This window comes from Rhodococcus sp. H-CA8f (assembly GCF_002501585.1).
Classification (GTDB): Bacteria; Actinomycetota; Actinomycetes; order Mycobacteriales; family Mycobacteriaceae; genus Rhodococcus_F; species Rhodococcus_F erythropolis.
Map to the genome: position 1 here is coordinate 5515334 of NZ_CP023720.1, position 57671 is coordinate 5573004.

Consider the following 57671-nt stretch of genomic DNA (forward strand, 5'->3'; position numbering starts at 1 on the left):
CGGCAGGGGACGCAGCGCCTTGGACGCGATCTGCCACGCGTCGGCCATCACGCTGAGCTCGCCGCGACGGGAGCTGATGACCTCACCGTGGATGAAGACGAAGTCGCCGAGGTCGACGTCGGACTTCCAGGCAGCCAGTGCCTCTTCGCCGACGCCGGCGAGGCTGATCATGGCCTGCAGCTGGGTACCGTCGCCTTCCTGCAGAGTCGCGAAGCACAGCTTGCCGGTGTTGCGCATGAAGATGACGCGGCCGACGACGCCGACCAGCACGCCAGTCGCCGTGTCCGGCTCGAGTTCCGGGTACTCCGCGCGGATCTGCGCGAGCGTGTGGGTGCGATCGACCGAAACCGGGTACGCCTCCTGCCCCTGCGCGAGGATCCGTTCACGCTTCTCTCGCCGGATACGGAGCTGCTCGGGGGTGTCGTCGACTGGCTGGGCTTCTACATCACTCACGGGGTACAAGACTACTGGGCCGTGTCCACCGCGTTTGTTGCTGGTAGCACCGCGGCGACCGCGAGCACGATTCCCGACAGGAGGTACAGCGCAACCCTGACGTGATTCCACACCGTCCAACCCACCTCGTACGACGCCCATGCGGCTGCATCGGCAGCGCTGACCGAGGCAAAAGCGTCGTTGCGGGGGACGTGGTAGATCGCTGTCACCGCGAAGGCCGCGAGCACCCCGACGCAACCGACAACGGCAAGGACCCAGCCGTCCGGTCTGGAGATCGCTGCCCAGATTCCGGTGGCGATCGCGGTGAGCGCCGATCCGACGAGTGGCAGCATCAAGGCGCTCCGCGGTGCTTCGACGTTGATCGCCTGCATCGACGTGATCGCGGCGTGTGCATCGACCGACCGCAGAGCGGGCATTACGAAGGACGAGAACGCGAACAACGCACCACCGGCAACGAGCGCGCCGAGCGCAGTCACGCCGACGAGCAACTCCAAGAAGATCTCGGATTTCTTCACGACCAGACCCCCGTTCGAGCAGCCTCGGCGGCAAAAGTGGTGAAATCTCGAGCGGGTCGTTCCAGGACCTCTTCGACGACGCCGGTCACACTTTGATTTCGTCCGTCGAGAACCTCGGCAAACAAGTAAGTGAGCAACTCCACGACATCACTCGGGACGCCAACTTCTGCCATGCCGTCGGAAAACTGTTGCAGTCCAATTCTTTCGAATGACACCGCACGCCCCGACGCCGCCGAAATCGCCTCAACCGCCTCCGCGAAGGTGAGCAACTCCGGACCCGTCACCTCGAGAACTCGGCCGAGGAGGTCGGTTCGAGTCAATGCGGCGACCGCCACGTCAGCGAGATCGTCGACGTCGATGAACGGCTCCCCCACTTCACCGACCGGAAGTGCCAGGTGGCCTTCCCGAATCGGATCGAGTAGATACCCCTCACTGAAGTTCTGGGCAAACCAACTGGCCCGCACCACAGCCCATTCCAGACCGGTGTCGGCCAGAACCTGCTCGGCTTTCTGCGCCGCCGGTTCACCGCGCCCGGACAGGAGCACCATGCGACGAACCCCTTCGCGGTACGCAAGCTCAGCGAGTTCCTCGATGTGGGTGCTCGATTCCGGCACTGCGAGGTCCGGCGCATACGTCACATATGCCACGTCGACGCCGGACACTGCAGGCTGCCACGTCGTCTGATCGTTCCAGTCGAAACGCGTCCCGGATGTTCTCGACGCGATTCTGGTACGGATTCCCACCGCCGTCAGCCTCTGCGCAACGCGCGCACCGGTCTTACCGGTACCACCGATCACTACTGCCGATTGAATGTCGCTTGTTGTCGTCATGTACTCATTCGACCGCGGAGCGTCAATACGATCCATAGTCGAAGGTCGCAAAAACATACGTCAGCGTCTACCGTCGAAACATGGATGCATTGTCGATGATGCTGGCCGGGTCGCGGGCGGAGGGCGCTTTTCTGCTGCGCTCGCTGCTCGATCCACCGTGGTCATTACGTATCGAGGACCACGCACGGATCACCGTGCTGGTTCTGGTTCGCGGCACCGCAGTTGTCGTCTCCGACACCGGACAGACCGAAGATCTCGAGGCCGGCGACATTGCGCTCCTGCGCGGCCCCGATCCCTATACGGTCGCCGATCACCCGGACACCCCGGTCCACGTACTCATCGACGAGGCACAAAACTGCGCCGCAGTCGACGGATCGCCACTCGAGGACATGTCGGTTCTCGGCGTTCGCACGTGGGGCAACTCGACCAGCGGCCAGACCGTCATGCTCACGGGCACATACCGTTTGGACTCCTATGTCAGCCGTCAGATCCTCGACAGCCTGACACCCGTCGCGGTAATGCGACGCAGCATCGAAACCGCGCCGATGACAAACCTTCTGGAACAACAGATCGCCGCCGACGGGCCAGGACAAGAAGTGTTGTTGGACAGGCTCCTGGACCTGGTCCTGATCTCGGCGGTCCGTACATGGTTCGCCGAGAACCCGAATCGATCACCGCGATGGATCAAGGCCTACGAGGATCCCGTCATCGGGCATGCCTTGCGGCTCATACACAATCGGCCGGAACACCCCTGGACGGTCGCGAGCCTGGCCCAGGAGTCCGGCAGCTCACGAGCGGCCTTCGCGCGCCGGTTCACCGGTCTCATGGGGATCGGACCCGTCGGCTATCTGACCGAGTGGCGCTTGTCGGTGGCGGCGGATCTACTCGCAGACCCGGCACGAACGGTGTCCTCGATCGCGCGAGAAGTGGGCTACTCGAGCCCCTTTGCGCTCACGACGGCCTTCACCCGCCATCACGGAATGAGCCCGAAGATTTACCGCCAGACCCGCTGTGCGCCTTTATTAACCGCCCGCGGTTAATAAAGGCGCACAGCAGATACCTCAATGAGCCGAAACCGCCGCCAATTCGCGGGAGCAATGACGCACTCCGCTGAGCGCACCGAGCAGTCCGGCGGCCTTGATCGCCTGGTACCCGCCCACGAGATCGGTTGCCTTGTGCAGACCCAACTGCTGCAACGACGCTGCGGCCAGGCTCGAGGTGTAGCCCTCGGAGCAGACGATTACCCACTCGACGTCGTGGTCGGTGGCCAACGCGAGGTGTGCGCTGCTGGTGGGGTCGAGACGCCACTCGAGAACGTTTCGCTCGATCGCGAGTGCACCGGGGAGAGTTCCCTCGATGGCGCGCTGCGCCTGCGGGCGAATGTCGACGAAGATCGCGCCGCGATGGAAGGCTTCGGTGAGCTGGAAGACGTACATACGATCGATCTGTGCGCGAGCGTCGTCGAGCATTTGGTCGATGGTCATTTGGTGCCCCCCTCGGGCAGGTCGGTCAGCTCGGTACGGGTGCGACGAAGAGTCCGGTGATCCGTCACTTCGTAGAAGGACATTGCCGTCAGTGGCGGCGAGTAGGCGTGAACACTCAGAGTCGGTGCATCAGAGCTGATTTCGATCGGAGCACCAGGAGCATCCGTCGAACGCACGACATCGTGAACCCAGCCGAGCGGGAACGAAGCCTGATCGCCGGCGTCGAGCTGGCGTTCCACCAGGGCGTCACCGGCCCAACGGAATTCGGTGAGAGAACCACTGAGGACGGTCAATGCGCCGAACGAACCTGCGTGGTCGTGCAATTCGGTGTTGCGTTCGGGTACCCAGCTGATGAGCCACACATCGACGTCGTCGTCCGCATGCAGGCGAGTGGACCAACGATCGAGCGTCGGGAAGGCGTCGGGAATGAGGTGGTCGAAACGGCCGTCGAGCACGCCGTTCGCTCCCTCGTCGGTCAGTCGCAGCAAATCGGCCGGGCGAAGGCGGGTAGGCAACGACGCACCACTCGGACGGCGTCCGGACGCCCCACGACTAGCGCTACGACCTGCGGAAACAGCACGATCAGCAGCGAGAGTAGGGGTCAAAACAGAGAGATCTGCAGAATATGTGGATAGCACGAGCTAGCTCCAAGGAATGTGAATTGGTCAAGGCAGCGGTCAGCCTCGACAACACTCCTGAGCACCCATGCAGCGATTCACGAGCACCATTGTGGCATAACTTTTGCAATCGCGAAACTGCTGGAACGAAACCATCGATCAGGCGACCGGTCGTCGACCGGATCCACGACGCGCCTGATTGCGCTCGAAGACCAACCTCAGCCCCTCGAGAGTGAGGTCCCGTTCGAGGTGATCGATAGTGTCGGATTCGGGAATGATCAGCGGTGCGCTGTCCCCGGTTGCGATCACGGAGACGTCGTCACCACCGAACTCCGGCAGTTCGTCGCGTACGCGGTTGACCAATCCGTCAACGAGGCCGGCAAAGCCGAATACCGCACCGGACTGCATGCATTCGACGGTGTTCTTGCCGACCACCGAACGCGGGCGCACCAATTCGACCTTGCGCAGCGCAGCGGACTGCGACGCCAAGGCATCGGTCGAGATCTCGAGTCCGGGCGCGATGCAGCCGCCCAGAAACTCACCCTTGGCGGAAACGACGTCGACACAGGTCGACGTACCGAAGTCCACGACAATGCACGGACCCTCGTAAAGATGGTGAGCGGCAAGACTGTTGACGATCCGGTCGGCCCCCACCTCTTTGGGGTTGTCCACCAGCAGTGGCACACCGGTGCGAATACCCGGTTCGACCACCACGTGGGGAACGTGACCCCAGTACCGCTCCAGCATCACGCGGATTTCACGCAAGACGGACGGCACTGTCGACAGCGCCGCAACGCCGGTGATCTCATCGACATGAGTACCCAACAGCCCACGGAAGGTCAACGCCAACTCGTCGGCAGTCATCCGAGGGTCGGTTCGCATTCGCCAGTCCTGCAACAGCTTCGAATACTCACCAGTCCCGGAGAACAATCCCAGAACGATATTGGTGTTCCGCACGTCGACCGTGAGCAGCATGGATTACACCAGGCTGGATTCGCGCGAGGCCTCGAGTGTCGACAGCATGCGCGGGGTGATCAGACCCGAACCCTCCGGCGCGTGAGCCGGGTCTGAGCCGAGTTCGATCTGCTTGTTGTCGGCATCGACGAAGACGACACGCGGGGAGTACTCCTTGACTTCCTGCTCGTTCATCACGCCGTAGGCGATGAGGATGACCAGATCGCCCGGCTTGACCAGATGCGCTGCCGCACCGTTGATTCCGATGACACCGGTTCCGCGCTCGCCGGCGATGACGTACGTCTCGAGACGCGCACCGTTGTCGATGTCGACGATGCACACCTGTTCGCCTTCGAGGAGGTCTGCGGCGTCCATCAGATCCTGGTCGACGGTGACGGAGCCGACGTAATGCAGGTCGGCGTGAGTCACGGTGGCGCGGTGGATCTTCGACTTCATCATTGTGCGAAACATATCCAGGTCCTTACTCGTGAAAAGTGCTCAGTGAGACAGCAGGTCGTCGATGGCGTCGGCGGATGGGTCGGTGTCACGCTCGAGGAAACCGGTTCCCACCGCGACACCGACGTTGTCGATCAAACGGGTGGTTCCGAGCTTGGCGGCCACCAACAGTCGGCCGTCACCTCGCTCGGGCGCGGGGCCCAGATCGACGCCCCGAACCTCGAGGTAGTCGACCTCGATTTCCGGAACAGCTGCCAGAACAGCGCGTGCGGTTTCCAGAATTGCTTCCGCTCCCCCGGACGCCGCGTGTGCACCGGCGATCAGAGCAGCGGAAAGCGCGACCGCTGCAGCGCGCTGCCCCTCGTCGAGGTAGCGATTGCGAGAGGACAACGCGAGGCCGTCGAACTCGCGGACCGTCGGAACTCCGATGATCTGTACATCGAAGTTGAGATCCCACACCATCTGACGGATGAGCGTCAGCTGCTGGTAATCCTTCTCACCGAAGTACGCGTGATTGGGTGCCGCGATCTGCAGCAGCTTCGCCACAACCGTCAGCATTCCGGCGAAGTGAGTGGGGCGCGCTCCGCCTTCGAGTTCGCTACCCAACGGGCCCGGCACGATGGTGGTGCGCTGGCCCCGCGGGTACATCGTCTTGGCGCTCGGCGCGAACACCAATTCGACGCCCTCGGCGCGAAGCAGGTCGAGATCCGCATCGAGAGTGCGCGGGTACGCGTCCAGGTCTTCGCCCGCACCGAACTGGAGCGGGTTCACGAAGATGGAAACGATCACGACGGCGCCGGTGACCTTGGCCTGACGAACCAATTCGATGTGGCCGGCATGCAGCGCACCCATCGTCGGAACGAGCGCCACCTGACGCCCGACACCTCGCAGTGCCCGCGAGACGCGCCGAAGCTTGTCCGGATCGTGGTGCACCGTCAGTTCGCCGCGCTTGTATCCGCCCTGCAGATCACTCACGACGGTCACCTCCCGTTTCAGTCAAGATGTCGAACAATTCGGTGGGGGCGCCCACCCGCTGGGCCGATCGCAAGGACATCGCCCGATAGCCGGCAGCGAGCTCCGGATCCAGTTCTGTCAGTACGCGCAAATGTGTGTCGACGGCAGCAGCGTCGCCGCGTGCCACCGGACCGGTCAACGCCGAGGGACCGCGTCGTAGCGCGTTGTCCAAGGCTGCCGACAGCAGCGGCTGCAGGACACGCTCGGCCACTCCACCCGGATCTCCGTCGACCAACTGTTGACCGAGCAGCTCGTCACCTTGCAACGACGCTCGCAGCGCCTCGACGGCGTCGACCACGAGCGTGACCAGGTGATTACTGCCGTGAGCCAGTGCCGCGTGGTAGAGCGCGCGGTTCTCCTCGCGCACTCGGACGGGCTCGCCGCCGATCTCGAGGACCAGTGACTGCGCGATCGCGTAACCGATGTCGTCGGCAGCAGTGATTCCGAAGCATGCCGACGACAGCCGTGCGGTGTCCTCGTCGTGACCGGTGAACGTCATCGCCGGATGGATAGCCAAGGGCAGCGCGCCGAGTTCGGTGAGCGGAGTCAGGATCGCGATGCCGTTGGCACCGGACGTATGGGCGACGAGCGTGCCCGGCTTGACCGCTTGGGTGGCCGCGAGACCTCGAACAAGATCCGCAAGCTGGTCGTCAGGAACGGCAAGAATCAGCAGTTCGGAGCGAGCTGCGACGTCGGCAGCCGGAAGAATTTCGGTATCCGGAAGCCGCTTCACAGCGCGGGCAACCGAGGCACTGGAGACGGCGGAGCAAGCGCTGACAACATGACCGGCTCGCTCCAATGCGGCACCGACAGCTGTTCCGACCCGTCCTGCTGAGACAATTCCTACCGTCAATCGCGCAGGTGCAGGCCCATTAGTGATCCCGAAGGAAGTCACCGGATTCCTCTCGTTCGTTCCAGTCCCGCTCGGCGGGTACCAGACGTTCTGCGTCCGAGGATATCCTTCGCCCGAACCGTCACGCCATGGCCGGGCGAGTGATCTGCGACTCAGTCCTCTCGGCGACGACGTCGACCGGAGCCTTCGGACGGGTTGTTCGAACTCAGGTTCGCCATTATTTCGGCGACGGTCAATCCGTTGGAATGAGCACCGCTCGCGGCATCTTCCGGAGCAGCGCGACGACGACGGCGCGGCTCTGCGTCAGGCTCCGCAGTGGGTTCAGCTTCCGCGACAATCTCGGGAACAACCTCGGGCGCCTCTTCGACGACAGCGTCTTCGATGACGGCGTCTTCGATGTTCGGGGCCTGGGCGGGCGCCTTGACTTCAGGCTCGACGGGCGCGACCGGCTCCGGATCATCCTTCACTGGAACGTCTTTCACCGTTCGTGTCGGCGAGGAACTCACCGTGGAACTCGCTGGGGAACTCGCTGGGGAACTCTTCGGTGCCTGGTTCCCGCTCTGACTCTGTGGCTTCTGCGTCTCTTGTGGCTTCTGCGTCGGTATGACGCGCGGCGCCACGAAGCTGCTGTCGCGCCACGACGTCTCAGCGAACACGACGGTAGTCTCAGCAGTCACCGGATCGTCGTTGGGCGATGCCAAGCCGCCGACGTTCGGTGCCGGTTGGCTGGGTCCGTTCTGGCCGGCGCCGGGAACGTACAGCCCCGACGGTGCCGGCTGATACGCGCCGTACGAACTACCGCCAAGTTCCGGTACTCGCGTGGAATCGGTCTTGAGCGCGGTCTGTTCGGGCAGCAGTCCACCTTCGAACAGTGCTTCGAGGTTTCGGCGCAGCGCCACCAATTCGGCGCGTAGCCCGGCCAGTTCCTCAGCGTCCGCGGTCACCTCACGTCGCACGCGACCTTCGACGCTCAGTTCGTACTCACGTCGAGCCGAAATTTCACGTTCGAGCTGCAGTTCGTACACGGTCTGCAGATCGGCAACCTTGGCTTTGTCCAGTGCCGACTCACGCCGATACTTGGTCATGGCGATAGCGCCGAGGGTGGCTGCCCACAGAGCGACGACCAGTCCCACCCGAAGAAGCTGAACGCTGTTGCTGAAGATCAGAAACAGCGAAGCAATGACAGCAAGTGCCAGAAGAGCAGCAATGATCATCTGGCTCGCGCTGCGCTTGCTTCGGCGCGCAGACTTCGATCGACCAGAATTTGTCATGGTTGCCAGGGTACTTGCCGAGACCGGGGTCGCCACGTACCTCGGTGGGTGATTTGCCGACCAGGCTGTCAGTGCGCGGGCTCGTCAGGTGTATCTTCCGGCGTCTTGCAACAATGTTCGAGCCACAGAGCTGCCGCTACCAGCGCAATTGCGGCGCCCAACCCCACCCACGCGCCCGGCGTGTCGGAGGCTGCGGCCTGCAGAACCGAGCGCTGTGGGATGAGATACACCAGCACTCCGACCCAGACACCGACGGTAGCTGAACCGACCAAAGCGGATGCTTTGGCCAATGCCAGCGCTCGGGCGGCGGTGATGGGATGAAGCTGTCTGAGCCCGTCTCCGACCTGACGGTTCTTGACGCGTGAACGAATGACAAAAGCGAAGACGGCCTCGGCAACGGCCACGAAGTACAGCGACGCTCCCGCATAAACGGGGATGGGCGGCATCGAACCGTAGAACACGCGAATCAGAATCCAGGTCGCCACAGCAGCAACCGCAGCCAGAACCGCGAGTTCACTGATCCGGGTCGGCTTCAAACCCTTGCCTTCTTCGGTCACCGCGCAAGCACCACATCGGTAGTGCGCACACCTTGACGCTCAGTGCGATCGAGGCCGTCGAGAATTTGTGCCACCGACAACTTCTGGCCGTCGACGATCAGCGTCGCGTCAGGCTCGACGTCCAGCCAGGGAACGAGAACGAATGCCCGTAGATGCGCTCGCGGATGGGGAAGGGTGAGCACGGGATCGGAACTGACGACGCCTTCGCAGTCGACCACGTCCACGTCCAGGCTCCGGGGTCCCCAACGCTCTTCGCGCACCCGGTCTGCAGCTTCCTCGAGAGCTTGCGACCGGCGAAGCCACTCAGCGGCGTCGGCCTCGGGATCGTCGACCACCACCACCGCGTTGAAGAAATCCTGCTGCTCGACGCCACCCCACGGCGCCGTCGAGTAGACCGGTGAGACAGCAACGACGGCGCTGCCCAACCCGTCGACAACGGACTGCAGGTGAGCCACGCTGTCGCCGATGTTGGAACCGATCGACAGAACAGCGCGCGTCATGCCGATCTGGTCCGATGTGCGACGACGGCGACGTCCGCAAAAACCAGCGGAATCGGTGCCGACGGTTTGTGGACCACGACCTCGACGCTCTCGACTCGCGAATCTTTCATGACGTCGTCGGCAATCTCAGCGGCGACAGTCTCGATGAGATCGCGCGACGGGCCGGCGACGATGGCTGCGGCGGCTTCCGCCAACTCGCCGTAGTGCAGGGTCTGGGTCAGATCGTCCGACGCCGCGGCGGGAGCCAAGTCCATCCACACGGTGATGTCGATGAAGAAGTCCTGACCGTCACGCTTCTCGTGGTCGAACACTCCGTGATTGCCGCGAACCTTCAGCCCGCGCAATTCGATTCGGTCCCCCATGTCAGGCCCTTTCTCGTCCACGGTTCCAGGCGTCGACCACGGCAATGGCGTCGAGCGAGGCTTGTGCGTCGTGCACCCGAACTCCCCAGGCACCCTCACGTGCTGCAAGGGCCGAGACCACGGCCGTCGCAGTCTCGCGGCCACCAGGTGGACGGGGATTGCCGTCGGGATCGCTGAGCAGAGACCCCAGGAACCGCTTTCGGGAAGCGCCGACCAGTACCGGGAATCCGGTCGCGTTGAACTCGGGTAGTGCACGCAACAGTGCCCAGTTGTGGTCGGCGTTCTTCGCGAACCCGAGGCCGGGGTCGAGGATGATCGACGACGAATCGACCCCTGCTTTCAACGCCAGATCGACCTGCGACAGCAGTTCGTCACGGACGTCGCGGACCACGTCGTCGTAGTGATCGGCGCTGCCACGATGGACGTAGTCACCGGCCGAGCGCCAATGCATGAGGATCCAGGGCACTCCGGCGTCGGCCACAACGGATGCCATGTCGGGGTCTGCGCGACCGCCCGACACGTCGTTGACGATGCCTGCGCCCGCTTCGATCGCGGCGGCGGCGACGGAAGCACGCATCGTGTCGACGCTGACGCGAATTCCGGCTGCCACGAGTTCTTCGATCACCGGGGCAATACGGTCCGCCTCGAGTTTCGGATCGACGCGGGTGGCTCCGGGGCGCGTCGACTCGCCGCCGACGTCGACGATGTCGACGCCTATGCGTTGCAGTTCGAGCCCGCGAGCGATCGCCGCGTCACGATCGAGAAATTGACCACCGTCGGAAAACGAATCGGCGGTGACGTTCAGAATCCCCATCACGACCATCCGGGCCGGATCGCTACCTGCAACGGGAGCCGCGGACATCTCGCTCACTTACGAAGGATGAGGTCCAGCGCTTCGGACCGTGAGGCCGCGCTGGATTGCAGGAGCCCACGAACCGCAGACGTGGTCGTGCTGGCTCCAGGCTTGCGGATACCGCGCATCGCCATGCAGAGGTGCTCGGCTTCGATGACGACGATGGCTCCACGCGGATCGAGCTTGCGCATCAAAGCATCCGCGATCTGACTGGTCAGGCGTTCTTGAACCTGCGGACGCTTGGCGTAGAGATCGACGACGCGCGCGAGCTTCGACAAGCCGGTGACCTTCCCCGACTTTCCCGGGATGTAGCCAACGTGAGCAACACCATGGAAAGACACCAGGTGGTGCTCGCACGTCGAGAACATCGGAATGTCTCGCACGAGCACCAATTCCTGGTGACCCTCGTCGAAAGTTGTGTTCAACGCGTCGTCGGGCTCGGAGTACAGACCCGCGAAGATCTCCTTGTACGAGCGCGCCACCCGGGCCGGCGTATCGAGCAGACCTGGGCGCTCCGGATCTTCACCGACCGCGATCAACAATTCCCGTACGGCAGCCTCTGCCCGCGCCTGATCGAACGGGCGGCCCGTTCCGAGCGACACCAGTTCACTGGCCACATCATTCACCGACAACCGAACTCTCCTCGAGAATTGTTCACAGGTCCCCCGCCGCAGAGCCTAGTGGCGCAAGGTCAGCGGGATCCGTCCGGTCCGTCCCAGCGAGCGGTGCTCGGGCCGTCGTCCTCAGCCGAATGATGCGGCGGCGGAGTCTGCGGCTGTTCCGGTGCGGGGCTCTGCCACTGGTTTTCGCCGGTCGGGTTTCCCCGGTTCGGATCGGCGAAGGGTCCACCGTCCGGGTACTGCACCGGGTAATCGGGCTGCGCGGGGTAACGACGGCCGGGGTGCGGCTGCTCGGGGTACGCCTGCTGTCCCGGATGCGGCTGACCGTACTGCCCCTGATCGGGCTGGGGCTGACCGTGTTGGGGCTGACCGTACTGGCCCTGCGACTGGTTCGGCGGGGTCGGATTCTGTCCACCGGTGTACCCACCCGACTGCTGTCCGGGGTACGTCGGCGACGGGTTCTCACGCGGAGGCCAACCCGGTGCCGACCATCCGGCGGGCGCTCCGTAGTCGGGTGTTCCCGGTTGCGGAGTCTGCTGCGGAGCACTCGGCTGCGGGTACGAGGGCTGTGCGTAGCCGTTGGAAGGTCCCTGGTTGCCGTTGTTGGGGAGACCACCGTTGTTGGGGACACCGCCGTTGGGGGCACCGCTGTTGGGTGCGCCTGCCTTGACGAGAACAGGTGCAGCAGCGGGCTCCGGCCACGTTTCGCCGCGCTCGATCGCGAGTTCGCGAGGAGTCTTCACCGGCGGACGATCCGAAGGCGTGCGCCCACCGAAATCGTTGAAAGCCGTGATACGCGGACGCTTTTCGACGCCGGCAAGGATCTTCTCGAGGTCCTTGCGAGTCAACGTCTCACGCTCGAGCAGTTCGGTAGCGATGAGGTCGAGCGCATCGCGGTACTCGTTGAGGATTGCCCACGCTTCGGTGTGCGCCGCCTCGATCAGGTTGCGCACCTCCTCGTCGATTTCGCGGGCGATCTCGTGCGAGTAGTCGGACTGAACGCCCATCGAACGGCCGAGGAACGGATCCCCGCCCTCCTGTCCGTAGCGAACCGCGCCGAGTTTGGCACTCATGCCGTATTCGGTGACCATCGCGCGTGCGATCTTGGTCGCCATGTCGATATCGGACGACGCTCCGGTGGTGGGCTCGTGGAACACCAGCTCCTCGGCGGCGCGTCCACCCATTGCCATGACGAGACGAGCGATCATCTCGGAACGCGTCATCAAACCCTTGTCGTCCTCGGGCACGGTCATCGCGTGACCGCCGGTGCGACCGCGAGCGAGGATCGTGACTTTGTAGACCGGCTCGATGTCAGGCATTGCCCAAGCAGCCAGCGTGTGACCGCCCTCGTGGTACGCCGTGATCTTCTTCTCGTGCTCGCTGATGATGCGACTCTTACGCCGCGGTCCACCGACAACACGGTCCACCGATTCCTCGAGCGAGGCTTCGGTGATGACGGTCCCGTTTTCGCGTGCGGTGAGCAGCGCAGCCTCGTTGATGACGTTGGCAAGATCGGCGCCCGACATTCCGACGGTCCGCTTGGCAAGGCCTTCGAGATCGGCGTTGGGATCGATCGGCTTGCCCTGCGAGTGCACTCGCAGGATCGCACGGCGACCGGCGAGGTCGGGCGCGCCGACCGGAATCTGGCGATCGAAGCGTCCCGGACGAAGCAGTGCTGGGTCGAGGATGTCGGGGCGGTTGGTTGCGGCGATCAAGATGATGCCGGTGCGATCACCGAAGCCGTCCATCTCGACGAGCAGCTGGTTGAGCGTCTGCTCGCGCTCGTCGTGTCCGCCGCCCAGTCCTGCGCCGCGCTGACGACCGACTGCGTCGATCTCGTCGACGAAGATGATGCAGGGGCTGTTCTGCTTGGCCTGCTCGAACATGTCGCGAACGCGCGAAGCACCGACACCGACGAACATCTCGACGAAGTCCGAACCGGAGATGGTGAAGAACGGGACGCCGGCTTCGCCTGCGACAGCGCGAGCGAGCAGCGTCTTACCGGTTCCGGGAGGGCCGTACAGCAGCACACCGCGCGGAATCTTGGCGCCGAGCGCCTGGTAGCGAGCCGGGTTCTGCAGGAAGTCCTTGATCTCGTACAGCTCTTCGACAGCCTCGTCCGCACCGGCGACGTCGGCGAACGTGGTTTTCGGCATGTCCTTGGTGAGCTGCTTGGCCTTCGACTTACCGAATCCCATGACTCCGCCGCGACCACCGCCGCCCTGCATCCGGTTCATGACGAAGAAGAAGATGCCGAACAGAATGATCATCGGCAGCACGAACAGAAGGATCGACGTCAGCCAACTCTCCTGAGTGACCGTCGTGTTGAACTTGTCCGCTCCGGCGCCTTCGACCTTGTCGAAGATCTGCTCCGACGCACTCGCGGGGTACTTCGCCAGGATCTGCGTCTTACCGTCGGTGGCGTCGTTGCCGTTCTTGAGCCACAGACGAACCTGCTGCTCACGGTCGTCGATCTGCGCCGACTCAACGTTCTTGGCGTCGAGTTGGGATATCGCGACCGAGGTGTCGACGGTCTTGAAGTCGCGGGTGTCGTTGCTGAAGTAGCTGAAGGCATAGATCACCAACAGCACGACGGCTACGAGTAGCACGTTACGGAACACAGTCTTACGGTTCATACAGGTCGGCCGATGTGGCCGGTCCTTTCGAGAGTGCGGGTCTGCCAGGTCGCCTTCCGGCTGCCAACCGGACACCTGCAGGTTACCGCGATCGGCCCCATCGATGCCCGCCAGCGGCCGTGCCGCTTGGTTGGAACGGTCGTCACTGTGTTCAACGTGCGCATTGCCGATCAGGTTCCCGGGCTACGTCGCAGCACAGTTTCCTGTGAGCGAACATGCTCATAGTGGTTATCGTGCGCTTTTCCGACGCTCGTCCGTCGTTATTCGTCAGGCCGTTTCGGAGAGGATTCCCGCAACAGCGTCAGCGGCGCCCGATTGGTCACCGTCGATGATCCGGTGCGCGAGCTGATCGAGTCGCGCAGACAGTCGCGCCGAGGACTCGGGCACGTCTGCCTGCTTGGCGATGGTGTCGTCGAGATCAGCCAATAAGCCGCCGCCGGCCAGGTGCCTGACGCAGCGCCATGTCTCGGCGAAGTTTCTCGCGGTCCCGTCGTCGGTCAACATCGCGACCCGAAGCGCAGCGTTGGGATTCGACGCCGCCGCCCGAGCCAGGCCGGCCATGATCGCTTCCCTGGCAGCAGTCAGTTCGTCGACGGTTCGGTCTTGCAACCGCACTCCCGAATCCGCAGACCTACCCGCGTCGGGCGTCGGAGCTTCGCGAATCACCGCACCGTTACCGTGCTGGATTTCGACTCTGCCCCGAATCTCGAGGGCCACGAGCGCTTGAGCCAGCGACGCTCGACTCACGCCGAGTTCGGCAGCCAGGCTGCGTTCGGGAGGAAGCCGATCGCCGGGCGAAAGGCCTTGAGCCTCGATGAAATTCGAAATGTGCTCGGCCAACTGCTCATACAGACGCGGACGCTTCAATCGTCCGGGCAGGCCCGAGCGCGAGCCGGGCGATGACGTCGAATTCATGCCTCGGAGTGTACTTGACAAATGGAGCAGTGGCAGAGAGGCTAGGCCAATTCCAAGTGATGCAGACCACAAGCTGGTCGCGAACGGATTGAGAGTTCGATGGCAAATGTAATAGCCCTGTCAGTACTTGTCCTGGTGTTCGTCATATCCACCGTGAGGTCGGTGAACATGGGTGCGCTTGCCCTGGTGGCTGCCTTCGTCGTCGGAACACTGGTCTTCACTGTCGATACCAGCGAGATCCTCGACGGCTTCCCGGCCAGCCTCTTCGTCATCCTGGTCGGCGTCACCTACCTGTTCGCGCTGGCCAGAAACAACGGCACGGTCGACTGGATCATTCACGCGGCGGTCCGTGCGGTCAGAGGACGAGTGGCCCTCGTGCCGTGGGCGATGTTCGCGGTGTGCGCGGCCGTCACCGCCATGGGCGCGGTCAGTCCCGCTGCCGTCGCCATCATCGCGCCCGTGGCAATGGGCTTCGCCACCCGCTACCGGATCCACCCCATGCTGATGGGCTTCATGGTCGTCCAGGGCGCAACGGCGGGCAGCTTCTCCCCCATCGGAATCTTCGGTGTGATCACCAACGACGTCATGCGCCAGAACGGCCTCCCGTCCAGCCCCGCCTTGCTGTTCGTCTCGACCTTCGCAGCCGCGGCCGTAGTTGCCGCAATCGCGTACGTCTCGTTCGGCGGTCGCGCATTGATTGCACGCGGCGCCTCGGAGCGCGTGCTTGTCAGCGCAGTCGGCAACGCGTCGGGCGGTGGCGACACCATCACCGGTTCGGGTTCCGGCGACAGCTCGAAGGGTGGCGGCAAGTCCTCGGGTGGGACCGCTCCGCACGAGGGAGCACTCAATCTCGAGCGGCGACTCACCCTGCTCGGGCTGGCATCACTTGCACTCGGCGCCTTGGTCTTCGACCTCGACGTCGGATTCACCGCACTGACCGTCGCGGTACTTCTCACCCTGATCTTCCCGGCCTCCGCCCGCGGAGCCGTCGACAAGATCAGCTGGGGCACCGTCCTCCTCATCGGCGGAATCGTCACATACGTGGCCCTATTGCAGAACCAAAACACCGTCCAGTGGCTCGGGGATTCGGTAGCTCACGTGGGCATTCCACTTCTCGCGGCGTTCCTGATCTGTCTGATCGGCGCGATCGTGTCGGCGTTTGCATCCACCACCGGAATCCTCGGTGCACTCATCCCTTTGGCAATTCCCTTCCTCATGACCGGCCAGGTCAATGCAACCGGCCTGGTTATCGCACTGGCAATCTCGTCGTCTCTGGTCGATTGCAGTCCGTTCTCGACCAACGGCGCGCTGGTGGTGGCGAACGCCGCTCCGGAAGAACGCGACGTGGTGTTCGGGCTGACGATGCGGTGGGGCATGACCATCATGGTGGTGACGCCGATTCTCGCCTGGTTGCTGTTCGTTGTTCCCTGGTCCGTCTGAATCTTCGCTCAAAGAAAGGGAACTCGCGATGAACAGCGAATCCACACTTCTGCGCTCCCTCGACCCCCGCATCTTCGACGATCACGGAGCGGCGGTCAGTTTCGGCGAAGGCGCGACCCTCTCTCGCGCCGACTTGTTGGCCGCCGCCACCGCGGTCGCCGATCGAATCCACGGTGCACAGCGAGTGGCAGTACAAGCCGCCGCCGGCCTCGAGACAGTGGTCGCCGTCGCCGGCGCGCTGATCGCCGGTGTTGCCGTGGTCCCGATCCCACCGGACTCCGGCCCGCTCGAACGTCAGCACATCATCGCCGATTCCCAGGCCGAACTGATACTCGGAGACGGACCGTCGGATTCGAGTATCCCGTTGATTCCCATCGATATTCACGCGCGATCTGCGACGTCCTATCCCGAACCGAGCGCGGCAGCTACCGCACTGATCATGTACACCTCAGGAACCACCGGAGCGCCGAAAGGCGTCGTCCTCTCGCGAGCAGCGATCGCAGCAGATCTCGACGCACTTGCCCACGTGTGGAATTGGACTCCGGAGGACACACTCGTCCACGGACTGCCCCTCTTCCACGTCCATGGGTTGATTCTCGGCGTGTTGGGCGCATTGCGCGTCGGTTCACCGCTGATTCATACCGTCAGACCAACTCCGGATTCGTATGCCGCAGCGGGTGGCTCGTTGTACTTCGGTGTTCCGACCGTCTGGTCACGCGTGTGCGGTGAGCCCTCGGCGGCAGCAGCATTGCGATCCGCGCGCTTGCTCGTGTCCGGAAGTGCACCACTTCCGGTTCCATTGTTCGAGCGGATGAAATCGCTGACCGGATTGGCTCCCGTCGAGCGCTACGGAATGAGTGAAACCCTCATCACCGTCAGCACGACGCACGACGGCGAACGTCGCCCGGGTTGGGTCGGGCACGCCGTTCCGGGAGTCAGGACGAGGTTGCGCGGCGAGAACGGCGAATTGTCGGCGCACGACGGAGAGCAGCTTGGGCAACTGGAAGTTGCGGGAGCCGTGCTCTTCGACGAGTACCTCGGGAACCCCTCGAAGACAGCGGAATCCATGACTAAGGACGGCTGGTTCCGCACCGGCGACATCGCGGTGATCGACGACAGCGGATTCCACCGCATCGTCGGCCGCGAGTCGGTCGACATGATCAAGTCCGGTGGATACCGCATCGGTGCCGGCGAGGTGGAACAGGCACTTCTGGCATACCCCGGCGTTCGCGAGGCCGCCGTCGTCGGTGTGCCGGACGACGATCTCGGCCAGCGCATAGTCGCATTCATCGTCGGGGACGTAGCTGACTGCGCGGTGGTTTCGGACTTCGTCGCCGAATCACTGTCGATCCACAAGCGCCCTCGTCAGGTTTGTCTGGTGGACAGCTTGCCCCGCAACGCTATGGGCAAAGTCCAGAAGAAGCTGCTGACGCTCTGAAGGCAACTCGCTTGCGCAATCGACGCGGTGCGGTCGTGAGTTCTGCACGACCGCACCCGATACCAGCATCGAGACGGCGGTACAGCACCGATGCGCCTCAAGGTTCTCACTCGCACTCGCACAGTTTGCCGCCAGGCTGCCCCGTCACTCGCGGAAGTCTTTTCGTTTTCACGAATCGCCGAGGACCCGATCGCACCCTCTACGAGGATGGTTACCTTGCCAGCTCCCTGCGTAGGTCAAAGTCAGCCATCAACCTTGAAACCAAACGAAGCTGAGCTAGATAAACTACCTACCGCCCGTGAACTCGATTGCAGCATCTCTTCGACGGTAAGCGTCCAAGGGATTCGATGCCTTACGAATCAGGGCTTCCCAAGTCCGTAGGTGAACTCTCCAGAACTCCAGTTCATCGTCGCGTGGTACTTGTATCCACTCATCATGCCGTCGCCCTTATTCTCGTTGGCTGCGAAGCACTCAAAGACCGTGGTTTTTTCAGATAGGTCATCAGTCGAACCACCCCCGACAGGGGAACAGGACACCGAAATAATCGGACCGTCCATAAACCCTTTCGTAACGTGATCCTCAGCCATTTTCTTGACGCTGCTTTCAATATTGGTCACCGCCAAGATACGTCGGGCGCGTTCGCTAGCATCCTTACTCTCCTGAGCGGATTTTTCGGCGGCAACGCGGGCAGCTTCTTCATCGGCCGCCAACTGAACCGCCGCTGCCGCTGCATCCCGCTCAGCCTTCACGTTGGAATCATGGGACAGTTTCCAGACTGTCCCGCCGACCGCCGCGAGAAGAACAATCGCCAGCGCCGCTATCAAAACCTTCTTCGGTGGCCGCTTTCGCGATGTGGGCGAGTCCTTCGAATCCGGCGCAGGCAGGGGTAGCCACTTTGTCCCATCCCAGTAACGTTGACCGCCCGCTGGATCTGGGTACCAGCCCGCGGGTATCTGGTCAGATGGCTCGGACATCGTCGTGCTCCTTCATTCCTGGATAGAACCGATCACACTGGTGGGTGTGGTTGGAAATTGCCAAAATTAGCGAATCTGTCCCATCCATAAATCTTGAATGCAACGCGTTCGGGACCGGTCCGCTGAAACGGATTTCGTTAGTTCAATCAGAATAGAGAGTGATACCGACAAACCGTCCAGTTTTGGAGATCGAGCGCCACCCTATCGGAACAAAGGACGAGCCTTGGACCTACTACCTCGCCTTTTCCAGAACGAAACTCACCTAACCGCAGCACCTAGTCGGCGAGTACCCCGACTTCAGCCGTACGCCGTCGATGAACTTGCCAGCACGGCCAAAATATGAGGAGCCGTCGAAAGCGCATCGCTACGCCTACCATCGGCGATTGATCGAGAGATCAATCCGTCGACGCGGAATTTGCGTGTTTTATGGGTACGTTCAAGCATCGCGGCTTGTCGGAGACACGTGACATCGCCATGCTTCGAGTCTGTGGCCGTAGCCGTAGCCGTGGACACGTCAGCAGGAACTTCGAGATGCCTCAACGGAAATCGCCGGGACACCATTCGCTGATCTGCGAATTGAACCACTTCACAGCAATTTGGTATGCCACGCAGGGATGCAGCTGCGTTATCCACGTCAGTTCACAACTCGGAAATCAAATCCATCCCGATCCCAACACAAAACTGGAACGAACCGCTCAGCGCCCCGACACGAAACCATTTGGAGCACGACGATGTCTTGCCCAGGGTCCGCGCCTGAGCCGCACTCCAGGCGCGAGCAGGCTCAGCCGCCGTAGACCTCAGGGTCCAGGGTGCCGATGTACGGCAGATCGCGGTACCGCTCGGCGTAGTCGAGGCCGTAACCGACGACGAACTCGTTGGGGATGTCGAAGCCCACGTCGCGGACGTCGACGTCGATCTTGACCGCGTCCGGTTTGCGGAGCAATGTGACGACCTCGAGCGAAGCGGGGTTACGCGTCTTGAGGTTGCGCATCAACCACGACAGCGTGAGACCGGAGTCGATGATGTCCTCGACGATCAGCACGTGGCGACCGGCAATGTCCTTGTCGAGGTCCTTGAGGATGCGGACGACGCCCGAAGACGAGGTCGAGGATCCATAGGAGCTGACGGCCATGAATTCCATCTGCGACGGGATCGGCAGGGCGCGGGCGAAGTCGGTCATGAAGAAGACCGCTCCCTTGAGGACGCCGATCAGCAGGAGATCCCCTTCGGGGGCGCCTGCCGGGTAACGCTTGGCGATTTCCTCAGCCAGTTCCGCCGTTCGTGCACGGATCTGTTCTTCGGAGATCAGTACCGATGCGATGTCGCCCTCGTACACGCGTCAAACCCTTCGTCGGTCTTCGAATCCGAGGATCAGCCTGCCACGTCGCCGGGCCGCCACCAACCTCGCCTCCGGTGTTCCGCCCCCGATCGCGACGCCGCCTTGCCCCCGCAAGTCGATCACAAGGGCGTCGACCGCCCGTAACTGTTTGTCCGTCAATGCTTTTGCGCCGCCCTGCAGCAGCCAGGCTCGCAGAGCGCGTCGGCGGATTGCGGTGGGCGCTTCGGCAAGTGTGTCCACTTCCACTTCCCCGTCGACGACAGCCCGTAGAAGTAGGGCCTCGGCGTACTCGTCGAGCGCCTCGCCGTCCTCACGCAACTGCGTCGCGGTTCGGGCCAACGCCTCGGCAACTCCCCCGCCGAGAATTTCTTCGAGCAGCGGCAACGCCTCGTGCCGCAGACGCACGCGAGTGAACTCGGGATTGTTGTTGTGGGGGTCCTCCCACGGCGTGATGCCCAGGTCGACGCAGGCCGCCCTGGTCACCGACCGACGGATGCCGAGAAGCGGCCGTCCCCAGGGAGCATCGAATGCAGCCATACCCTGAATCGATCGCCCACCGGACCCGCGGGACAGTCCGAGAAGGACGGTCTCTGCTTGATCGTCGAGCGTGTGTCCGAGCAGAACCGGGAGGTCAGTCCTGGCGTCGCGCAGAGCGCTGTACCGAGCCTCACGCGCAGCGGCTTCGAGACTCCCACCTTCGGCTACGTCGACGGTCAGCACCGTCGCGGTCCGGCAACCCAGCGCCAGCGCCTGGTCTGCGGCCGAGCGCGCGACGGCATCAGAACCAGGCTGCAGCCGATGGTCCACGATCAACGCGTCGACAGAATCGGTTTCCGCCACCGCTGCTGCGGTCAACGCCAATGAATCGGCGCCCCCGGACAGGGCGACGACCACACGGCGTCGTGGCTCGAATGCGACCGTCCATGCCCGCACGGCCTGTCGCAGCGCCAGGAGGGCAGGCGTCTCAGGCAGCAGCATCTAGCCGAGAACGCGCTTTACCCACGCGTCGGGATTGTCGATCTCGTCGAGCAACGGCAAGGTCTCGGGCCCGGTCCAGATGGTGTTGAACTGCTCCATGCCGACCTTGAGAACTACCGCGTCGACGAAGGCCTTGCCACGCACGTACTGCGCCATCTTGGCGTCCATGCCGAGAAGCATCTTGATGATCCGCTGCACGGGGTTGGACTTGCGTTGCCGACGCTTGTCGAAGGCCGCGCGGATAGTTGCCACCGACGGCACCACTGCGGGGCCGACGGCGTCCATCACGTGGTCTGCATGCCCTTCGAGGAGGGTGCCGAGTACGAGCATCCGATCCAGCGCGTCACGCTGGGGTTCCGCCTGCGAAGCACGCAGCAGGCCGATGATCCCGCCCGCCGTCGCACCGTCACTGGAGTCGGGTTCCTTCCGCGAGCGCAGCTCTGCAGCAAGGCGCCCGACAACGTCGGTCATCGACTCGTCCACCGTCGCACCAAGCGTTTCGACGGATTCCTTCATGTACTCCGCTAGCCACGGTGAGGACGAGAACTGAACCCGGTGAGTGACCTCGTGCAGGCAGACCCACAACCGGAAGTCACTCGGATTCAGCCGAAGGGACCGTTCGACGGAGACGATGTTCGGTGTGACCAGAAGCAGGGTGCCGTGCTCGCCGGTGAACGGGTCGTACTGCCCGAGGATCGCCGAAGACAGGTACGCCAGCATGGCGCCGGCCTGCAAGCCCGCCGGCTTTCCGACGATGAGATTGCCACTGCCGTCAGGGTCGGCGCCGGTGAGATGCGCCATCGACCGCGAGGCCGCCGTGATCCACCCGGCCCGGTCCAGCACGTCAGCGGCCGGGACCGGTAGACCGTCGGCCAAACCGGTCACTTCACGAACCGGCAGTTCTGCGCGCTTGGACGCTTCGGCGAGTTCTGCGGTTGCCGTCTCGGCCGTGTAGCGAGACATCGCGGGGCCGCCGCGCGCCAGGTTTATCCCGGCTTTGGCGGCAAGACTCCAGTCGACGGCACCACCGAGCGGAGCCGAGGCTTCATCATCTTGTGGAGTCTTTTCGGCCACTATTGGCACCCGCAATTCCTCAATGCTCCGGCAATCGCGTCCAGGGCAGGACGGCTCACTTCTGGCGGCCGGTCATTGGACATCAGTGCAAAGGTGAGCACTCGCCCGTTCTGATCGACCACGAACCCTGACAACGCGCTGGCCGTCGAGAGAGTTCCCGTCTTGGCCCGTACCCAACCCGCACCGGTTCGGTTTCCGGACGCGTAGCGGTCGGACAAACTTCCTGTTCCGCCGGCCACCGGAAGGTAGTCCAGCAGCGGACGCAGTTTCGGATCACCGTCACCGGCCGCAGCCGTCATGACGCGATCGAGTACCTGAGCGGGAATGAGATCGTCGACGGAAAGTCCGCTGGAATCGTGCAGCGAAACTCCGGTGTAGTCGAACCCGGCGGCCTGCAAGGTCTTGCCGGTCGCGTCGACGGCTCCGGTGAACGAGGCTTCGATTCCGGAGGCAATCGCGACCTCACGCCCGATGGTCTCGGCGAGCACGTTGTCGGAATGTTCCATCATCTGCAGCAGTCGGTCGCTCAGCGGCGCCGACTGCACGGTGGCGATCGGCTTGGCACCGGCAGGCGCCGCGCCGAGACTCACGTTGGCGGGATCGACACCGAGGGCCTGAGCGAGCACCTTGCCCGCGTCCAACGCGGGCGTTTCCGAACGCGGCGACTCGTCTTGAGTGCCGTCGTACCGACCACCTTCGATCATCACCGATTCGATCGGGGTGATGTAACCGGCCGCGATGTCAGCGGGGTACCACCCGGTGGCCATGTTGTCGCCCTTGAACAAACTCGAGTCCACCACGACGCTGGTCACCGGCATACCGGCAGCCTTGATCTGGTCGACGAGATCCGCGATGTGCGCTGCGTTGGCGTAGTACCCGCTCTGCCCCTTCGGCGTCGCCGTCAGCGTCGGGTCACCGCCGCCGACCAGAACGACCTGCCCGGGGCTCGCTCCGGGGACCACCGTCGTGGCCAGCCGGTGGTCGAGCGGCAGCTTCAGCAGTGCCGCCGATGCGGTCAGCACCTTCGTCGTGGACGCAGGTGTCATCGGCGTCGACGGGTCTGCGCTCCACAGAATGTTTCCGGTGAGCGCATCAGCGACTACTCCGGTGAACTTCCCCAGATCCGGGTTGGCCACGGCCGGGCCGATCGCCGCTGCGATTCCCGACGCGCTCGGGATCGGTGCGTCCGTCGGGACGGGCACCACCTGAGGTGACGGCGTCACGAGCGCAGGCTGCGGCGACGTAGTCACGGTCGCGCTGCCCGCGGTGTCGTTCGACGTACCGAGTTTCACGACGACAACTCCGGCGACGGCCAGTACAACCACTGCACCGACCGCCAGAAGGATGCGGAAGTTACGCCGTCGACTCTCTTCCAACGAGCCGATCTTCTTCTTTCCTTGGCCCGCCAACGCCCCTCCGTCTGTGCTCTGCCTACTGGGTGGTCAGGCAACCTTATCCTTGACCCGATATCCTTCCGACGAATCATTACCGACACGACAGCGAGGAATCGGCGTGGAGTTCGACGTCACCATCGAGATCCCCAAGGGTCAGCGCAACAAGTACGAGGTCGACCACGTAACCGGTCGCGTCAAACTCGATCGCTACCTCTACACAGCTTTCGGCTACCCGGCCGACTACGGCTTCATCGAAAACACCCTGGGTGAGGACGGCGATCCGCTCGACGCCATGGTCCTGCTCCCCGAGTCGGTCTTCCCCGGCGTCATCGTCGAGGCTCGCGCAGTCGCGATGTTCAAGATGGTCGACGAGGCCGGCGGAGACGACAAGGTCCTCTGCGTTCCGGCCGGTGACCCCCGCTGGGATCACATCCAGGATCTGGGTGACATCTCACAGTTCGAGCTCGATGCGATCAAGCACTTCTTCGTCCACTACAAGGACCTCGAGCCGAACAAGCACGTCGAGGCAGCCAACTGGGTCGGCCGCGCCGAGGCAGAGGCCGAGATCGAGGCTTCGATCAAGCGTCTCGCTGCCAACGGCGGTCACTGAGCTCAAGTTCTCAGGCCTTACGAAAATCCCCGCACATCGGAAGATGTGCGGGGATTTTTTGTGCTGTTTTTACTCGCCCTTGCAGTTCCTACTCACCCTTGCAGTTTCTACTCACCCTGGAAGACTGGCGGGCGCTTCTGGAAGACGGCGGTGATGGCCTCGGTCAGATCCTGCGACGGCAGGAACGCCGCGTTCCAGGCTGCGACGTAGCGAAGGCTGTCGTTCACGCTCGCGCTGCGGGTGTGATCGAGCACGTCCTTGATCCCGTGGACCACGAGCGGCGGATTGAGCGCAATCTCCTTGGCGGTCGCGCGCGCCGCGGCCAGTACCGCGTCGGCATCTTCGAAAACGTCGTTGACGAGGCCGATCTTCTCGGCGCGCGCTGCGTCGATGTCCTTGCCGGTCAGAGCCAACTCACGCAGGTGTCCGTCGCCGATGATCGCGGGCAGACGCGCGAGGCTGCCCATGTCTGCGACGATCGCGACCTTGACCTCGCGGATGCTGAACTTGGCATCGGCACTTGCGTAGCGGATGTCCGCCGCCGTGATGAGGTCGACGCCGCCGCCGATGCACCAGCCCTGAACAGCTGCGACGACGGGCTTGCGGCAGTCTGCGACGGCATTGATGCCCGACTGCATGCGCTTGATCATGTCGTGGAACTTGGTGCGCGGGCCTGCCTGAGCCTTGTCCGCGAGGACGGCACCGAATTCACCGCTCATCGCCGGCAGGTCCAGGCCGAACGAGAAGTGCTTGCCGGAACCGGCGATGACGATTGCACGCACCTCGGGATCGGCGTCGAGGTCGGCGAAGATTTCGGGGAGTTCATTCCAGAAATCCGGCCCCATCGCGTTGCCCTTGCTCGGCCCGATCAGCGTCACCTGGGCGATGTTGTCTTCGCGCTCGACGGTGAACGCATTCCAGCTCTTCTGTTCAGTCATTACTCAAGAGTAACTAAAGGTCGGGCTCAGCCGAAGACCGCTGCCTTCATCCGAAGATTCCTGCCTCGTCAAGTACCAGTACGACGAGGGTGACGGCCATCAGGGCGAACATGATGAGCATCGCCATCCTGGCCGCCCGCTCACTCGTGGGCGGGAAAACGCGCTGCGCCGGATGCTCTGCCACGTACTCGGACAAGGACATGGTCCTGGCACGTGAGCGTGTCGGATTCTGTACCGCTGCTGTTGTAGCCATGTCGGTGATCCTTTCAACTACGCAATCTCAGTCAGGTACCCCAAAGGTGAAGTACCCGACTGAGTTCGACTTCTCCAATGTAGACCCGCAGATCGAAGAAGTCAGCGTGAGTTTGGTGCGAATTACCTGAGAGTTAGTCCACACAGGGGATGCCGCCATTCGCGTCGGCTCGGATAGGTGATCCCTGTGCTCCCGTGTCGGGAACTGTGCCGGCGGATACCGAGGAGTCCGACTGCGCCGGAGCGGCCGAGAACACGGTCTGCGCATTGTCCTCACCGATCAGTACAGACACTGATTCGGCCGCTGCCTGCTCGTTCGGCACTGCGGCCACGCCCAACTGCTCGGCCAGCGCCTCTGCGACGGCTTTGGCGCCGACTCCATAGCTGACCACCGACTTTGCCGTCGCAGCTGCGGTGCTCACCTCTCCGACTTCGACTCCCGACGCTTTCATCGCCGCTGCCAACGCGGCGCCCAACCCGTCCGTCGCGGTTCCGTTGCGGATATCCACAACTTCGTTCCCGGTCGAGACAGCGGTGTCCATCGCAGGTGCAGATGCCGAGTCACCTCCCGCGAAGATCCGCGACACTTCGATACGCAGACGCGCCGGATCGACCATGTTGACGTCCTGGCCGTCGACGGTCTCGTATCCCTCGATGGGCAGGGTGTAGAAGTCGATGTTCCCACCCGCGAGAGCGCTTGCCTGAGAAGCGAATCGGACGGGATCCATGGCGGAATCGATCACCACGTCCTTCTTCACCACGTCGGCCAGTGCCGTCATCTTCGGAATGTTTCCGATGACGCCGGAGCCCTTCAAGTTGGCGATCACCGCGCTGATGAAAGCCTGCTGCCGGTGGGTGCGATCCAAGTCCCCGTTGTCCAGGCCGTGGCGTTGACGGACAAACGAAAGTGCCTGTGACGCATCGAGAGTCTGAACCCCCGCCGGGAAGTTGGCGCCCGAGAAATCGTCCTGCACCGGATTGTTGAGGCACACCTGAACAGGGCCGATAGCCGAGACGACGTCATAGAAGCCCATCAGGTTCACTTCGGCAAAGTGATCGATCGGAACCTTGAGCAGATTCTGCACGGTGGTCAGTGTCGACCGCCGACCGACTTCACGCGCTTGCTGTTCTCGTGCAGCAGGATCCGTCACACCGTCCGCTACGAGTTTGGCGTCCGCATCAGCCTTCGCCATTCCGTAGGCTTCCTTGATCTTGGCCATTCCATAGCCGGGTACCGCGACGTAATCGTCGCGTGGAATTGCCACCGCACTGGCCTTGCCACCATCGCCCGGAACATGGAGCAGGATAAGCGTGTTCGTGTTGTACCCACCCACATCGCTATCCCCTGCGTGCAACTTGTCGGTGACGAACTCTGCCGGCAGATCGCTGCCGTCCATCGCCTTGCGACTGTCGAGACCGATCAACAAAATGTTGGTATCCCCGTCGAGTGAACTGCCGGCGTCGTCGCCGAGGGCGGAGAGCGCATCCGACCGGTACAGCCCCGACGTCAGATCCGACTGCACGTACCACCCGATTCCGACGCCCACCAGAATCGTCGTCGACAGGGATGCCGCCGCCAGCTTGCGCCCTACCGAGAGCGTCGACCGCTGCGGTTGACGCCTACGCCTGTGCCTGGTTGCCGAGTGTCGAGGTCGCGGTTCCACGGCCGACACGCTATCCACCGTTCCTGAGTAGAACCTGTCGATACCGGACACGGCTGGTCATTCGCTGAAAGAACGCTGAGAATGAAGTCCGAATTGGGCGAATCTGCTCTAGGCTCCGCCCTGTGGACCGCCGACGCTTCCTCAGTGCCCTCGCAGCAGCAACTCTGACCGGAACCGCCGCGGTGACCATGGGAACCGCTTGTTCGTCACGTTCGGTCGGGACGGCGGTCGCCGCAGCCGACGAGCCAGCAGACCCCGCCGCTGTTCCGAATCTCCCGCCTGCCTTGCTGCCGCCTCCACCGCCGTCTGCCCGGGTGCCGCTGCCCGCCGGCGGATCGTTGACCGCCCTGCCCGGCGGCGGAGATCTGTTTGCCCTGACGGTTGACGACGGAGCCAGCTCCGAAGTCGTGCGCCTCTACACACAGTTCGCAAAAGACACCGGCATCCGTTTGACGTACTTCGTCAACGGGCAATACAACTCGTGGACCGAAAACGCCGGACTTCTCAGACCTCTTGTCGAGAGCGGACAAATTCAGCTCGGCAATCACACCTACTCGCACCCGGATCTGACGTCAGTGTCGAAGCAGCAGATCGCCGACGAGCTGACGAAGAACGGCACGTTCCTGCGCAACACCTACGGCGTGGACGCGGCGCCGTACTATCGTCCGCCGTACGGAAGGCACAACGCGACAGTCGATTCCGTGGCCGCGAGCGTCGGCTACACCGTGCCCACCCTCTGGTACGGGTCGCTGTCGGATTCTTCGTTGATCACCGAGGAGTACATCCTGCAGATGGCGAACCAGTACTTCAATCCGGGGGCCATCGTGATCGGACACCTCAACTATCTGCCCGTGACCCACGTGTATCCGCAACTGGTGGACCTAATCCGGAGCCGGAACCTGCGGACCGTCACGCTCAACGATGTCTATCTGAAGCCGTGACGCCGTGGTGACCGCAGCCGACAACGAGGTCCCGGCCGACAACACGGCTCCGTCTGTGAAACAACGCACCGAGGCCTGGCTGCTCGCGGACATCACCGAGGAACCAGCCGGACATCTGGGGCCACACCGGATGGCGCCGAAGAAGGAGAAGCGCCACCCGTGGTGGAAGGTGATGTGCCTGACGGGTGTCGATTACTTCTCCACTCTCGGTTACCAACCCGGTATCGCGGCACTGGCGGCCGGCACGTTGGCTCCCATCGCGACAGTCGTATTGATCCTGCTGACACTCTTCGGTGCGCTCCCGGTCTACCGGCGAGTGGCTCGCGAGAGTCCGCATGGCGAGGGTTCGATCGCCATGCTCGAAAAGCTGCTGCCCAAGTGGCGCGGCAAGATCTTCGTTCTCGTGCTTCTCGGCTTCGCGGCCACCGATTTCCTCATCACTATGACGCTCTCGGCTGCCGATGCCACGGCGCACCTCGTCGAGAACCCTTTTGCTCCAACCTTTCTCTCCGGACACACCGTCGCCGTCACCCTGGTTCTGCTCGCGCTCCTCGCTGCGGTATTCCTCCGCGGATTCACCGAAGCGATCGGTATCGCGGTCGGATTGGTCGCCGTCTACCTCGCCTTGAACGTGGTGGTCATCTCCGTAGGTTTGTGGCACATCGTGACTGCGCCGTCGTTGGTCACCGACTGGACGCGCGCCATGACCACCGAGCACGGAAATCCGGCGATGATGATCCTGATCGCGCTGATCGTCTTCCCGAAGTTGGCTCTCGGTCTGTCCGGCTTCGAAACCGGCGTCGCGGTCATGCCGCAGATCAAGGGCGATCCGCACGACACGGAACAGAATCCACGTGGCCGCATCAAAGGTGCACGGCGGCTGCTCACCACGGCGGCGCTGATCATGAGCGGATTCCTGCTGACGTCGAGCCTGGTCACTACCATCCTGATCCCAGAAAACGAGTTCCAGCCCGGAGGCGCTGCCAACGGTCGCGCGCTTGCCTTCCTCGCGCACGACTATCTGGGTGAGATCTTCGGAACTGTCTACGATCTCAGCACGATCCTGATCCTCTGGTTTGCCGGTGCATCGGCAATGGCAGGGTTGCTCAATCTTGTTCCGAGGTATCTCCCCCGCTACGGCATGGCGCCGTCGTGGGCCCGCGCCGTGCGTCCGCTGGTCCTCGTGTTCAGCGTCATCGCCATCACTGTCACGATCTACTTCGACGCCGGTGTCGACGCTCAGAGTTCCGCGTACGCAACCGGTGTCCTCGTGCTCATCTCGTCGGCGACCGTCGCCGTTGCCCTGTCCGCTCGCAAGCACGGTCAGCGAAAACTGTTCGTGGGGTTCAGTTTTGTTGCAGTTTTGTTCGTCTACACGACGATCGCGAACATCTTCGAACGCCCGGACGGTGTGAAAGTCGCATCGTTCTTCATCGCCGCGATCATGGTGGTGTCCTTCCTTTCCCGGATCTCGCGAGCCTTCGAACTACGGGCAACCTCTGTCGAATTCGACGAGACTGCACTGCAATTCATCGCCGAGGCAGCCGAGAAGGGTTACCTCGCGATGGTGGCGCACGACGTCGATCGTCTCGACGAGGACGAGTATCGGCAGAAGGAATCGCAGCAGCGCGCCGAAAGCAACATCCCGGAGGCGGAGTCGATCATCTTCATCGAAGTCAACGTCACAGACTCCTCCGAATTCAGCACCGACCTCCTCGTCCACGGACGACAGCGCGGTGAGCACCGGATTCTCTGGGTCGACAGTCCTGCCGTCCCCAACACCATTGCGGCGGTTCTCCTGCGGACGAGGGACATCACCGGCGTGATTCCCGACGTCTACTTCGAATGGACGGAGGGAAATCCGATCATGTACCTACTCCGATTCCTCTTCATCGGCGAGGGCGAGACCGCTCCGGTGACCCGTGAGGTTCTACGTCGCGCCGAACCCGATCAGTCCCGACGGCCCCACGTCCACGTCGGTTGACACGGAACTCCCCTTGACCGCCCACGCGCGTACAGATGCGGCGTTGCTCGCACAGCCAGCATTGTTGATTGCTTCGGGAACAACCGACCTCGGCCACGATGTTCGAGCATCCTGCGAGAACGCATCCGGTGAACATCTGCAGCCTCGGAAGTCGGCGAATATCAGCGACAAGCAGTTGGGAGCAGGACGGGCTTACCGGGCGGGGAGTGGTTGAACGCGATTCTTCGTTCGATCTATGTTCCGGAGCAGACGCTTAGTGGAGAATACGAACATGACGACCGGCGCGCCTGCTCAAACCGTGCACTTTGATCAGAAGCATTACACGGCAGTGGTTTCTGGCGCGAAAGTTTCCACCGTCCGCTGGCGCGAAGACATACACGAAGGGCCGGCAATTTTCATCTTCGATAATCACCCGACCGCCCGCCCCCTTGCAGGACAGGTCACCGCTGTAGAAACGTACGATCTCGCTCATCTGTCGCCGCTAGCAGCTCGCCAGCCACCCGGCACCGACATGACGAATTTCGCAACACAACTCCGGGCCAACTACTACCCCGAGATGCCTGAAGACGCTGTTGTTCAGGTGGTCGTCATAGCCACTGGTCACCACGGGGATTCGTCACTGCCCACGACGTAGTGCGACCGAACTCAGCCGTCGAAAACGTCTGTTGCACTTCTGTGTGCGTCGAGGTCTGCGCTGCCGGCGCCGATCGGGTAGTTGCGGCCCATTCTGGCTGGGTTGATCGGTCCAGGCGCGCTGGCACTCGTCCGGGGTCAGCGTTGTCGTGGATCCTCTGCGACAGGGCCGCCTTCGTTTTCCCACCGATCCAGTGCGCGTTTTTCCTGCTTGGCGGCGGTGTCTTTGCGTGATCCGAGTGATCTTACGGACTTGAGTAGTTCTGTGAGTCGGCCCATGACCGGACCATACTCGACTTTCCGGCGAAGCTGACCCAGGGTTGGGCGTATCTCCATCGGAGATGCCATAGGGGACTTCGACGGCGTCGACAACCACGAAACTCTCCGCCCAGCCGTGCATTGCACTACCCGCACGAGAACGCACGATCCGGGTGCATGGCGGCGCACTGCCAGCGCGGGGTGCGACTTCGGGACCGTAATGTTCGCGGCCAAACCGCGAGCACGACGGCGGCGAAGCTACGCACGACGTCGCTGCGTCGTTCGGTGAGAATACTGGACCTACGCCGGGAAAATCGGGTGCTTCAGCCGTCGAGATAGGGATAGGTTGTGGTGCGTGAGCGCACAAGTGATCATTCTGACCGGCCCACCAGGGGCAGGGAAGTCGACCCTCGCCGCGAAACTTGCCCGCGGTTACAGCAAAGGCGTTCATCTGCACACGGACGACTTCTGGCACTGCATTGTTTCGGGCGCGATACCTCCGTACGACCCCACGTCCGATGCGCAGAACCAGACTGTCATGGATGTGATCGCCGGCGCCGCCTATACGTATGCTCGCGGCGACTTCACCACGGTGATCGACGGAATCATAGGGCCGTGGATGCTCCCTCACTTCCGAACTCACGCGACACAGCACCCGAACTTGGCGGTCCACTACATCGTGCTCCGGCCGCAGCGCGACGTCACGCTGAAGCGAGCCCAAGCCCGAACCGCGCCAAGCGCCTTGATCGATGAGGGGCCAATCCTCTCGATGTGGGATCAGTTTTCCGACCTCGGCGAGCTCGACGATCATGTACTGGACACGTCGGGCGACGCGGAAGAACAGAGTGCCCAACAAGTGGCAGCGGCCATTCGCGACGACCGTTTCCGACTCTTTGCACAGTAGCGGCTCAATCCGCCGGAAACCGTGTTCTTGCAGGACATCTCGCGGGCCATACGAGGCATACCAGCCAGGGACCCTCCAACCAGAGTGGAAAGCCCTCTTTGGTTCGCCGACTGCGGTCTCGGATTTCGCTGTCAGTCTCAGAATCGGCCGTGAACTGTTGAGACCAAGGCTGTTTCTGAGGCACCGGAGGATGAGACATGTTCCCTTATGTGACTGAGAAATAAGTGCAGATCACCAGCTAACCCTCGTCCGCCGACAGAAAACAGTTCCGGAGCGAAATCGATTTCAACAGTTGTCGAATCGACAGCGTGTCCGAGAAACCCGTCTCACCTTGTGGGGAGTTCATTAACCAGGTCTGACATTTCTGATTCGGGCATTTCATGGCCGCGGGCGACCTCGCGTGATCCGATGACCGCAGCTCAGGAACCACCGTCCGTCCTCGGTGGTGTCGAATCCTTCTGTGAGGGAGCGGAATGCGATGCCGCGCCCGCCGAGTCTGTGGACGGTGCCGATAACGTGGCGGACACCGCTTCTGTTTGGGCGACGAATACCGATTCGAGTATGTTGCACCCGAACCGACCTACACACGGTCTACCGATGAATTTTGTCGAGTTGACACTATCGAAGGATGACCCTTGGTTTTCGAATCCGGCCACCCGATGATGATTGCCCTCGACATTGACGGCACCCTGCACGTCGCGGAGGACACGAATCCGCTCGCGCACGAAACGATCAGCATCGCAGTGAGATCGGCTGTGCGGGCCGCTGTTCGATCCGGAGCCCACGTCGTGCTGTGCACCGGCAGACTCGCCCCCGCCACACGACCGTTCCTACTCGAGCTCGATATCATGACGGGGTTCGCGATCTGCTCCAACGGGGCCGTGCTGATCGATGCCGCAACCGGGAAAATCGCGGAGCAAGTGGTCTTCGATTTACGCACTCCCATCGCGGCACTACGCGAACAACTACCCGGCGCGATCTTCGTAGCCGAGAACCCGGGCATCGGGGTCAGAGCAACCGGCCGTGTCGACGACGCGGATATGCACCACGGCGAGGTCGAGCTGGTCGATATCGACGAACTTGCGACCACGCCGACCACCCGACTAGCGATCCACTGGCCTGGACACAGTGGGCAGGAGCTGACCGAAATCTTGTCTGCTCTCGACCTCCCCGGCATTCGAAGCCTGTGCTACGAAGACGAACCACTGGCCGACTTGACCGCAGCCGGCGTAAGCAAGGCGGCGATGCTGGAAAGGCTGCGCATCGAGCTGGGCGTCGCCGCAACACGGACCCTAGCCGTCGGTGACGGCATCAACGATCTGGAAATGCCGGACTGGGCAGCTCACGGCGTGGCCATGGGTCACGCACCCGCTTCCGTGCTTGCCGCAGCCGACCAGATCTGCCCACCAGGCACCGAGGACGGTCTTGCCACCGCATTGTCGACATGGTTCCGATAGAACATCTGGGCTGTGCGCGGCGCGTCGTGGACGCCTTGGATCTCGGTCATCAGATCGTCGAAACGGAACATCGGCGCTGGGCGGTCGTCCCAGACCCGCTTGAGTGCGCCGGGTTTCATCTGCTCGAAGCCGACAGCCAATGCGCATTCGACGGTGCCGCTGGCGACGGCTTGGCGTGCGAGGAAAAGGGCCGAAGATCCTGTGGTGCCCTGACATCCAGCGGTGGAACATGCCTTGGACGCAATGGGTGAAGCACTCATTCTCGTACCCGTCGCGTTCTTCAGTGCGGGGCATCACGAAAATGCGTGTGGGAGAGCCTGTTTCGATCATGGTGATGCCTTCCCTCGAATCGGTAGAGTCGCCCCCCCTGTCACCATGTCGAGTACTTCTGTCAACTTCGCAATGCCAAACAACAGTCTCGGGTTCAGCACCATATCGGGAGTGCTCGACTACAGTCCCCTTCATGGGACGGACCTGCGGAGTCGGACATGTGGCGGCATCGTGAGTAGAAGCAATGAGTGAGGTTTCTCCGGCCGTCAATCGTTCATCATTTCGCCGCTTCCTCACGGCCGCGGTGATCAGTTCGGCCGGCTCGTCGGTGACAGCGGTGGCGATGCCCATTTTGGTAGTGCAGCTTCTAGACGCGACGCCCTTCGAAGTCGGTATGGTGAACGCGGCTCAGTTGATTCCTTATGCGGTGCTCGGGTTGTTCGCGGGGGTTTACGTCGATCGGTGGCGGCGAAAGCCAATCCTAGTGTGGGCCAGCGTCGGTCGAGCGGTAGCACTCGGCACTGTTCCGCTTCTGTGGCTCGCTGGCCTTCTGCACATCTGGGTCCTGGTCATCGTGTTGCTGTTGTTCGGCTCCTTCTCGGTGTTCGGCTTCGCTGCGATGCAGTCCTTGTTACCCCGACTGGTTCCACGCAGCCAACTGGTGAAAGCAAACGCTCGACTCGACCAAGCCGACGCAGCAGCAACGACATTGGGGCCAACGGTCGGAGGCGCACTCGTAGGCCTGCTCGGCGCTCCCGTGGTGATTGCCGTCGACGCAATCAGCTATCTCGCTGATGCCGCACTCAATTCCGGTCTCGACGTAGACGAGCCGCGACCCGCTTCTCGCTCCCGCAACCTGATGAACGAAGTGCGTGAGGGTCTGAGATTCACCTACCGCCACCGCACTCTCAACCCACTCGCAATATCGACACACGTGTGGTTCCTCGCCAACGGAGCCGCGTTGACTGTGCTGTCTCTCTTCGCCCTCCGCTCACTCGGGTTCAGCGCCTACACATACGGCTTGCTTCTGACGACGTTCGGTGTCGCAAGCCTCCTCGGAGCGTCCAGTGCACATGCGATCGGCACGCGAATCGGACCAGGACGAACGGTCATCCTCACCCGCTCGCTGTATCCCCTCACCTGGCTTCTCGTTACCTTCGCGACCGACACAATTGTTGGCCATCTCCTGCTCTTCGCAGCTCTTGGCCTGCAGGGCTTGGCGGCAGGCGCGGAGAACGCGAACGAGATGGGCTATTGGCAAGCGCTCACTCCGGATGAGCTTCTCGGGCGCGTGAATGCCGCCCGGCGTTCCGTCAACCGCACCATGGCCGCCCTCGGCGCCGTGACAGCAGGCCTGTTGGTCGGCGCGATCGGCGAACGCCCCACCCTGATCGGCGTCACCATCGTGTTCGCCATCGCGGCAGGCACACTGGCGTTCTCGCCGCTGCGACACTCGGCGCGGGATCTCTGACCTCGACGTTCAGCGCAGGTCTACCTCCGCGGCGGCCGAGTTCTCTGACAGCGTGTAATTCCTAGGAGCGTCCGTTCCAGGTACGGGTCATGTTGACACTCGCAGATAGCATCCACGCATGCACGTCGACATCGAGGGCGCCGCCCGCATTGCCCGCCTCGCCGCAGAATTCAACTGGACCTGGGCCGTCGACGACCTCGAACCCTTCTGCGCACAAGCTGGATGGGAGCTCGTTGAATCGGATCAAACCGGCGCCTCGATTCGGACCGGCCTCCGTGTCGGTCGGCCCGAATCGATAATGTTCGGGCGGCAACACAGAATGAATTGGATCTCGATCTTCGTCACGGACGTGGCAGATGACGCCACGCCCATGACAGTGGTGCGCCCGTTGCTGGACGAAGGGTTCACGAACCTCGATGTGGCATTTACCGCACTCCTGGGGACAGCCACGAGCGCCGAACCCGAACCAAAGGCAGCTCTCCGGTGGGACCTGCCGAAAGCGGTCATTTCACTGCACCTAAGTGTCAGTGCGATCGACTTGCGTCTGACGAGTCCGGGATATCAGTCATGGATGGATGAGCCCGAACCGGAGTACGAGGACGAGGACTAGCGATCGAGGCCATCTCCTGACCAGGTTCAGTCGAATTCTGTTGCCAGGAAGAATATTTCAGCAGATCGGTCAAAGTCGGTACGTCTGGTCGCATCGCACTGTGGCTGGAATGGATCGATGCCGTCGACGGCCTCCGACCAGTCGAATTCTTCCTGAAGACCGGCGAGGTGGGGCGGTGCACACGTATGCGCGGATAGGGTGGCTGTAGTGATATCTGCGTGCTACACCTCGTCGTCGGGCTCTAATTGACGATGTACTCGTCGATTTGGTCTTCTTCTGCTCGGTATTGAGGGCTTGCAATGTTCACGAAGTTGTCCGGCTTCCCCCGATAGGCAGTGACCACCACGGTAGACAGGTCCCACCGCATGCTGTCCTCCCCACGACGAGGAGGTAGCCCAAGCTCAGTCGACAATCGATCAGTCAGTCCGTTGAACCACACCCCTGGCAGCCCGCTGGATTCAGCTTCCTGTGTACCCAAGCGATCCGTAAACGTCGAAGTCGATCGCCTGGACGCTGTACGTGTCTAGATCCGCGGCCCCAGGACATGCGATGTCGAGTTCTATGGTTATTGACGCGCCTCGCTCCCGATGTTCGGTGACGGTCCAACCTGCGGCGGGGGCAAGAGCCTCGACGCCATAGCTGCGACGCTCGGCTTCGGCAGATCCTCGGTCAACCGCGCACTCCTGACGGTGCTGAGAGGATCAAAAGTGGGTCGGACAAGCTCTCACGAAACGCATGATTCACCTACGGCTGGAAGAGATTCCGGACGAAGGAGAGGCTTTCGGGGAGCGCTGCCCGCATCGTCTCGATATGACCGGTCGGATATGTGCGGAATGTAACTGGCTGGCGGTTGGCGGCGAGTTCGGCCGCGAGTTTCAAAGCCAGCGGTGCCGGCACTATCTCGTCCGTCAGCCCCTGCCCGAGGAACACTGGCCGGGCGTACCCGGTCGTCGGGATCTCCAGCATGCCGCGAGCAGCAGCCAGCACCGCGGGATCGTCGAGGGGCCGGTTCACCAGATCGCCGATCGTGACGTCGCCGAGGCCCGATGCCATGTCCTGGTAGCAGTCGGTTTCGGCTCGGGCCAGGGCATCCGTGCCGCGTGGTGTCAGGTAGCGATCGATGTCGAGATCGGGTCGCGCCGCCCGGAGTCCGGCCAAGAGGTACGAGACGAACACGGTGCTGCCGGTCAGTGGCAAGCGGGGAAAGTCCGGCCCCACGAGTGGTGCAAGGTTCTCCAGATTGGACGGCGCCCCGGTCGCGACCGCGCCCCGGTAGTCCAATTCGGGTGCGTACCGTGTGGCGATCGCTGCCGTGACCATAGCGGCCTGCCCGCCCTGAGACTGTCCGAGTGCCAACCACCGCGGTGAGAGCGACGGTTCGACCGCACGCGCGGCACGCACCATGTCGATCACGCTGTGCGCCGCCGACGGTCCGTCCAGGTACGCGTGGATTCCCGGCGTGCCAAGCCCCACGTAGTCGGTCGCGACGATCGCGTAGCCCTGCGAGAGCCAGTTCGTGAGGTACGGACTGCCGACGGTCCCGGTCACGGTGGGAGCGCACTGGTCGGAAATACCTACAGTGCCGTGAGCCCACGAGATGACCGGCCAGCCGCCTTCGGGTGGATCGCCGGGGGGCAGGAAGAGCGCGCCCGTACTCAACGCGGGTTGGTTCAGCGGTCCTGTGGACCAGTACGTGAGCTTTGATGCGTTGGCGGCGCCGGGAATCCAGAAGGAGTCCGGCAGGGAAGCTACCGCGGTCACTGTGCCCGGCGTCGTGATTGACGACGGTTCCTGCGCGTGGACGGGCGCGGTCGAAACGGCCGCGGAGGCGAGCGCGATCACCATCAATGCTTGGCCGAGCCGTCGTCGGATCATCGCATCGCTCCCGTGGTTCGTCGGTGTCTGCGCCGACTTCCATTCTGCGCGAACCGGCGGCGCCGGCGTACTGGTTCGACCATCTTCGGGTGCCGCTCCTGCAGTCGAGGGGCCAGCGGACCGTGCACGACGAAGAACTTACAGCCGAGGTCAGCCGCGCATACCGAGAACTATTCGGTCTACGGCGCGCACAAGGTGTGGCTGGAAATGCGTGGTGAGGGCATTGATGTGGCACGGTGCACGATTGATGGTTGTCTTCAGGCTCGAATGCGCACGAAGAGGCATGCCCAAGGGCTACCTCGAGCATGATCGGTCCGTCGACGTTGAGCCAGTGAGGTGGGACTTTGATGCGAGGGTGCTCGAGGCTGCGGTTGGCGAGCGCTTCGCGGCGTTCGAGGCAGGGCAGGTGGTCGTCGACGTGCCGTCGATGTCGAGCTACCTACCGATTCGTTCGACGCGCCACGGGGGGATATCCCGCCGCGGCCTGACCTTGATCGCACGAAATTTGTATCCGTCCTGGTCGATGACCGGCTCCCATTCGAAGTCGACCTGCTCTCCGACGACGAGAGCGCTGATCCCTCCGCCGATGCTGAGACTGTCGCCCGGCCGAGCGTTGATGACTTCGTCGGGGTGTAGGGCGCTGTAGAAGGTCCAACAACCGCCCGGAGTGTCCGCGGAGTCGATGACTCCCCAGCCTTCCTCACCATTCCACGTGGTGACGACACCGATCGCTGGGGTGCCGATCGGGGGCGCGATCGTATCGTCGAGGTCGGTGATGTCTAGATCGGTGACCTCGTGAACGGTGCCGTCGGGATCGATATCCCAAGCCCTGAAACCGGGCGGTCCCGGCGGCGTGTGGTCCTCGCCGACTGGCCACGCCTGCACGGTGTGAAAGTCGTAACCGTCTGCCGCCTCGTCGAGTTGATTCCATTCGAACTCGACTTCCTGACCTTCGACCAAACCCGGGAACCCGTGGACCACTACAGATGTCCATGAGGTCCAGCTACCGCCCGGAGTGTCTGCGGAGTCGATCACGCCCTGCATACCCCCCACGTCCCAACTACGTACCACTCCTCGGCTCGTCATGACCTCAGTATGTCCAAGACCACGGTGGCTAATGAGCGGAACCCGAAAGCCTGTCCAGAACGGGCGGAACTGGGGTAACGAATCTGCGGGGCACTTGATCACCTATGCAACCCGGGACCAAAATTGTTTTCCTGCAACACTTCTGAATTTCTTAACGCGGTTCTTTTCGGGAAGTTCGAGAGGGTGATCACGTTGGGTATAGGCATTTTTTCGATGCACGCGATCATCGAAAAATCCGAACGCGTGAACGACCAGGAAGGCGAATAGACATTCACCAACAAAGGCCCGAGGCAGTGGCGAGCATGTTGACCACGACCAGTGTCGACGATACGACCGACAGTGTCGCGAGCACGGCCGCAGTCACGGTGTGGAGACGAAGCGCGCAGACGACGAATGCCCCAGACCATACGGACAACGTCGCGATCACCAGCCATCCGCCACCGGCCATGTCGCGTTCCGCAGGTCCGTCACAGCTCGTGTCGATTGAATCCCACAGACCGAACAACACCAAGGCCGCCGCCACGAGCGTCCAGACCAATGCAAGGAACAACACGCCGATCTTCCGCCAGATGGTCACATCCTGAGCCTGCACGCGCAGCGCCACCCGCGAATCCGTACAACTACTCAACGTCGACCGCGGAACTGGTCTCTGCGCACTTTTTCGCAGCGAGCGCCCTATTAACGACCTTGGTGTTCGTTTTGAGCTTGCTGGTGATGGCGAGCCCGAGCGAGCAAAGCGCCTAGCTGGATACGGGCCGACCAGAGAAGAAGGTCAGTCACGATCGGGTCTTTTCCTTCCAAGGGGTCCCGGTCTGGAGCCTCGCCGGTTGTCGCCGGTGGGGCTCCTGCGTTGTGTGGGTCAGCTCGTTACGCCGCGTTAAGAACCTGAAAACTCGGTGAGCAAACCTTCCTTTCCCAGGTGAAGCGGCGGATTATCGAAATGGTCGCGCATCTGGTTACCGCGCGGCATGTCGAGCGCGCCTGAAGGCACAACGGGCCGGGAGGTCACATGCTGCTACATCAATCGATCGGGTTGGAGCGCTTCAACGAACTACCGCGGCAGAAGGCAGTTCACGCATTGTTCGAGTGCTGCTGCTCGCTGACGTGGGCCGGGTGGGTCAGCGACGGACGTCCGTTCGCCGATCACGCGGAGATCCTCTCGCGCGCCGAGGACGCGATTCTCAACCTCTCGGACGAGGACGTCGAACGCGCCCTGCAATGCCATCCACGGGTCGGCGTCCGTAGGAACAGCGTGCCGTCCCACCTCGAGCAATGCTCGATCTGGGTTCCGGACGACGCCGTCATGGCAACCATCTATCGCGCCGGCGAGGAGTACGAGCGGAACTTCGGCTTCCGGTATCTGTGGTGTTCGCACGGCCACGACGCCGACGACCTGCTCGAGAACATCGGCCAGCGCATGTCCAACGAACGGTCCGTCGAGCGCAAGGTCTGCGTCGACGAGCTCGCCAAGATCACGCGGACGAGGATCGAGCGCATGCTGGGACCCGAGGACGGTTATCCCGAGTACTGAAAAGAAGAGCGGGTGCAGCGCTTTCGCGCCGCACCCGCTTTCATGCTCTGAATCGATCAGAGATCGAACTCGGCCGGAGAGATTCCGACTGCAAAACACATGTCGCGTACGACGCCGCGCTCGTGCTCGTCGAAGTTGCCGTCCGCGCCGCCGATGATGATGCCGATCTGGATGACTGCGCGGGCCTGATCCTGCTTCGACTTGAGCTTGGCGATGGTCGCGGTTGCCTCGACCTTGCCGAACTCGTAGTCCGAGGACAGCTTGCTGCAGTACCAGTCGAACTGCTCACGAAGCTCGTCCGGCGGGAAGACCGCGAGCGACTCGTTGCTCATGATCAGCGCGGCGGTCTTCTGACGCTCCGACGGATCGATCGAACCGTCTGCGGCGGCGATCAACGCGCACATTGCCATGCTCGCGTTCTTGAATTCCTTGTTCTGGAACTGGCTGGTCTTTGTCTTGAGCTGGCCGTTCATCTCCTGAGCCTTAGCCTTCAACTGATCCCAGAATGCCATGAGTCTCCTCGAGTATTGCCGCCACACACCGCGCGTGGTCGTACCACCACTCTGCCTGTGCGCTCGGCAATCCGCCATCGGCCGCTAGGTGCGGTCGAACACTGCCAGAATTCGCGACTCGGAGATCGGGTCGAGCACGTCCGGGGTGAAGTGCCATTGCGTGCGGGTCCACGGATCGTGAACCTCCGTCTGCCCTGCTGCCGAAAGATGTTGGCACCCCTCGGACAGCGCGGCGACGGATTCTTCCGCGAAGTTCGACTCATCCTCTCCGACAATCAGTATCGACAAACCGATTGCCGGCCCGCGTTCAGCGAGGAACATGATGGTCTGTGCGTCTTCGGCGGAGTATCCGTGCGGGAAATCGCTGAGGATCAACAGGCGCAGGGAACTCGGGCCATCTGCGACACCACTCATTCGCGCGAGTTCGCCCATGTCGACGGCCTCGGCCAGTGCCCGCAAGCGCGCCGAGATCTCGGTGTGAGCGGTGATGACCGGCCCCGCGAGCATCGGTGCCAGTCGGTCGGTCAGTGGCGTGAGCGAGCCGGTCAGGTCGACGACGTCGAGTAGCGGCATCGGGCCGGCGGCCATGACGCGCACGGTGACGGCACTGATCAGACCGAGCGCTGCTTTGCTCGACGTACTGTCCACCCAGATCGGCCGGCGCAGTGGCAACGGGACGCAGTAGGGAACGGTGAGTGTGCCGCGGTCCGGAGCCGACAGCTCGCCAAGACGCATTCCGTCGCTGACGGCCGTGATCTGGGCCGGATCGGTTGTACCCGCCCAGGACACCGACTTCCACGACGCCATCGACCGTGGGAGCACGCCGTCGATCACGCCGAGTTCGTGCGCAAGCTGAGCGCTGTCGCGGGCGTGATTGTCCCGCGCGAGTGAGACGAGGTCGTCGTGACGCTTCTGTGCGGCATCGCGCGCCGCCACTCCCGCTGCCGAGTTCCGCAACGACGGATCTGCGACGGCTGCGGTCAGATCCTCGTCCAAACGGGCAAGCGCGTACTCGCTGCTGGAGACGAAGGAAGCGGCAGAACGCGAGGCGTCCTCGAAGATCATCCACGCACGCTCGAGGCCGCGGCCCACCTCCAACGGCTCCACGGCGGAGTCCCACTCGGGCGCAGCTGTCGGGCCTGGTTGTGCCGGCTCGTCGTCCACCTCGACGCCGTGCACCGAGATCAGTTCCGCCAGACCACCCGCATAGCCCTGCCCTACGGCCCGAATCTTCCAGGCACTGGACTTTCGGTACAGCTCCCAGCAGATGACCGCTGTCTCGGTACCTGCGGTGGGGATCGCGAATTCGGCCAGGACCGAACCGGATTGATCGCTCAGGGTGGCGGAGAGCCCGGCCGTGCGAAAGGCGCCCGCGGCCGTCGCTGCCGGATCCACGCTGACGATGCACAACACGGCCGCGGCATCGGGGTGAAGTCGATCGAGTTCCACCCGGATGCCGCTCTGGTCGAGTTGCACTCCAGCGGTGGATGGTTGGTTGTAGAACACGAAGTCCGCGGACGTCAATGCCCGCAGGTTCGCGTCCGCTACCAGCGCCGACACGTCGAACGGCGTCTGGCTCTCGGCTCGAAACGTCACCACGGGCGCCTGCAGCGGCGCGTTCTGTCCGGGAACAAAAGTCATACCCACAGCAGCGAACTATGCCATGACCGGGCTCTCTCGGTCAGCCTTGCACGTCCGCCACCACTAGATCGGCCACCGCGGTCATCCCAGCGTCCGTGAAGTGCAAGCGCTGCGCCGTCGACTCCGAGAACAGGCCTTCGAACCAACGCTGATCTGCACTCGCACATGCGTCGTGCCCGCCGGCGATGCTCGCCGCCGCAATGTCGACAGTGCGCACACCGTGGGCGTGGGCCACCTCGTCGAACTTCGTGTTGTAGCGAGCGAAGTAGTCCATGAACCAGGATGCGTCGGCGTCTGAGAACGGAATGTTCGGCCAGCATCCGCGAGAGGAGATCATGCCGCCCTCACCGATCAGGTAGATGCGAGCGTTAGGCGCGCGCTGCGTGACCGCAGTCAGGATGCGATCCAATTCTCCGGCAGCCCGGTCGATTCCGGATTGGGCGACGGAATTCGCGAGCGGGTCGTACCGGCATCCACGATCGGTTCCTGGCCCCGGAGCGACGCACAGGGGGCCGAGGAAGATGCTGTTGGAGTCGTTGCCGCCGATCGAGATGGTGATCAGGTCGGTGTCCGGGTGAACGGCATCGAGTTGGACAGGCCAGTAGTTCGGAATCAGCTGTGGAGTGTCGATGATGTTCTCGGCGCGTGCCGCGCTGCAAGAGACGTCGGTGAACTCCGCGACCTCGAGTGCCCGAGAGATCTTGCCCGCGAAGTTCTCGTACGAACGCGAACAGGCGTCGGGGTACATCGGTTCCAGCCTTGGACCGGAGGCACGGGAGTCACCGAGGGCGACGTACTTGATCCCGGTGCCGGATACTCCTGACCGAGTTTCCGACTGGGGCACCGAAGCCTGCGCGATTCCGGTGCTCACGAGCGCCAGCACAACGCCTGCGACGGCCGCCGCCCGACCGAGAAGTTTCCCTCGAATGATCATCTACTGTGCCAAGTCCTCTCGCGCACGGCCGCTCGACTGACGGCTCGACATGCCGCATGAGGTTAACGCACAGAGGGGGAAACGATGTCCGGTTCGACGGACGGCGATCGAAATCACCTACCGCCGAACCGGATTCATCTCGAGTATGCAGTCTCGACTCAAGCAGTGAGGAAACGGCCCAGCTGCGGCGCAGCTTCTCCTGCGTGCTTGGCCTGGATACCTTCACCGATGGCCTGCAGCTTCCATTCACCGTTCACGCGGTACACCTTTGCCATCACCATTCCGGTGAAAGCCATGCCGCCCTGGAGCGTGTATCGAGCGAGCTCGGAGTTGGTGGTGCTGTCCACGAGACGGCAGAAAGCGTTGGAGACCTGCTCGAACGTGTGTCCGCGGTACGAGGTCACGGTGAAGATCACGGTGGTCACGTGAGCCGGGACCCGCTGAAGATCGACGAGCATGACCTCGTCGTCGCCGTCTCCGTCGCCGGTCAGGTTGTCACCCATGTGACGGACCGAGCCGTCCTTGGACGTCAACTGACCGTAGTAGCAGACGTCGACGAGGTTGCCGTCGGCGTACAGGAGTGCCGAAGCGTCGAGGTCGACATCGGCGGTACGGCTTCCGAACAGGCCGCTCTTCTTGATCGGATCCCAACCCAGACCCATCTGGATCATGGTGAGCGCGACGCCGCCCTCCTTGCGGAGTGTGACCTTCTGTCCCTTGGTCAGGCTGACGGGGCGTCCCTTGACCAGGCTCACCTCGGGCTGCTGGGCCGGCGGCTGGTTCTGCACGGGAGGCGCCGGGGGCGCCTGGTTGTACGTCGGCTGCTGGTTGTACGCAGGCTGTTGGTTGTAGGCAGGCTGCTGCGCCGGCGGGTAGGCCGGCGGCGTCGGTCCCTGGTTGTAGGCCGGCGGCTGGTTGTACGCGGGCGGGGCCGGCGGAACCGGCGGCGCGTTGTACGAAGGCTGCTGCTGCGGCGGCTGGTTGTACGCCGGCGGTGTAGGAGCGACGGACGAGGGCGGGGTGATCGGCGCCGGAGCCGCGACCGGAGTGGGAGGCGGCGGTGGTGCATCGTCGACGGACACACCATGATCGGTGACCAGCGCGGCAAATCCACCCGCGTACCCCTGGCCGACGGCGCGCACCTTCCATGCACCCTGGCGTCGGTACACCTCGAGCGCGATGACGATGGACTCGGTGGTGAGGCCGTCGATCACGTACTCGTACAACACGTTCCCGGCCGCATCGGAGACCCGAGCGGTCGGTGCAGCAGTGCGCCCGAAGTTCGACGAAGCGTCGTCGAGCGTGATGACGGCGCGAACCTGCTCGATATCGGCGGGTACGCCGGCGAGTGAGACTCGGAGTGAGGCAATGCCACCCGGGTTGGGTACCAATTGCACGCCGGGTCCGGTCGGCTGGTTGAAGAAGACGAAGTCGGCGTCGGAACGAACTTTTCCGTTGCTCGTCACGAGGAGTGCAGACAGGTCAGCGGCCGCAGCCAGCTGAACCGAGACAACTACATCCGAGACGTCCAACGGGCCGTTCTGCCCTTTGGCAAGCGATACAGACAACTAAATCCCCTTCATAGAGAGCGTGTATTACCCGAGCGCGGAAGAGAACCACCGCAAGATCTCCGCGCTCGCTGCGATACCGGACCTTTCTGTCACAGTAACGGTCGGCCGTTGCCAATTCAGTTCTTCCAGCTCACCGTGCCTGGGCCTGATCGCGAAATCGGAGTATTCGAGCATGTCCGCATCCAATGCGCCGTCACCAGCCGAGATCACGACGGCGGACTGATCCAGATCACCCGACTCGACCAGTCTGCGGCGCACCTCTGCCAGCGCGCGTGACTTCGAGACAGCGTCGGGCATCGTGTAGATCTTCCGGCCTTGACGAGAGACGTTCCAGCCCCGCGCCACACACCAGTGATTCCATTCGGTCTCGAATTCACTCGGCATCACGGCCAGATCGACGACCAGGTACGGAAACAGATCGTCGGCAACACGAATGGAGCTGACCCAACTCGAGTCGATGCGCGATTCCAGTTCCGCCTGAACCTGCGGCAACTCGGCGCCGGCCTTGCGGGTCGAACGGTCGATCTCGTTTCGCCACTCGCGATCGGCTTCGCCGTCCACCAGGATGTTTCCGCCGTTGCTCGTGATCGCGTACTTCCACGGTCCGCCGGGGAGATCGATCCGCTGAAACTGTGCGATGGTCCGGGTCGTTGTCGGAATCACCGGAACCCGCGAGCTGAGCGCAGTCAGCAGTTCGATCGATTCGACGCTCATGTGCGAGAGCGGACCGCCGTTGTAGTACTCGACGCACAGCGGGCTCGGCGCCGAATCCAGGTCGGAGCCACTGGGATCGCCGCCGATCGCGGCCTGCGAATAGATCATCGTGCGGTCCAGATCCGTGGCGATCAGGACCTGGGACGCAGCGGTGTCCGCACGGCTCACGTGATGTCCTTGATCAGCCCGACACACGAGTAGGCGAGGTCGGGTACCACCTCGACCGGAACCCCGCGGGCCTGCGCCAACAACCGAATGTGTGCATGCTCCGGGGCGTCGAGTTCACGCACCAGAACCTTCCAGGGGAGCCGGCGCAGCAACACCCTGGTTGTTTCTCCGACACCTGGTTTGACGAAGTTGACCGTCGAGATCCCGTACTCGGCTTGCACCTTCTCCACCGACTCCCAGCCGGCCCAGGTCGGCGTCCGATCGGAATCGAGCACTGCAGCAAGAGAATCCGCTGCGTCGCCGCGAACTGAATCGAACTCGGCCGAGACCACGTCGAGCAACCGATTGGAGACGTCGACGTCGGCGAGGTCGGCGTAGAACTTGGCGCCGTGGAAATCGCCGGGCCCGATGAGGGTGTCATTGAGGACTGTTCGTGAGACCAAGCCGGACACCGTCGAATTGAGGCACGCCGACGCGATCAGGAAGTCGTCGCGGGTTCCGTAGGTTCGCACGCAGTGGCCGGGGTCGGCGAGAACAGCCAGATCGGAGTCGAACTTCGCTCCGCCTGCCTCGTGGTACTCCGTCAACGCTGCGTCGAGTTCGCGGGCGATGGCGCCCTTACCTGTCCAGCCGTCGACGAAGACGACGTTCTCCGAGTCGTGATGGTGCGCAAGATAATCGAGTGCGACGGAATCGATGCCCTTGCCGCGGACGATGGACACCGCGTAGTGCGGCAACGTCAGCCCGCGGGTCTGCTGGGCCCAGCGCCGCATCAGAATCCCGATCGGTGTTCCGGCCCGGGCGAGTGAGACCAGCGTGATGTCACTCCCCCGCTCGGCCAGCACCAGGTCCATCACGGTTCCGACAGCGCGCGCCAACCGTGGAGCGCTCTCGGCGAGCACCGTCTCGAACAGATCCCGGTATGCCTGATCGGGTTGGTACTCGATGGGAAGAGACTCGGCATAGTGCGCCTCACCCGATTGAATACGCTTCTCGCGCACGGATACATCCGCTTCGAGATCCACGTGCGAAAGATCCTTGAGCAGCCACTTCACTTCGCCCGGCGCGTACGAACCGAATTCGGGCCCGACCAATGGTTCGTTCATGACGAGCCTCCTGCTCTGGATTCTCGCAGCGCCGACGGATCGGCCCCGCGAACGGTGGCGACCAGGACGTCGGTGCCGGAGTTCCGTAACACCTCGATCACCCCGTCCATCGCCGTCAACCGATCGGTATCGGCGGGCTCGTCCACGACGAGCAAGGCAAGGGCGTCGACCGCCGCGTCAGGCCACTGCGCGTTGTAGACGTATCGGGGTTCGTTCTCGCCCAGTTCCGGTGCCGGAAAGGTGAACCCGCGACGCAGCGGGTATCCCGGCACGTCGACGACGTAGGCGGGTGAACGCGTCGTGGTCTGGTACCGAACCGCTCGCCCAGAGCTTTCCAAGCCCGCGGCGATGCGCAGTGGCAGGTACATCAACTCCTCGTGACCGATCACGATCACAGCACGCGACGCGTCGATCGACGATCCGAGAATGGACACCGCTGCCTCGACGGCTGACTCGAATGCCGCGGTGTCGCCATCGAGAAAACCGTGCCGGCCTCCGTCGGGGACTTGCGCGGGCCACGGCAGATCCATCCGAGACAGCGTGCCGAGGCGATCACCGATCGGGTTGAGAGCCGGAGCATCCAGCGCCGTGACGCGCTCGGTCAGGCCGTCGGGCAGGACCGTCGAACCCGAAGCGAGAGAGACGTAGTCGATTCGTACACCCAGTTCCGTGGCCGCGGCTTCGCTGGCGGCTCGGTGTTCCTCGGTTCTCATGTCCACCAGCGAGGCCACGACATAGCGGCTGCGCGGGCATTGCCCGTGCAGTGCCCGGATGGCATCGATCGCGGTGGCGCCGGTGGAGATCTCGTCGTCGACGAGGACCAGTGGCAGGTCGTTCTCGAACAGCTCGGCTGACGTCGGCTGCATCAGATGGCTCGTGGCGTGCGAGTGTCCCTCCTCGAACCCGGCGAGCGTCGTAGCACCGGGTACGTCGCGACGAGTCGAGTGCAGGTAGCAGTGAGCGCGCAGACGGGCCGCAACGCAATGACCCAAACCTGTTGCGGTTTCGGCAAACCCGAGAACGACGACGTCGACACCCTCACCGAGGGTTGTCCGCACCAGATCGCCGAGGTCGTCGGCAGCACCGATGACCACGGACGGCTCGGTGGGCACGTGCTTTCCCAGCACAGTGGACACCAGCAGGTGAGCGCGACGCGGATTCCGCCGAAGACCCGGGATCACCAGATCGGGCACCGAATGCCCGAGCGACGAATCACCGTGAACGAGGTCCAAGCCGAATTCTGCTGTAGCCCAGGGAACGTCCCGGGACTGGACAACCTCTGTCATCGATCGACCAACGCCGTCAGCAACTCGACGAACGTGATGCCCTTGTTGGTCACACCGAACACGTGAGCGCGGAGCGCAGTCTGATGGGCCCAATTGCGATGCGGCTTCATCTCGTTCATCTTGTTCCGGTAGCCGGAGGCCTGCACTCCCCCGGCGTCGGCACCGAGAATGTCGAGGGCATCGTGATATTCCTCGTGCGTGACCGCGGACAGTGCATTGACCGCCGCGACGTGCGACGGGTGGATGACCGTCTTGCCCTGGATTCCGTTGGCGCGGTCCAGCGCGATCTCACGGAGCAGACCGTCGAGGTCGCGGCTGACGAGATGCTGACGGAACCGGACGGCGTCGTGTTCCTCGAACGGGGTGGCGCGCAGCATCGGCCGGAACATGCGTTCGTGATCGGCGAAGTACTCCCACACCGGCCCGGTGATGACAAAACCCGAACCGTCGGCGCGGCCGAGGTAGTTGACGATGTCGGCGATGACGTCGACAACCACGCGCACGTCGTAGATGGTCAGATCGCGGTCGCGGCGGATACCGAAGGTGCTGCACATGTCGGTGGCGCCGATGCGGACGGCAAGGATGCGCTCGCGGTGTTGCGCGAGAATCCCACTGATGGTGCGCAATTCGAGATCACGTGTATCGCGGTGAACCAGCGCGGGTGATTCGAGTACCGGCATCGCGTAGAGATGCTTACCCAGCAGCTCGGATGCGTCCGCGACGGCGTCGAGAAACACGGGGCCAGACTCGCTGCCGAACTTCGGGATGACGAACCCGGTGAGCGCGGCGCGCCCCTCGGTCAACGACGCGGCGACCTTGTGGATGTCCGCGACTTCACGAACCCGCACGAACAGCAGCATGCCGACGGCGTCGGTGGACGCGATCTTGTCGAGAGCGTCAACCGCGTTTGCCCGCGCCGATTCGACCTCGTGATCAGCGACGGCGTCCTCGAGATCGAGCACCATCGAGCTGACGCCTTCGGACGCACGCTTGACCACGATGTCGGCCAACCCGGCTCGGGTGGCAGGAACGTAGAGAGTTGCACCCAGAGCAATCGCGAGCAGATCCCTCTCGTCGGAATCCGCGAACGATCGAGGCGCATGCAGGAACAGTTGCTCCCGCACGTCATCCTCGAGATGTTGAAAGTGCTGCATTTCTCTTCTCTCTGTAACCGCAATCAAGTCCATGAAACGACCCCCTGTGACAACGCGTCGAGCAACTCCGATCCCCCGATCGGCCCGACCATTCAGTTTTTGCCGGCTCGCGCCCGCATCTTCTCGACAACTTCGGTGATGAACGTCGATACCGAGTCCAGCTGTAATACATACGACCAGTAGTCCGGATGAGTTCCCGACAGTGACGCACTCGCTCGCTCGATCCTTGCTAGTTGAGCATCGAGTACGGAGCCCCACTCCGCCACCAACCCTTGGTTAACAGCGAACATCTGGGCGTCTTTCAGCCGGAAACGAACCTCACGTTCCTTTTGGCTCGGATCTGCCCGGACTGCACGCAGAGTAGCGAGACGGTCCGTCACGGCGTCGGCACACGCTTCGGCGTCGGCGAGGTGCACGCGGGCTTCGGCCATCAAAGCCAGTGCATGTTCGGGGTTTCCCGCAGCCAGCGACTGCTTCGCTTCCTTGAGATCGATGTCGGCCTGATCGATATGCGCTCGGCTGCGACTGCTGTTGTCGACGAGGTCAGCGGAACTCGCGGCGTTGAACTCGCGCAGCAATGCGGAGTACGCCGGATCCAGGCGGTCCACTCGAGTGCGCACTGCCGACAACCTGGTCGAAACGGAGGAGATCGTCATCTCGGCACGGTGCTGGGTCGACGGGGCTTCTGCCAATGCTTCCTCGAGCGCCGATACCGCTTCGCGGACACTCTCGGCCCGCGTGCGGACTGCGTCGGCGCGACCGGATGAGCGCGCATTGTCGAGCGCTGCAACCGCGTCGTCGAGGTGTTCGGAGGCCGTCACCACCGACGGGTACTCGCGATAGCGCTGATCGGTGGCAGCCAGTTTTTCCCGGACGGCGTTCGCCAGGGTTCGGGCCTGTTGGCCGAGGACGGGAATGGCGGACATCGTGACCGTCGCCTGCTCGAGGTGCGCACGATGCCCGTTGTAGAAGGCGTCGACGCCCTTTGCCGCCTCGACGAGTTCGGCTACCGACTTTTCGAACGCCGCCCGAGCACCGTTCGGGTTCTGGTGGAGTACCTGATCGTTGCCATAGCGCTCGGATGTGTCGAGGTAGTCCGACGCAGCCTGGAAGCACCGATCCCGAACGGGTTCCCACGCAGCGCGCAGCCCTCGCTCGGGGTACAGCTCGGCGGAAGCGTCGACTGCTGCCGACGCGATGGTCTGCCGCTTGTCCATGTCGAGGAACGCCGAAACCATGGCCGTCTGCGCCTCCCGCGCACGACTGACCGACTCCCCCACTCTTGCCCCCCGATTGAAGCGCTCCGACCATCTTCCCACCACGATTGAATCCTACGGGTCCAGCACTTAGCTTCTCGGTTCGTAATTCTGCTGTTACGGCGAACACACCGGAACTGCGGTTAGGGTGGTGGAGGTAAACACACTCCCAAGACGACTTCGCGTCGTAGTGGGCCTTGTCTCTCCTCTTGAAAGGACCCCTGAATGGGCGTCAGCTTGACCAAAGGCGGCAATGTCTCTCTCACGAAGGAGGCCCCGAACCTGACTGCAGTGGTCGTCGGCCTGGGCTGGGACGCACGTTCCACCACCGGAGCTGCTTTCGACCTCGACGCCAGCGCAATCGGCGCAGGCTCGAACAAGAAGGTCCTCTCCGACCAGCACTTCATCTTCTTCAACAACCTCCGCTCGCCCGACGGCTCGATCGAGCACAAGGGTGACAACACGGACGGCGAAGGCGAAGGCGACGACGAGCAGATCGACGTGAACCTCGCAGCGGTTCCTGCCGAGGTCGAGAGCGTTGTCTTCCCCGTTTCGATCTACGACGCAGAAGCTCGCTCGCAGTCCTTCGGCCAGGTCCGCAACGCGTACATCCGCGTCGTCGACAAGTCGAACGGCAACGAGCTCGCTCGTTACGACCTCTCCGAGGACGCTTCCACCGAGACCGCCATGGTCTTCGGTGAGCTGTACCGCAACGGTGCAGAGTGGAAGTTCCGCGCAATCGGCCAGGGCTACGCGTCCGGCCTCGCGGGCATCGCGCGCGATTACGGCGTCAACGTCTGATCTTCGCTCTCGACGAGCTGACTCGGGGAAGGTTCCGCAGTAGTCTGTGGAACCCTCCCCGTTTTCACGTTCGGATGCGGTGAGAGACCGCTTGCAGTAACCACTCTGCATTGACCAACTAGAAAGGGCCACGCTCCGTGGTACTGCGAATATTCGGTTTATCCATCGCAATTTCGATCCTCGCGATGATCGTTGCGTTCATCTACGGCGGACCCGAGGCACTGTTCCTCGTCATCATCCTGTCGATTCTGGAAATCTCGCTTTCCTTCGACAACGCCGTCATCAACGCCACTGTTCTGCAAAGAATGAGTGAATTCTGGCAGAAGATCTTCCTCACCATCGGCGTCATCATCGCCGTCTTCGGTATGCGTCTGGTGTTCCCGCTCGTGATCGTCTGGGCTGCATCCGGTCTCGGACCCGTAGCTGCACTCGACCTCGCACTGAACCCGCCTGCGGACGACGCCGCGTACTTCGCCAACGGCGAGCCGAGCTACGAAACCATCCTCACCGACGCTCACCCGCAGATCGCTGCCTTCGGTGGCATGTTCCTGCTGATGCTCTTCCTCGGATTCATCTTCGAAGAGCGTGAGATCACCTGGCTGTCCTGGCTGGAGAAGCCGCTCGCTCGCATCGGCAAGCTCGATCAGCTCTCCGTCGTCGTGGCCGGCATCGTCCTGGTTCTCAGTGGTTCTTTCCTCGCCGCTGACGACAAGGTCTCCACCGTCATGATCTCGGGCGTTCTGGGCATGATCACCTACATCGCGGTCAACGGATTGGGTGAACTGTTCAATCTGCCGGAAGAAGGCGAAGAGGAAGAAACCGCCAAGTCCGGCGGCCCCACGCAGCTCGCGAAAGCGACCGGTAAGGCCGGCTTCTTCCTGTTCCTCTACCTCGAGGTCCTCGACGCGTCCTTCTCCTTCGACGGCGTCATCGGCGCATTCGCCATCACAGCAGACCCGATCATCATCGCCCTCGGCCTCGGCTTCGTCGGCGCGATGTTCGTCCGTTCCATCACGGTCTTCCTGGTCCGCAAGGGCACGCTCTCCGATTACGTCTACCTCGAGCACGGTGCGCACTGGGCCATCGGCGCTCTGGCCGTCATCTTGATGGTGTCCATCGGCGTTCACATCAACGAGATCATCACCGGCCTGGTCGGTGTCTTCTTGATCGGCGCTGCTTTCATCAGCAGCCTCATTCGCAACAAGCGAATCGCGAACGCAGATCCGAAGTTGGACGAGAACACTCCGGCAACTGTCTGACGTTCTTTTTCGAAACGCCCGCGACCAATTGGTTGCGGGCGTTTTGTTTGTTATGCCTGAATTGAAACTCTCTGCATTCCCAGCCGCGCGCCAATTGTTCAGCCGCGCGCCAAATTCAGCCTGCGGGTGAACAATTGCCCTGCGGGTGCGAAACCGCACAAATCTCGACCCACCCCGGCACAATCAAGAGGCGAAATCCGATTGTGCACAGTGATGAGGGGGAAAGTCGTGGAAGACCAGTTTCTGTCCAAAGGCCAGAACATCGAGCTCCCCGACGAACTCGATCAGATCGACATCGTGATCACCTGGGACAATACGGAATTCGGTGTCGATGCCTCGGCATTGCTTCTGGGTGCTGACGGAAAAGTCAGGTCCGACGCGGACTTCGTCTTCTACAACCAACAGGAATCTGCTGACGGCTCGGTTCGCTATCTCGGCCGCCGCGAAGCCGAATCCGGCCCGCACGAGCGCCTCCTCGTCCACCTCGCTGCTGTACCCGAACAGGTCGATGCGATCGCGTTGGTAGGCAGCGTCGACTCCGGCTCTTTCGGAGACCTCGGCAAACTTGCGCTCCAACTGGTCGATTCCGGCGGCTCTCCTATCGCCGAATACGTCACCGCGGACGCATCCACCGAAACCGCCTTCGTCTTCGGTCAGGTCTATCGGCGCAACGGGAAGTGGAAACTTCGCGCCATCGGCCAAGGTTGGGCTTCAGGACTCGCCGGGCTCGCCGAAGACTTCGGAGTCGACGTGAGCGAGGATGCCCCCGTCGAGGAGCCGTCGTCACCTGAGCTGGAGACACCCCAACCGATATCGGAATCCGATCCACCAGTCACCGAACCCACGACGCCACCAAAGCCCGCACGGCAGCGCGGGGTTCGTACAGCGAAGCCCGTGCCCAAGAAGGCTCCACTACCCGAATTCAAGCACGCCGAGTCCGAGACCTGGCAACCTGCACGACTCTTCTCGGTGATCGGCGTCGGAACCGGCGAGGAACAAGAACGACGCACGACGTCGGCATTGGTTTCCACGATGCAAGCGGTTCCATTGTTTGCGCGGGCGGTTTCGTCCCGCGTGGGCGCACCGGCCGGCTCGTTCGAGGGCTATGTCGAAGTTCCCTACGTCAAAGGTGAATCTCGGGTGATCCCGGATGCGGTGTGGCGCATCGCCCGCGGAAGCCGGCTCTGGACCGGCTTGCTCGAAGCAAAGACTGGAGCAGGCACCCATACCCGAGAGCAGCTCGAAAACTATCTCGACGTCGCCAAGAAGAACAAGTACGACGTCGTGATCAGCCTGTCCAACGACTTGCCTGCCGGCGCCGGCGAATTACCCGTCGAGGTAGACAAGCGCAAGCTCACCAAAGTTGCGCTGCGGCATCTGTCTTGGGCAGAAGTCATCCACGAGGCCCGGATGGTGCTCTCGCACGGCGGAATCGACAATCCTCTGCAAGGTTGGATTCTCAGCGAATTTCTCCGGTACATCGAACATCCCAAGTCAGGGGCCGAGGAGTTCGTCGACATGGGTCGTCACTGGGTATCGATACGCGATTCCGTCAGCGCCGGGACTCTACGTCCTGGAGATCCGAAGGCAGCGGCGGTCGCTCAGTCGTGGATCGCGCTCGCACGAAATCTTGCGCTGCGGTTCACAGCTGATCTCGGTGTCATCGTCAAACATGTGTTGCCCCGCCGGGTAGTCAACGACGCGGAAGCGCGTACCGCGCTGACGGTCAATGAATTGGCGAACGACGGCACCTTCAGCGCCACCCTCCGGATCCCCGACGCAGCCGGAGAGTTACGGGTTACCGCTGATTTGAGAACCAACAAAGTGAGCTGCAGTACAACGGTTTCCGCTCCTGACGAAGGTACCGCGGGAAAACGGGTTACTTGGGCTTTGCGTCAATTGAAAAATGCACCCGAGGACTTGTTGGTCGAAGCGTTGTTCACCGGCCCTGCCGCGTCGACATGCGAGATTCTTACATCGGCCCGAGCAACACCGCGTCTACTGACGGACGGGCAAGGCGGTCAACTCACTTCATTCGTGCTGACACAGTCCTTCCCCCTCGGCAGCAAGCGTGCGGGCACTGCTGCAAGTTTCATCAGCAGCGTCACAAGTTCAGCCGAGGTGTTCTATTCCGAAGTCGTTCAACCACTCCGGGAATGGGTCCCCGCCGCACCTAAAGCGTCCGATCTCCCTCGTGAAGAACAAGTCGACAACGAAGACTGAAATTGAACGAGATAGTCATAGAGCGCGCAACGGACGAGGACGCCGCGGAAATCCTTGTTCTACAACGCTGTTGCTGGGTCTCGGAAGCAATCTCGAACAACAGCATGGACATACCCCCGCTCCACGAGGACCTACTCACGGTCCGAGCCTGGGTTCAGCAGTCGACGGTCTGGGCCGCACGACGCGGCGGCCGACTCGTCGGGGCCGTCCGCGGCACAGCCGACGGAACCGCATGGCAGATAGGGCGCCTCATGGTGGCACCGGACTTGGCGGGCAACGGCCTCGGCCGACGCCTCTTGCAGCACGTGGAACAGAACGCTCCGGAGCACACCACAAGTTTCGAGCTGTTCACCGGAAGCAAGAGCGTGCGGAACATTCGCCTGTACACCCGAGCGGGCTACTCCCAATTGCCGCCGGACCCCAGCCACATCCCCGGAGTCGTCTACCTGTCCAAGCCGAACGCCATCAACTCCGACTGAACGGCGATACTGACTTCTGTGGTGAACATTCGCGTCGCAGCGCAGACAGACTTGCCGTTCTTACGTGAGCACGACTCACACATCGCAGCCGAGGAACTCGCGTCAGTGATCCAACGCGGCCGGATACTCGTCGCCGAGGACAGCGGGAAACCAATCGGATGGCTGCGCTGGGGCTTGTTCTGGGACGAGATTCCGTTCATGAACATGCTGACCGTCCTGTCTTCGAACCGCGGCCAAGGCATCGGGCGCGCTTTGGTCACAGACTGGGAAAAACGCATGAGCCGCGCGGGACACTCGCAGGTCCTCACCTCCACACTCGCCGACGAATCAGCCCAGAACTTCTATCGCGCAATGGGATACAGCGACGCGGGAGTTCTGTTACTCCCAGGCGAGTCCTCCGAAATCTTCCTACGCCGAGACCTCGAGCCTGCGCCCGATCTGACCGATCCCCACATTACCCGCGAGTAATATATGGTGGTCGTCACACCGCGATCTCAGGGTGGGGCGTGGCACACCAATGTGGAGGACGAGTATGTCGTCAAGGGTCTTATCTCGCACAGTTGTCGGAGTACTCGCGGTTGCACTGACAGGCGTCGGTGCACCGGCAGCACTCGCGCAGCCGGCTCTTGCCCAGTCCCCTGATGACAGTTTCTACAGCTACGAGGGCGCGGCGCCTCTCTCGTCGTACGCTCCAGGCGCGGTCCTCGAGACTCGCACCGTGCCGTACACCATTCTCAACATCCCGACCCCGATACAGGCAGTGCAGGTTCTCTACCGATCAACCGACGCCCTCGGTCAGCCGTCGGCCAACGTCACCTCGATCCTGCGCCCGGCCAACGGTCAACCGGATAAAGTTGTTTCGTACCAATCCTTTTACGATTCACTGAACCCCGACGACAGTCCGTCGCGGGCCATCGCGGGCAACACCCCGATCGGAGACTGGACGCCGAGTGGGCGCAATTTCAACGTCGGCGGAACCTTCACGTCCATCGAGGCAGCCTTGTTCGGGCCGCTCTTCGCCCTCGGCTACACGATCGTCGTCCCGGACACCGAAGGCCCGGATGCAAACTTCGCTGCCGGACCCGAATACGGGATGATGACGCTCGACGCTCTGCGTGCGGTCAAAGATGTCCCGGAAACCGGAATCACCGACGACGCAGAGATCGCGCTGATGGGGTACTCCGGCGGAGCGATCGCCACCAACTGGGCTTCGATCCTCGCTCCCGCGTACGCACCGGAGATCAACGACAACTTGATCGGTGCCGCGCAGGGCGGCGTGCTGGTCAATCCGGCTAACAACCTTCGCTACGCGAGCGGAAGCATCGGGTGGGGCGGCGTCGTCGGCATGGCTATCGTCGGCGTTGCGCGTTCGTACGACATCGATTTCGGAAAGTATCTCAGTGACCGTGGACGCGACGTCATGGCTCGACTCGAAGACGCGTCCATCGGCAACGTGCTGGCACAGTACCCCGGTCTAACCTGGCAGGAACTGGTCAAGCCCGAGTACGCCGATCCCAATACGGTTCCCGAGTACGTCGATGTCGTGAACAAGATCAACATGGGCACCGCTGCGACACCGACGATTCCGATGTTCATCGCTCAGGCGGCCAACGGCACCATCGAGGGCACCCAACCCGGTGGCCCCGGCGTCGGAGCGGGCGACGGCGTCATGATCACGGGCGACGTCCGTACCCTCGCACGCAAGTATTGCGACGCCGGCCTGCCGATTCAGTACGACCAGTACGACACCATCAGCCACTTCCTCGGCGCCATGCTCTGGCTCCCCGGTGCGCTCACCTGGATCGACGACCGATTCACCGGCAAGCCTGCTCCGTCGAACTGCGCGAATATCGCACCGGGGAACTCTCTTGCGCCGCAGGAACATGCACGCTAGCTGACCGAGACCTCGAATCTACTTCGACGGCTCCACCTCCCAGCGAACGTGAGTTACCAACGGTTCCAGGCTAAGCCGGCTGACGGCGGATTCCAGGAGTCCGTCGTCACGCTCCGCTGCGGCCAATTCCGCGACCACTCGTACGCGGTCGCTGTCCGGGATGTCGAAGGACTGCACTGACCGGAGCTGGAACTCCGGCCTCGAAATGGACTGCACGGTAAGCCCTCTGATGTGAGCTTCGGCGTCACCGTGGCAGGTCACCTCGAAGGTGTAGTCAGCCGGCGGTTCCTCGCGCCCGGTGCGGGCAGGCTGGTGATCCATCATCCGGCCCAACGGCCTCAACAACGTATTCGCCAACATGATTGCACCGGCACCGAACACCGCAACCCAGTACATTCCGCCGCCTGCCAGCGCACCGACGGCGGCCGTGGCCCACAAGGTTGCGGCGGTGTTCAGGCCGGTGACCGAGGCTCCCTGCTTCATGATCACCCCGGCACCGAGGAAGCCGATCCCCGAGACGATCTGCGCTGCGACGCGCGTCGGATCAGCGTCCGGCCCCTGAAACCCGTACGCGCCCATGATGACGAAGAGCGTCGCACCCAAGCTCACCAACGCGTTGGTTCGCAGACCCGCCATCCTTGCGCGCCATTGCCTTTCGATCC

Annotated in this window: 57 protein-coding genes and 2 pseudogenes (2 of these 59 running past the window's edge); 19 read left to right on the top strand and 40 right to left on the bottom strand. The window is 62.8% G+C overall.

What is annotated here, in order from left to right; all coding sequences use genetic code 11:
• The 3 genes in view from lysS to CPI83_RS25655 are tightly spaced (at most 11 nt apart) and all read right to left on the bottom strand, a layout consistent with a single transcriptional unit that may run on beyond the window.
• Positions 1-453: the 5' end (the start) of a lysine--tRNA ligase gene (lysS, locus tag CPI83_RS25645; RefSeq protein ID WP_029254413.1), read on the bottom strand. Its footprint begins 1059 nt before the window's first position; only the first 453 of its 1512 coding nucleotides appear in the window; the start codon lies at positions 451-453; the stop codon falls past the left edge of the window.
• Positions 454-464: 11 nt separating this feature from the next.
• Complete coding sequence (locus CPI83_RS25650) at positions 465-968, bottom strand: anthrone oxygenase family protein (protein WP_069146917.1); 504 nt, start codon at positions 966-968, stop codon at positions 465-467.
• A complete protein-coding gene (locus tag CPI83_RS25655) occupies positions 965-1798 on the bottom strand; it encodes an NAD(P)H-binding protein (RefSeq protein WP_069147010.1) in 834 nt (277 codons plus the stop codon). The genes CPI83_RS25650 and CPI83_RS25655 overlap by 4 nt, the downstream gene beginning before the upstream one ends.
• A gap of 80 nt (positions 1799-1878) precedes the next feature.
• Between CPI83_RS25655 and CPI83_RS25660 the strand changes: the two genes are divergently transcribed.
• Positions 1879-2838 (top strand): AraC family transcriptional regulator, encoded by a 960-nt coding sequence (locus CPI83_RS25660; protein WP_097387919.1) that lies wholly within the window; start codon positions 1879-1881, stop codon positions 2836-2838.
• A 21-nt stretch (positions 2839-2859) separates the two neighbouring features.
• Here the strand turns inward: CPI83_RS25660 and CPI83_RS25665 are convergent, their stop codons facing one another.
• The 14 genes from CPI83_RS25665 to CPI83_RS25730 form a co-directional block, all read right to left on the bottom strand.
• Positions 2860-3282, bottom strand: coding sequence for a rhodanese-like domain-containing protein (locus tag CPI83_RS25665; RefSeq protein ID WP_003945445.1), 423 nt, complete (start codon positions 3280-3282; stop codon positions 2860-2862).
• Positions 3279-3797, bottom strand: coding sequence for a cysteine dioxygenase family protein (locus tag CPI83_RS25670; RefSeq protein ID WP_020906077.1), 519 nt, complete (start codon positions 3795-3797; stop codon positions 3279-3281). Before CPI83_RS25670 ends, CPI83_RS25665 begins: the two co-directional genes overlap by 4 nt.
• A 261-nt stretch (positions 3798-4058) precedes the next feature.
• Entirely contained in the window at positions 4059-4874 is an 816-nt protein-coding gene (locus CPI83_RS25675) for a type III pantothenate kinase (protein WP_019746791.1), read from the bottom strand.
• 3 nt (positions 4875-4877) lie between these two features.
• The gene (panD, locus tag CPI83_RS25680) at positions 4878-5324 is read right to left on the bottom strand and encodes an aspartate 1-decarboxylase (protein ID WP_003945761.1); all 447 of its coding nucleotides are present in this window, start codon (positions 5322-5324) and stop codon (positions 4878-4880) included.
• A 27-nt stretch (positions 5325-5351) separates the two neighbouring features.
• The gene (gene panC / locus CPI83_RS25685; RefSeq protein ID WP_170320391.1) at positions 5352-6284 is read right to left on the bottom strand and encodes a pantoate--beta-alanine ligase; all 933 of its coding nucleotides are present in this window, start codon (positions 6282-6284) and stop codon (positions 5352-5354) included.
• Complete coding sequence (locus CPI83_RS25690) at positions 6277-7218, bottom strand: DUF2520 domain-containing protein (RefSeq protein WP_019746789.1); 942 nt, start codon at positions 7216-7218, stop codon at positions 6277-6279. Before CPI83_RS25690 ends, panC begins: the two co-directional genes overlap by 8 nt.
• A gap of 110 nt (positions 7219-7328) precedes the next feature.
• Positions 7329-8447 carry a DUF6779 domain-containing protein gene (locus CPI83_RS25695; RefSeq protein WP_198586320.1) on the bottom strand — a complete coding sequence of 373 codons (1119 nt, stop codon included), beginning with the start codon at positions 8445-8447 and terminating at the stop codon, positions 7329-7331.
• A 68-nt stretch (positions 8448-8515) separates the two neighbouring features.
• Complete coding sequence (locus tag CPI83_RS25700; RefSeq protein WP_153213529.1) at positions 8516-8983, bottom strand: DUF3180 domain-containing protein; 468 nt, start codon at positions 8981-8983, stop codon at positions 8516-8518.
• A gap of 17 nt (positions 8984-9000) precedes the next feature.
• Positions 9001-9504 carry a 2-amino-4-hydroxy-6-hydroxymethyldihydropteridine diphosphokinase gene (gene folK, locus CPI83_RS25705; RefSeq protein ID WP_020968350.1) on the bottom strand — a complete coding sequence of 168 codons (504 nt, stop codon included), beginning with the start codon at positions 9502-9504 and terminating at the stop codon, positions 9001-9003.
• On the bottom strand, positions 9501-9866 hold the full coding sequence (gene folB, locus CPI83_RS25710) for a dihydroneopterin aldolase (protein WP_003945780.1): 366 nt from the start codon (positions 9864-9866) through the stop codon (positions 9501-9503). The genes folK and folB overlap by 4 nt, the downstream gene beginning before the upstream one ends.
• Position 9867: 1 nt before the next feature.
• Positions 9868-10728: a dihydropteroate synthase gene (gene folP / locus CPI83_RS25715; RefSeq protein ID WP_020968349.1), complete on the bottom strand. Its 861-nt coding sequence runs from the start codon at positions 10726-10728 to the stop codon at positions 9868-9870.
• A 5-nt stretch (positions 10729-10733) separates the two neighbouring features.
• Entirely contained in the window at positions 10734-11351 is a 618-nt protein-coding gene (gene folE, locus CPI83_RS25720) for a GTP cyclohydrolase I FolE (protein WP_019746783.1), read from the bottom strand.
• A gap of 59 nt (positions 11352-11410) precedes the next feature.
• Positions 11411-13975 carry an ATP-dependent zinc metalloprotease FtsH gene (ftsH, locus tag CPI83_RS25725; protein WP_020968348.1) on the bottom strand — a complete coding sequence of 855 codons (2565 nt, stop codon included), beginning with the start codon at positions 13973-13975 and terminating at the stop codon, positions 11411-11413.
• A gap of 267 nt (positions 13976-14242) precedes the next feature.
• Positions 14243-14890 (bottom strand): GntR family transcriptional regulator, encoded by a 648-nt coding sequence (locus CPI83_RS25730; protein WP_007727006.1) that lies wholly within the window; start codon positions 14888-14890, stop codon positions 14243-14245.
• Positions 14891-14989: 99 nt separating this feature from the next.
• Between CPI83_RS25730 and CPI83_RS25735 the strand changes: the two genes are divergently transcribed.
• The gene (locus tag CPI83_RS25735) at positions 14990-16330 is read left to right on the top strand and encodes an SLC13 family permease (RefSeq protein ID WP_003945503.1); all 1341 of its coding nucleotides are present in this window, start codon (positions 14990-14992) and stop codon (positions 16328-16330) included.
• A gap of 28 nt (positions 16331-16358) precedes the next feature.
• Positions 16359-17768, top strand: coding sequence for an acyl-CoA synthetase (locus CPI83_RS25740; protein ID WP_097387921.1), 1410 nt, complete (start codon positions 16359-16361; stop codon positions 17766-17768).
• A gap of 359 nt (positions 17769-18127) precedes the next feature.
• On the opposite strand, the gene CPI83_RS25745 is transcribed toward CPI83_RS25740, so the two are convergent.
• The 5 genes from CPI83_RS25745 to dacB all read right to left on the bottom strand — a co-directional run bounded on the left by CPI83_RS25745 (position 18128) and on the right by dacB (position 23542).
• Complete coding sequence (locus CPI83_RS25745; protein ID WP_097387922.1) at positions 18128-18742, bottom strand: DUF2510 domain-containing protein; 615 nt, start codon at positions 18740-18742, stop codon at positions 18128-18130.
• Positions 18743-19523: 781 nt separating this feature from the next.
• On the bottom strand, positions 19524-20078 hold the full coding sequence (hpt, locus tag CPI83_RS25750; RefSeq protein WP_019746778.1) for a hypoxanthine phosphoribosyltransferase: 555 nt from the start codon (positions 20076-20078) through the stop codon (positions 19524-19526).
• Positions 20079-20081: 3 nt separating this feature from the next.
• Complete coding sequence (gene tilS / locus CPI83_RS25755) at positions 20082-21059, bottom strand: tRNA lysidine(34) synthetase TilS (protein ID WP_097387923.1); 978 nt, start codon at positions 21057-21059, stop codon at positions 20082-20084.
• On the bottom strand, positions 21060-22133 hold the full coding sequence (locus CPI83_RS25760; protein ID WP_097387924.1) for a zinc-dependent metalloprotease: 1074 nt from the start codon (positions 22131-22133) through the stop codon (positions 21060-21062).
• Positions 22133-23542 carry a D-alanyl-D-alanine carboxypeptidase/D-alanyl-D-alanine-endopeptidase gene (gene dacB / locus CPI83_RS25765; protein ID WP_097387925.1) on the bottom strand — a complete coding sequence of 470 codons (1410 nt, stop codon included), beginning with the start codon at positions 23540-23542 and terminating at the stop codon, positions 22133-22135. The genes CPI83_RS25760 and dacB overlap by 1 nt, the downstream gene beginning before the upstream one ends.
• A gap of 103 nt (positions 23543-23645) precedes the next feature.
• Here dacB and CPI83_RS25770 point away from each other — a divergent pair, with 103 nt between their 5' ends.
• Positions 23646-24137 (top strand): inorganic diphosphatase, encoded by a 492-nt coding sequence (locus CPI83_RS25770; RefSeq protein ID WP_003941181.1) that lies wholly within the window; start codon positions 23646-23648, stop codon positions 24135-24137.
• Between the two features lie 107 nt (positions 24138-24244).
• Here the strand turns inward: CPI83_RS25770 and CPI83_RS25775 are convergent, their stop codons facing one another.
• The 3 genes from CPI83_RS25775 to CPI83_RS25780 all read right to left on the bottom strand — a co-directional run bounded on the left by CPI83_RS25775 (position 24245) and on the right by CPI83_RS25780 (position 26991).
• Positions 24245-25075: a crotonase/enoyl-CoA hydratase family protein gene (locus CPI83_RS25775; protein ID WP_021333819.1), complete on the bottom strand. Its 831-nt coding sequence runs from the start codon at positions 25073-25075 to the stop codon at positions 24245-24247.
• 46 nt (positions 25076-25121) lie between these two features.
• Complete coding sequence (locus CPI83_RS30785; protein WP_124568973.1) at positions 25122-25328, bottom strand: hypothetical protein; 207 nt, start codon at positions 25326-25328, stop codon at positions 25122-25124.
• 133 nt (positions 25329-25461) lie between these two features.
• Complete coding sequence (locus CPI83_RS25780; RefSeq protein ID WP_232816809.1) at positions 25462-26991, bottom strand: LCP family protein; 1530 nt, start codon at positions 26989-26991, stop codon at positions 25462-25464.
• Positions 26992-27113: 122 nt separating this feature from the next.
• Here CPI83_RS25780 and CPI83_RS25785 point away from each other — a divergent pair, with 122 nt between their 5' ends.
• The 3 genes from CPI83_RS25785 (at position 27114) to CPI83_RS25800 (ending at position 30550) form a co-directional block, all read left to right on the top strand.
• Positions 27114-27932 carry a polysaccharide deacetylase family protein gene (locus tag CPI83_RS25785; RefSeq protein WP_020906062.1) on the top strand — a complete coding sequence of 273 codons (819 nt, stop codon included), beginning with the start codon at positions 27114-27116 and terminating at the stop codon, positions 27930-27932.
• A gap of 4 nt (positions 27933-27936) precedes the next feature.
• Positions 27937-29916 carry an amino acid permease gene (locus CPI83_RS25790; RefSeq protein ID WP_097387927.1) on the top strand — a complete coding sequence of 660 codons (1980 nt, stop codon included), beginning with the start codon at positions 27937-27939 and terminating at the stop codon, positions 29914-29916.
• Between the two features lie 271 nt (positions 29917-30187).
• Positions 30188-30550, top strand: coding sequence for a hypothetical protein (locus CPI83_RS25800; RefSeq protein ID WP_046379759.1), 363 nt, complete (start codon positions 30188-30190; stop codon positions 30548-30550).
• A 137-nt stretch (positions 30551-30687) separates the two neighbouring features.
• Here CPI83_RS25800 and CPI83_RS30790 read toward each other — a convergent pair whose 3' ends face one another.
• Complete coding sequence (locus CPI83_RS30790; protein ID WP_157920627.1) at positions 30688-30828, bottom strand: hypothetical protein; 141 nt, start codon at positions 30826-30828, stop codon at positions 30688-30690.
• A 334-nt stretch (positions 30829-31162) separates the two neighbouring features.
• Between CPI83_RS30790 and CPI83_RS25805 the strand changes: the two genes are divergently transcribed.
• Complete coding sequence (locus tag CPI83_RS25805) at positions 31163-31711, top strand: AAA family ATPase (protein ID WP_097387929.1); 549 nt, start codon at positions 31163-31165, stop codon at positions 31709-31711.
• A gap of 635 nt (positions 31712-32346) precedes the next feature.
• Entirely contained in the window at positions 32347-33168 is an 822-nt protein-coding gene (locus CPI83_RS25815) for an HAD-IIB family hydrolase (RefSeq protein WP_157920628.1), read from the top strand.
• On the opposite strand, the pseudogene CPI83_RS25820 reads toward CPI83_RS25815, so the two are convergent.
• Positions 33168-33371 (bottom strand): annotated as a pseudogene (locus tag CPI83_RS25820) (lipid-transfer protein); the annotation flags it as partial. The gene CPI83_RS25815 and the pseudogene CPI83_RS25820 sit on opposite strands and share 1 nt — an antisense overlap.
• Positions 33372-33682: 311 nt before the next feature.
• Between CPI83_RS25820 and CPI83_RS25825 the strand changes: the two are divergent.
• A complete protein-coding gene (locus CPI83_RS25825) occupies positions 33683-34909 on the top strand; it encodes an MFS transporter (protein ID WP_070387118.1) in 1227 nt (408 codons plus the stop codon).
• 118 nt (positions 34910-35027) lie between these two features.
• Positions 35028-35519, top strand: a complete 492-nt coding sequence (locus tag CPI83_RS25830) for a DUF6301 family protein (protein ID WP_020968329.1) — start codon at positions 35028-35030, stop codon at positions 35517-35519.
• 744 nt (positions 35520-36263) lie between these two features.
• Here the strand turns inward: CPI83_RS25830 and CPI83_RS25835 are convergent.
• On the bottom strand, positions 36264-37394 hold the full coding sequence (locus tag CPI83_RS25835) for a lipase family protein (RefSeq protein WP_097387932.1): 1131 nt from the start codon (positions 37392-37394) through the stop codon (positions 36264-36266).
• A gap of 128 nt (positions 37395-37522) precedes the next feature.
• On the opposite strand from CPI83_RS25835, the pseudogene CPI83_RS31425 reads away from it, so the two are divergent.
• Positions 37523-37644 (top strand): annotated as a pseudogene (locus tag CPI83_RS31425) (IS3 family transposase); the annotation flags it as partial.
• Between the two features lie 185 nt (positions 37645-37829).
• On the opposite strand, the gene CPI83_RS31260 reads toward CPI83_RS31425, so the two are convergent.
• The gene (locus CPI83_RS31260; protein ID WP_229757064.1) at positions 37830-38480 is read right to left on the bottom strand and encodes a hypothetical protein; all 651 of its coding nucleotides are present in this window, start codon (positions 38478-38480) and stop codon (positions 37830-37832) included.
• A 271-nt stretch (positions 38481-38751) separates the two neighbouring features.
• Positions 38752-39084: a hypothetical protein gene (locus tag CPI83_RS25855; protein ID WP_097387933.1), complete on the bottom strand. Its 333-nt coding sequence runs from the start codon at positions 39082-39084 to the stop codon at positions 38752-38754.
• Positions 39085-39489: 405 nt separating this feature from the next.
• Here CPI83_RS25855 and CPI83_RS25860 point away from each other — a divergent pair, with 405 nt between their 5' ends.
• Positions 39490-40011: a 2-oxo-4-hydroxy-4-carboxy-5-ureidoimidazoline decarboxylase gene (locus tag CPI83_RS25860; protein ID WP_097387934.1), complete on the top strand. Its 522-nt coding sequence runs from the start codon at positions 39490-39492 to the stop codon at positions 40009-40011.
• A 56-nt stretch (positions 40012-40067) separates the two neighbouring features.
• Here the strand turns inward: CPI83_RS25860 and CPI83_RS25865 are convergent, their stop codons facing one another.
• From CPI83_RS25865 to CPI83_RS25905, 9 genes are all read right to left on the bottom strand, one after another.
• Entirely contained in the window at positions 40068-40523 is a 456-nt protein-coding gene (locus CPI83_RS25865) for a TerB family tellurite resistance protein (RefSeq protein ID WP_003941110.1), read from the bottom strand.
• Between the two features lie 84 nt (positions 40524-40607).
• On the bottom strand, positions 40608-42164 hold the full coding sequence (locus tag CPI83_RS25870) for a TerD family protein (RefSeq protein WP_052417026.1): 1557 nt from the start codon (positions 42162-42164) through the stop codon (positions 40608-40610).
• A 40-nt stretch (positions 42165-42204) separates the two neighbouring features.
• On the bottom strand, positions 42205-43098 hold the full coding sequence (locus CPI83_RS25875; protein ID WP_042922710.1) for an SGNH/GDSL hydrolase family protein: 894 nt from the start codon (positions 43096-43098) through the stop codon (positions 42205-42207).
• Positions 43099-43256: 158 nt separating this feature from the next.
• Complete coding sequence (locus CPI83_RS25880) at positions 43257-44666, bottom strand: TerD family protein (protein WP_054187881.1); 1410 nt, start codon at positions 44664-44666, stop codon at positions 43257-43259.
• 27 nt (positions 44667-44693) lie between these two features.
• Positions 44694-45491, bottom strand: a complete 798-nt coding sequence (locus tag CPI83_RS25885; protein WP_054827728.1) for a hypothetical protein — start codon at positions 45489-45491, stop codon at positions 44694-44696.
• A 56-nt stretch (positions 45492-45547) separates the two neighbouring features.
• Positions 45548-46657, bottom strand: a complete 1110-nt coding sequence (locus CPI83_RS25890) for a cysteine protease StiP family protein (protein WP_021342748.1) — start codon at positions 46655-46657, stop codon at positions 45548-45550.
• Positions 46654-47943: a phosphoribosyltransferase family protein gene (locus CPI83_RS25895; RefSeq protein ID WP_021342747.1), complete on the bottom strand. Its 1290-nt coding sequence runs from the start codon at positions 47941-47943 to the stop codon at positions 46654-46656. Before CPI83_RS25895 ends, CPI83_RS25890 begins: the two co-directional genes overlap by 4 nt.
• Positions 47940-49097 carry an HpcH/HpaI aldolase/citrate lyase family protein gene (locus CPI83_RS25900; RefSeq protein WP_021342746.1) on the bottom strand — a complete coding sequence of 386 codons (1158 nt, stop codon included), beginning with the start codon at positions 49095-49097 and terminating at the stop codon, positions 47940-47942. Before CPI83_RS25900 ends, CPI83_RS25895 begins: the two co-directional genes overlap by 4 nt.
• Before the next feature lie 92 nt (positions 49098-49189).
• Positions 49190-50335, bottom strand: coding sequence for a hypothetical protein (locus tag CPI83_RS25905; RefSeq protein WP_007727045.1), 1146 nt, complete (start codon positions 50333-50335; stop codon positions 49190-49192).
• A 243-nt stretch (positions 50336-50578) separates the two neighbouring features.
• Between CPI83_RS25905 and CPI83_RS25910 the strand changes: the two genes are divergently transcribed.
• The 6 genes from CPI83_RS25910 (at position 50579) to CPI83_RS25935 (ending at position 57009) form a co-directional block, all read left to right on the top strand.
• Complete coding sequence (locus tag CPI83_RS25910; RefSeq protein ID WP_003941199.1) at positions 50579-51154, top strand: TerD family protein; 576 nt, start codon at positions 50579-50581, stop codon at positions 51152-51154.
• A gap of 137 nt (positions 51155-51291) precedes the next feature.
• Positions 51292-52413, top strand: coding sequence for a DUF475 domain-containing protein (locus tag CPI83_RS25915; protein ID WP_003941145.1), 1122 nt, complete (start codon positions 51292-51294; stop codon positions 52411-52413).
• Between the two features lie 228 nt (positions 52414-52641).
• Positions 52642-54636, top strand: coding sequence for a TerD family protein (locus tag CPI83_RS25920; RefSeq protein ID WP_047889595.1), 1995 nt, complete (start codon positions 52642-52644; stop codon positions 54634-54636).
• Between the two features lie 104 nt (positions 54637-54740).
• Positions 54741-55115: a GNAT family N-acetyltransferase gene (locus tag CPI83_RS25925; RefSeq protein WP_232816810.1), complete on the top strand. Its 375-nt coding sequence runs from the start codon at positions 54741-54743 to the stop codon at positions 55113-55115.
• An 18-nt stretch (positions 55116-55133) separates the two neighbouring features.
• Positions 55134-55583: a GNAT family N-acetyltransferase gene (locus tag CPI83_RS25930; protein WP_037125435.1), complete on the top strand. Its 450-nt coding sequence runs from the start codon at positions 55134-55136 to the stop codon at positions 55581-55583.
• Between the two features lie 64 nt (positions 55584-55647).
• A complete protein-coding gene (locus CPI83_RS25935; protein WP_097387937.1) occupies positions 55648-57009 on the top strand; it encodes a lipase family protein in 1362 nt (453 codons plus the stop codon).
• A gap of 18 nt (positions 57010-57027) precedes the next feature.
• Here the strand turns inward: CPI83_RS25935 and CPI83_RS25940 are convergent, their stop codons facing one another.
• Positions 57028-57671, bottom strand: partial view of an MgtC/SapB family protein gene (locus CPI83_RS25940; RefSeq protein WP_003941187.1) — the 3' portion only. The gene runs 61 nt beyond the window's last position; only the last 644 of its 705 coding nucleotides appear in the window; its start codon lies off the right edge, out of view; it ends in the stop codon at positions 57028-57030.

Coding starts and splice junctions, on each gene's coding strand:
- CPI83_RS25655 (WP_069147010.1), bottom strand. CDS start 1,798: ATGACGACAACAAGCGACATTCAATCGGCAGTAGTGATCGGTGGTACC.
- CPI83_RS25660 (WP_097387919.1), top strand. CDS start 1,879: ATGGATGCATTGTCGATGATGCTGGCCGGGTCGCGGGCGGAGGGCGCT.
- CPI83_RS25665 (WP_003945445.1), bottom strand. CDS start 3,282: ATGACCATCGACCAAATGCTCGACGACGCTCGCGCACAGATCGATCGT.
- CPI83_RS25675 (WP_019746791.1), bottom strand. CDS start 4,874: ATGCTGCTCACGGTCGACGTGCGGAACACCAATATCGTTCTGGGATTG.
- panD (WP_003945761.1), bottom strand. CDS start 5,324: ATGTTTCGCACAATGATGAAGTCGAAGATCCACCGCGCCACCGTGACT.
- CPI83_RS25695 (WP_198586320.1), bottom strand. CDS start 8,447: ATGACAAATTCTGGTCGATCGAAGTCTGCGCGCCGAAGCAAGCGCAGC.
- folK (WP_020968350.1), bottom strand. CDS start 9,504: ATGACGCGCGCTGTTCTGTCGATCGGTTCCAACATCGGCGACAGCGTG.
- folB (WP_003945780.1), bottom strand. CDS start 9,866: ATGGGGGACCGAATCGAATTGCGCGGGCTGAAGGTTCGCGGCAATCAC.
- folP (WP_020968349.1), bottom strand. CDS start 10,728: ATGTCCGCGGCTCCCGTTGCAGGTAGCGATCCGGCCCGGATGGTCGTG.
- ftsH (WP_020968348.1), bottom strand. CDS start 13,975: ATGAACCGTAAGACTGTGTTCCGTAACGTGCTACTCGTAGCCGTCGTG.
- CPI83_RS25730 (WP_007727006.1), bottom strand. CDS start 14,890: ATGAATTCGACGTCATCGCCCGGCTCGCGCTCGGGCCTGCCCGGACGA.
- CPI83_RS25735 (WP_003945503.1), top strand. CDS start 14,990: ATGGCAAATGTAATAGCCCTGTCAGTACTTGTCCTGGTGTTCGTCATA.
- CPI83_RS25740 (WP_097387921.1), top strand. CDS start 16,359: ATGAACAGCGAATCCACACTTCTGCGCTCCCTCGACCCCCGCATCTTC.
- CPI83_RS25745 (WP_097387922.1), bottom strand. CDS start 18,742: ATGTCCGAGCCATCTGACCAGATACCCGCGGGCTGGTACCCAGATCCA.
- tilS (WP_097387923.1), bottom strand. CDS start 21,059: ATGCTGCTGCCTGAGACGCCTGCCCTCCTGGCGCTGCGACAGGCCGTG.
- CPI83_RS25775 (WP_021333819.1), bottom strand. CDS start 25,075: ATGACTGAACAGAAGAGCTGGAATGCGTTCACCGTCGAGCGCGAAGAC.
- CPI83_RS30785 (WP_124568973.1), bottom strand. CDS start 25,328: ATGGCTACAACAGCAGCGGTACAGAATCCGACACGCTCACGTGCCAGG.
- CPI83_RS25800 (WP_046379759.1), top strand. CDS start 30,188: ATGACGACCGGCGCGCCTGCTCAAACCGTGCACTTTGATCAGAAGCAT.
- CPI83_RS30790 (WP_157920627.1), bottom strand. CDS start 30,828: ATGGGCCGACTCACAGAACTACTCAAGTCCGTAAGATCACTCGGATCA.
- CPI83_RS25825 (WP_070387118.1), top strand. CDS start 33,683: ATGAGTGAGGTTTCTCCGGCCGTCAATCGTTCATCATTTCGCCGCTTC.
- CPI83_RS25830 (WP_020968329.1), top strand. CDS start 35,028: ATGCACGTCGACATCGAGGGCGCCGCCCGCATTGCCCGCCTCGCCGCA.
- CPI83_RS25835 (WP_097387932.1), bottom strand. CDS start 37,394: ATGATCCGACGACGGCTCGGCCAAGCATTGATGGTGATCGCGCTCGCC.
- CPI83_RS31260 (WP_229757064.1), bottom strand. CDS start 38,480: ATGACGAGCCGAGGAGTGGTACGTAGTTGGGACGTGGGGGGTATGCAG.
- CPI83_RS25860 (WP_097387934.1), top strand. CDS start 39,490: ATGCTGCTACATCAATCGATCGGGTTGGAGCGCTTCAACGAACTACCG.
- CPI83_RS25865 (WP_003941110.1), bottom strand. CDS start 40,523: ATGGCATTCTGGGATCAGTTGAAGGCTAAGGCTCAGGAGATGAACGGC.
- CPI83_RS25870 (WP_052417026.1), bottom strand. CDS start 42,164: ATGACTTTTGTTCCCGGACAGAACGCGCCGCTGCAGGCGCCCGTGGTG.
- CPI83_RS25875 (WP_042922710.1), bottom strand. CDS start 43,098: ATGATCATTCGAGGGAAACTTCTCGGTCGGGCGGCGGCCGTCGCAGGC.
- CPI83_RS25885 (WP_054827728.1), bottom strand. CDS start 45,491: ATGATCTATTCGCAGGCCGCGATCGGCGGCGATCCCAGTGGCTCCGAC.
- CPI83_RS25890 (WP_021342748.1), bottom strand. CDS start 46,657: ATGAACGAACCATTGGTCGGGCCCGAATTCGGTTCGTACGCGCCGGGC.
- CPI83_RS25895 (WP_021342747.1), bottom strand. CDS start 47,943: ATGACAGAGGTTGTCCAGTCCCGGGACGTTCCCTGGGCTACAGCAGAA.
- CPI83_RS25900 (WP_021342746.1), bottom strand. CDS start 49,097: ATGCAGCACTTTCAACATCTCGAGGATGACGTGCGGGAGCAACTGTTC.
- CPI83_RS25905 (WP_007727045.1), bottom strand. CDS start 50,335: ATGGTTTCGGCGTTCCTCGACATGGACAAGCGGCAGACCATCGCGTCG.
- CPI83_RS25910 (WP_003941199.1), top strand. CDS start 50,579: ATGGGCGTCAGCTTGACCAAAGGCGGCAATGTCTCTCTCACGAAGGAG.
- CPI83_RS25925 (WP_232816810.1), top strand. CDS start 54,741: ATGGACATACCCCCGCTCCACGAGGACCTACTCACGGTCCGAGCCTGG.
- CPI83_RS25935 (WP_097387937.1), top strand. CDS start 55,648: ATGTCGTCAAGGGTCTTATCTCGCACAGTTGTCGGAGTACTCGCGGTT.